The sequence below is a fragment of the Thioalkalivibrio sp. ALMg11 genome, assembly GCF_000377905.1.
GTDB lineage: Bacteria > Pseudomonadota > Gammaproteobacteria > Ectothiorhodospirales > Ectothiorhodospiraceae > Thioalkalivibrio.
In genome coordinates this window covers 35,001-90,235 of record NZ_KB898871.1, presented here as the reverse complement: position 1 = coordinate 90,235, position 55,235 = coordinate 35,001, and the positions used below count along the sequence as shown (strand labels likewise).

Annotated in this window: 56 protein-coding genes and 1 tRNA gene (2 of these 57 cut by a window edge); 38 read left to right on the top strand and 19 right to left on the bottom strand. The window is 67.1% G+C overall.

Translation table 11 applies throughout. The features are described from left to right. On the top strand, nt 1-121 hold the final stretch of the coding sequence (locus D578_RS0100465; RefSeq protein WP_018948054.1) for a 3-deoxy-D-manno-octulosonic acid transferase. It extends 1,148 nt beyond the left edge of the window; the window shows 121 of its 1,269 coding nt (coding positions 1,149-1,269); its start codon lies beyond the left edge, outside the window; the stop codon is at nt 119-121. A gap of 205 nt (nt 122-326) precedes the next feature. Here the strand turns inward: D578_RS0100465 and D578_RS15155 are convergent, their stop codons facing one another. Then, nucleotides 327-929 carry a SprT-like domain-containing protein gene (locus D578_RS15155; protein WP_081617307.1) on the bottom strand — a complete coding sequence of 201 codons (603 nt, stop codon included), beginning with the start codon at nt 927-929 and terminating at the stop codon, nt 327-329. A gap of 35 nt (nt 930-964) precedes the next feature. Here D578_RS15155 and D578_RS0100455 point away from each other — a divergent pair, with 35 nt between their 5' ends. After that, nucleotides 965-1,405, top strand: coding sequence for a hypothetical protein (locus tag D578_RS0100455; protein ID WP_018948052.1), 441 nt, complete (start codon nt 965-967; stop codon nt 1,403-1,405). A 28-nt stretch (nt 1,406-1,433) separates the two neighbouring features. Here the strand turns inward: D578_RS0100455 and rnd are convergent, their stop codons facing one another. The 5 genes from rnd to D578_RS0100430 form a co-directional block, all read right to left on the bottom strand. Beyond that, a complete protein-coding gene (gene rnd, locus D578_RS0100450; protein ID WP_018948051.1) occupies nt 1,434-2,582 on the bottom strand; it encodes a ribonuclease D in 1,149 nt (382 codons plus the stop codon). Next, on the bottom strand, nt 2,575-2,877 hold the full coding sequence (locus D578_RS0100445; RefSeq protein ID WP_018948050.1) for a DUF1244 domain-containing protein: 303 nt from the start codon (nt 2,875-2,877) through the stop codon (nt 2,575-2,577). The genes rnd and D578_RS0100445 overlap by 8 nt, the downstream gene beginning before the upstream one ends. An 81-nt stretch (nt 2,878-2,958) precedes the next feature. Further along, nucleotides 2,959-3,450 (bottom strand): rod shape-determining protein MreD, encoded by a 492-nt coding sequence (gene mreD / locus D578_RS0100440; RefSeq protein WP_018948049.1) that lies wholly within the window; start codon nt 3,448-3,450, stop codon nt 2,959-2,961. Beyond that, a complete protein-coding gene (gene mreC / locus D578_RS0100435) occupies nt 3,447-4,394 on the bottom strand; it encodes a rod shape-determining protein MreC (RefSeq protein WP_018948048.1) in 948 nt (315 codons plus the stop codon). Before mreC ends, mreD begins: the two co-directional genes overlap by 4 nt. Before the next feature lie 111 nt (nt 4,395-4,505). Further along, the gene (locus D578_RS0100430; protein WP_018142132.1) at nt 4,506-5,552 is read right to left on the bottom strand and encodes a rod shape-determining protein; all 1,047 of its coding nucleotides are present in this window, start codon (nt 5,550-5,552) and stop codon (nt 4,506-4,508) included. Between the two features lie 141 nt (nt 5,553-5,693). On the opposite strand from D578_RS0100430, the gene gatC reads away from it, so the two are divergent. From gatC to D578_RS0100405, 5 genes are all read left to right on the top strand, one after another. Further along, entirely contained in the window at nt 5,694-5,981 is a 288-nt protein-coding gene (gene gatC / locus D578_RS0100425; protein WP_018948047.1) for an Asp-tRNA(Asn)/Glu-tRNA(Gln) amidotransferase subunit GatC, read from the top strand. A gap of 61 nt (nt 5,982-6,042) precedes the next feature. After that, nucleotides 6,043-7,497, top strand: coding sequence for an Asp-tRNA(Asn)/Glu-tRNA(Gln) amidotransferase subunit GatA (gene gatA / locus D578_RS0100420; protein ID WP_018948046.1), 1,455 nt, complete (start codon nt 6,043-6,045; stop codon nt 7,495-7,497). A gap of 11 nt (nt 7,498-7,508) precedes the next feature. Next, nucleotides 7,509-8,942, top strand: coding sequence for an Asp-tRNA(Asn)/Glu-tRNA(Gln) amidotransferase subunit GatB (gene gatB, locus D578_RS0100415; RefSeq protein WP_018948045.1), 1,434 nt, complete (start codon nt 7,509-7,511; stop codon nt 8,940-8,942). Between the two features lie 30 nt (nt 8,943-8,972). Continuing rightward, a complete protein-coding gene (hslO, locus tag D578_RS0100410) occupies nt 8,973-9,869 on the top strand; it encodes an Hsp33 family molecular chaperone HslO (protein WP_018948044.1) in 897 nt (298 codons plus the stop codon). A 156-nt stretch (nt 9,870-10,025) separates the two neighbouring features. Then, entirely contained in the window at nt 10,026-10,442 is a 417-nt protein-coding gene (locus tag D578_RS0100405) for a hypothetical protein (RefSeq protein WP_018948043.1), read from the top strand. Between the two features lie 20 nt (nt 10,443-10,462). On the opposite strand, the gene D578_RS0100400 is transcribed toward D578_RS0100405, so the two are convergent. Beyond that, nucleotides 10,463-11,218 (bottom strand): molybdopterin-synthase adenylyltransferase MoeB, encoded by a 756-nt coding sequence (locus D578_RS0100400; protein WP_018948042.1) that lies wholly within the window; start codon nt 11,216-11,218, stop codon nt 10,463-10,465. 169 nt (nt 11,219-11,387) lie between these two features. Here D578_RS0100400 and D578_RS0100395 point away from each other — a divergent pair, with 169 nt between their 5' ends. Then, nucleotides 11,388-11,738 carry a hypothetical protein gene (locus D578_RS0100395; RefSeq protein ID WP_018948041.1) on the top strand — a complete coding sequence of 117 codons (351 nt, stop codon included), beginning with the start codon at nt 11,388-11,390 and terminating at the stop codon, nt 11,736-11,738. Nucleotides 11,739-11,824: 86 nt separating this feature from the next. Here the strand turns inward: D578_RS0100395 and prmC are convergent, their stop codons facing one another. From prmC to hemA, 3 genes are read right to left on the bottom strand one after another with little or no spacing between them, the layout of a single operon-like run. Beyond that, on the bottom strand, nt 11,825-12,679 hold the full coding sequence (gene prmC / locus D578_RS0100390) for a peptide chain release factor N(5)-glutamine methyltransferase (RefSeq protein WP_018948040.1): 855 nt from the start codon (nt 12,677-12,679) through the stop codon (nt 11,825-11,827). Then, complete coding sequence (prfA, locus tag D578_RS0100385; protein ID WP_018948039.1) at nt 12,679-13,764, bottom strand: peptide chain release factor 1; 1,086 nt, start codon at nt 13,762-13,764, stop codon at nt 12,679-12,681. Before prfA ends, prmC begins: the two co-directional genes overlap by 1 nt. Continuing rightward, the gene (hemA, locus tag D578_RS0100380; protein ID WP_018948038.1) at nt 13,761-15,059 is read right to left on the bottom strand and encodes a glutamyl-tRNA reductase; all 1,299 of its coding nucleotides are present in this window, start codon (nt 15,057-15,059) and stop codon (nt 13,761-13,763) included. The genes prfA and hemA overlap by 4 nt, the downstream gene beginning before the upstream one ends. Before the next feature lie 184 nt (nt 15,060-15,243). On the opposite strand from hemA, the gene D578_RS0100375 reads away from it, so the two are divergent. The 9 genes from D578_RS0100375 (at nt 15,244) to grxD (ending at nt 23,104) form a co-directional block, all read left to right on the top strand. Then, nucleotides 15,244-16,989 carry a tetratricopeptide repeat protein gene (locus D578_RS0100375; protein WP_018948037.1) on the top strand — a complete coding sequence of 582 codons (1,746 nt, stop codon included), beginning with the start codon at nt 15,244-15,246 and terminating at the stop codon, nt 16,987-16,989. Continuing rightward, complete coding sequence (gene lolB / locus D578_RS0100370; protein WP_018948036.1) at nt 16,986-17,651, top strand: lipoprotein insertase outer membrane protein LolB; 666 nt, start codon at nt 16,986-16,988, stop codon at nt 17,649-17,651. Before D578_RS0100375 ends, lolB begins: the two co-directional genes overlap by 4 nt. A 26-nt stretch (nt 17,652-17,677) precedes the next feature. Next, the gene (gene ispE, locus D578_RS0100365; protein WP_018948035.1) at nt 17,678-18,532 is read left to right on the top strand and encodes a 4-(cytidine 5'-diphospho)-2-C-methyl-D-erythritol kinase; all 855 of its coding nucleotides are present in this window, start codon (nt 17,678-17,680) and stop codon (nt 18,530-18,532) included. Nucleotides 18,533-18,775: 243 nt separating this feature from the next. After that, nucleotides 18,776-18,850: transfer RNA gene (locus D578_RS0100360), tRNA-Gln, on the top strand. 318 nt (nt 18,851-19,168) lie between these two features. Continuing rightward, nucleotides 19,169-20,107: a ribose-phosphate diphosphokinase gene (locus D578_RS0100355; protein ID WP_196800651.1), complete on the top strand. Its 939-nt coding sequence runs from the start codon at nt 19,169-19,171 to the stop codon at nt 20,105-20,107. Between the two features lie 138 nt (nt 20,108-20,245). Beyond that, on the top strand, nt 20,246-20,947 hold the full coding sequence (locus D578_RS0100350) for a 50S ribosomal protein L25/general stress protein Ctc (RefSeq protein WP_018948033.1): 702 nt from the start codon (nt 20,246-20,248) through the stop codon (nt 20,945-20,947). 24 nt (nt 20,948-20,971) lie between these two features. Beyond that, complete coding sequence (pth, locus tag D578_RS0100345) at nt 20,972-21,601, top strand: aminoacyl-tRNA hydrolase (RefSeq protein ID WP_018948032.1); 630 nt, start codon at nt 20,972-20,974, stop codon at nt 21,599-21,601. Beyond that, on the top strand, nt 21,598-22,692 hold the full coding sequence (gene ychF, locus D578_RS0100340) for a redox-regulated ATPase YchF (protein WP_018948031.1): 1,095 nt from the start codon (nt 21,598-21,600) through the stop codon (nt 22,690-22,692). The genes pth and ychF overlap by 4 nt, the downstream gene beginning before the upstream one ends. An 82-nt stretch (nt 22,693-22,774) precedes the next feature. Then, nucleotides 22,775-23,104: a Grx4 family monothiol glutaredoxin gene (gene grxD / locus D578_RS0100335; protein ID WP_018145267.1), complete on the top strand. Its 330-nt coding sequence runs from the start codon at nt 22,775-22,777 to the stop codon at nt 23,102-23,104. Nucleotides 23,105-23,195: 91 nt separating this feature from the next. On the opposite strand, the gene rnt is transcribed toward grxD, so the two are convergent. Beyond that, the gene (gene rnt, locus D578_RS0100330; RefSeq protein ID WP_018948030.1) at nt 23,196-23,882 is read right to left on the bottom strand and encodes a ribonuclease T; all 687 of its coding nucleotides are present in this window, start codon (nt 23,880-23,882) and stop codon (nt 23,196-23,198) included. Between the two features lie 297 nt (nt 23,883-24,179). Between rnt and aceE the strand changes: the two genes are divergently transcribed. The 13 genes from aceE (at nt 24,180) to D578_RS0100265 (ending at nt 39,911) form a co-directional block, all read left to right on the top strand. Next, nucleotides 24,180-26,843, top strand: a complete 2,664-nt coding sequence (aceE, locus tag D578_RS0100325; RefSeq protein ID WP_018948029.1) for a pyruvate dehydrogenase (acetyl-transferring), homodimeric type — start codon at nt 24,180-24,182, stop codon at nt 26,841-26,843. Next, a complete protein-coding gene (gene aceF / locus D578_RS0100320) occupies nt 26,755-28,215 on the top strand; it encodes a dihydrolipoyllysine-residue acetyltransferase (protein WP_081617305.1) in 1,461 nt (486 codons plus the stop codon). Before aceE ends, aceF begins: the two co-directional genes overlap by 89 nt. 24 nt (nt 28,216-28,239) lie before the next feature. Then, nucleotides 28,240-30,027: a dihydrolipoyl dehydrogenase gene (gene lpdA / locus D578_RS0100315; RefSeq protein WP_018948027.1), complete on the top strand. Its 1,788-nt coding sequence runs from the start codon at nt 28,240-28,242 to the stop codon at nt 30,025-30,027. 6 nt (nt 30,028-30,033) lie between these two features. Then, nucleotides 30,034-31,014, top strand: coding sequence for an OmpA family protein (locus D578_RS0100310; protein ID WP_026289091.1), 981 nt, complete (start codon nt 30,034-30,036; stop codon nt 31,012-31,014). 57 nt (nt 31,015-31,071) lie between these two features. Beyond that, the gene (locus D578_RS0100305) at nt 31,072-32,295 is read left to right on the top strand and encodes an argininosuccinate synthase (protein WP_018948026.1); all 1,224 of its coding nucleotides are present in this window, start codon (nt 31,072-31,074) and stop codon (nt 32,293-32,295) included. An 88-nt stretch (nt 32,296-32,383) separates the two neighbouring features. Continuing rightward, on the top strand, nt 32,384-34,315 hold the full coding sequence (locus D578_RS0100300; protein WP_369772745.1) for a diguanylate cyclase domain-containing protein: 1,932 nt from the start codon (nt 32,384-32,386) through the stop codon (nt 34,313-34,315). Between the two features lie 92 nt (nt 34,316-34,407). Further along, nucleotides 34,408-35,196: a VacJ family lipoprotein gene (locus D578_RS0100295; protein ID WP_042798301.1), complete on the top strand. Its 789-nt coding sequence runs from the start codon at nt 34,408-34,410 to the stop codon at nt 35,194-35,196. Continuing rightward, on the top strand, nt 35,193-35,717 hold the full coding sequence (locus D578_RS0100290) for a hypothetical protein (RefSeq protein WP_018948023.1): 525 nt from the start codon (nt 35,193-35,195) through the stop codon (nt 35,715-35,717). Before D578_RS0100295 ends, D578_RS0100290 begins: the two co-directional genes overlap by 4 nt. After that, nucleotides 35,714-37,111 (top strand): UDP-N-acetylmuramate:L-alanyl-gamma-D-glutamyl-meso-diaminopimelate ligase, encoded by a 1,398-nt coding sequence (gene mpl / locus D578_RS0100285; protein ID WP_026289089.1) that lies wholly within the window; start codon nt 35,714-35,716, stop codon nt 37,109-37,111. The genes D578_RS0100290 and mpl overlap by 4 nt, the downstream gene beginning before the upstream one ends. After that, the gene (locus D578_RS0100280; protein WP_018948021.1) at nt 37,108-37,743 is read left to right on the top strand and encodes a flavin prenyltransferase UbiX; all 636 of its coding nucleotides are present in this window, start codon (nt 37,108-37,110) and stop codon (nt 37,741-37,743) included. Before mpl ends, D578_RS0100280 begins: the two co-directional genes overlap by 4 nt. Next, a complete protein-coding gene (locus tag D578_RS0100275) occupies nt 37,740-38,342 on the top strand; it encodes an LON peptidase substrate-binding domain-containing protein (protein WP_018948020.1) in 603 nt (200 codons plus the stop codon). The genes D578_RS0100280 and D578_RS0100275 overlap by 4 nt, the downstream gene beginning before the upstream one ends. Before the next feature lie 56 nt (nt 38,343-38,398). Then, the gene (trxA, locus tag D578_RS0100270; RefSeq protein ID WP_018169052.1) at nt 38,399-38,785 is read left to right on the top strand and encodes a thioredoxin; all 387 of its coding nucleotides are present in this window, start codon (nt 38,399-38,401) and stop codon (nt 38,783-38,785) included. 184 nt (nt 38,786-38,969) lie between these two features. After that, entirely contained in the window at nt 38,970-39,911 is a 942-nt protein-coding gene (locus tag D578_RS0100265; RefSeq protein ID WP_018948019.1) for an AEC family transporter, read from the top strand. 955 nt (nt 39,912-40,866) lie between these two features. Here D578_RS0100265 and D578_RS0100260 read toward each other — a convergent pair. The 4 genes from D578_RS0100260 to thiD all read right to left on the bottom strand — a co-directional run bounded on the left by D578_RS0100260 (nt 40,867) and on the right by thiD (nt 44,525). Then, nucleotides 40,867-41,685, bottom strand: coding sequence for a sulfite exporter TauE/SafE family protein (locus D578_RS0100260; RefSeq protein ID WP_018948018.1), 819 nt, complete (start codon nt 41,683-41,685; stop codon nt 40,867-40,869). Nucleotides 41,686-41,726: 41 nt separating this feature from the next. Further along, nucleotides 41,727-43,010 carry a glutamate-1-semialdehyde 2,1-aminomutase gene (gene hemL, locus D578_RS0100255; RefSeq protein ID WP_018948017.1) on the bottom strand — a complete coding sequence of 428 codons (1,284 nt, stop codon included), beginning with the start codon at nt 43,008-43,010 and terminating at the stop codon, nt 41,727-41,729. Nucleotides 43,011-43,102: 92 nt separating this feature from the next. Continuing rightward, on the bottom strand, nt 43,103-43,747 hold the full coding sequence (gene thiE / locus D578_RS0100250; RefSeq protein ID WP_018948016.1) for a thiamine phosphate synthase: 645 nt from the start codon (nt 43,745-43,747) through the stop codon (nt 43,103-43,105). After that, complete coding sequence (gene thiD, locus D578_RS0100245; RefSeq protein ID WP_018948015.1) at nt 43,737-44,525, bottom strand: bifunctional hydroxymethylpyrimidine kinase/phosphomethylpyrimidine kinase; 789 nt, start codon at nt 44,523-44,525, stop codon at nt 43,737-43,739. Before thiD ends, thiE begins: the two co-directional genes overlap by 11 nt. A gap of 83 nt (nt 44,526-44,608) precedes the next feature. Here thiD and D578_RS0100240 point away from each other — a divergent pair, with 83 nt between their 5' ends. Continuing rightward, on the top strand, nt 44,609-45,055 hold the full coding sequence (locus tag D578_RS0100240) for a hypothetical protein (protein ID WP_018948014.1): 447 nt from the start codon (nt 44,609-44,611) through the stop codon (nt 45,053-45,055). A gap of 279 nt (nt 45,056-45,334) precedes the next feature. Here the strand turns inward: D578_RS0100240 and D578_RS0100235 are convergent, their stop codons facing one another. Continuing rightward, nucleotides 45,335-46,000, bottom strand: coding sequence for an HAD family phosphatase (locus D578_RS0100235; RefSeq protein WP_018948013.1), 666 nt, complete (start codon nt 45,998-46,000; stop codon nt 45,335-45,337). Nucleotides 46,001-46,164: 164 nt separating this feature from the next. On the opposite strand from D578_RS0100235, the gene D578_RS0100230 reads away from it, so the two are divergent. Then, complete coding sequence (locus D578_RS0100230) at nt 46,165-46,725, top strand: RNA pyrophosphohydrolase (protein WP_018948012.1); 561 nt, start codon at nt 46,165-46,167, stop codon at nt 46,723-46,725. A gap of 20 nt (nt 46,726-46,745) precedes the next feature. Continuing rightward, complete coding sequence (ptsP, locus tag D578_RS0100225) at nt 46,746-49,013, top strand: phosphoenolpyruvate--protein phosphotransferase (RefSeq protein ID WP_018948011.1); 2,268 nt, start codon at nt 46,746-46,748, stop codon at nt 49,011-49,013. 63 nt (nt 49,014-49,076) lie between these two features. On the opposite strand, the gene D578_RS0100220 is transcribed toward ptsP, so the two are convergent. Beyond that, entirely contained in the window at nt 49,077-49,589 is a 513-nt protein-coding gene (locus tag D578_RS0100220; RefSeq protein WP_018948010.1) for a CopD family protein, read from the bottom strand. A gap of 47 nt (nt 49,590-49,636) precedes the next feature. Further along, a complete protein-coding gene (locus D578_RS0100215) occupies nt 49,637-50,152 on the bottom strand; it encodes a peroxiredoxin (RefSeq protein ID WP_018948009.1) in 516 nt (171 codons plus the stop codon). Between the two features lie 96 nt (nt 50,153-50,248). On the opposite strand from D578_RS0100215, the gene argC reads away from it, so the two are divergent. The 4 genes from argC (at nt 50,249) to erpA (ending at nt 52,954) form a co-directional block, all read left to right on the top strand. Next, complete coding sequence (argC, locus tag D578_RS0100210; protein WP_018948008.1) at nt 50,249-51,304, top strand: N-acetyl-gamma-glutamyl-phosphate reductase; 1,056 nt, start codon at nt 50,249-50,251, stop codon at nt 51,302-51,304. Between the two features lie 124 nt (nt 51,305-51,428). Further along, the gene (locus tag D578_RS0100205) at nt 51,429-52,091 is read left to right on the top strand and encodes a DUF6776 family protein (RefSeq protein ID WP_018948007.1); all 663 of its coding nucleotides are present in this window, start codon (nt 51,429-51,431) and stop codon (nt 52,089-52,091) included. After that, complete coding sequence (locus D578_RS0100200) at nt 52,088-52,522, top strand: polymer-forming cytoskeletal protein (RefSeq protein WP_018948006.1); 435 nt, start codon at nt 52,088-52,090, stop codon at nt 52,520-52,522. Before D578_RS0100205 ends, D578_RS0100200 begins: the two co-directional genes overlap by 4 nt. A gap of 57 nt (nt 52,523-52,579) precedes the next feature. Then, complete coding sequence (gene erpA / locus D578_RS0100195) at nt 52,580-52,954, top strand: iron-sulfur cluster insertion protein ErpA (protein WP_018948005.1); 375 nt, start codon at nt 52,580-52,582, stop codon at nt 52,952-52,954. A gap of 90 nt (nt 52,955-53,044) precedes the next feature. Here erpA and D578_RS0100190 read toward each other — a convergent pair whose 3' ends face one another. Beyond that, nucleotides 53,045-54,181, bottom strand: a complete 1,137-nt coding sequence (locus D578_RS0100190; protein WP_018948004.1) for an anhydro-N-acetylmuramic acid kinase — start codon at nt 54,179-54,181, stop codon at nt 53,045-53,047. Nucleotides 54,182-54,322: 141 nt separating this feature from the next. Between D578_RS0100190 and tyrS the strand changes: the two genes are divergently transcribed. Continuing rightward, a protein-coding gene (gene tyrS / locus D578_RS0100185; protein WP_018948003.1) for a tyrosine--tRNA ligase crosses the window boundary here: on the top strand, nt 54,323-55,235 show its 5' portion. Its footprint extends 293 nt past the window's final position; the window shows 913 of its 1,206 coding nt (coding positions 1-913); it begins with the start codon at nt 54,323-54,325; its stop codon lies off the right edge, out of view.

The following is a 55,235-nucleotide window of genomic DNA, read 5'->3' as shown; positions in this document are numbered from 1 at the left end:
GCCGGATGCACGCCGAGCGATGGGGGAGGCGGGCCGTGGGGTGTTGGATTCGGGGCGTGGAGCCGTGGGGGAGGCGGTCAGGGCGATCGAGCACTGTCTGGAACGCGGACGTGCGAATTAATCAGCGTCTCCCTGGCTATTTCGAACAGGGTCGGCTGCGGTGTGGCAGCGCGCATTCTCAATACATTCCCTGTGTGACCGATGCAATGTTTGTCCGGGCTGGTTTGCCGATTGTTCGGGGCGCCGGTTTGCGTGTGTCACTCGATTGCGGAGCATTCACGAGGACGAGGTCGCGAGCAGAATGGATCCGTGCGTAAACCGGCAGACTAATCAGCCGCTCCACCGGTGTTCTTCCCGAGCCTGAGCGTTGCTCCGCACTGCCGGCACTGATAGCGGTAATGCTTGCGTTGAATCAGGTGGTGCCGTCGGGCGCTGAGCAGGTGGTGTCGGCAGTCGCAGGCGTAGTCGTGGGTTTTCATTTTGCGCCCGGGCAGGGGCGTGTCATGTGTGACCCGGGGTTCGCAACCGAACGCCCGCATGCGGGCCTGCCACTCGGGACCGTGGGGGCGCGCGCCGCGCGGTCCGTGATCGCGATACACGAGAGAGTGGGCGACTTCATGTGCCACGGTTGCGGGGAAGTGGGCGTCCCAGTCAAGAACAAAGGCCTGTGGGTTGAAGCGCAGCTGCTCTTGTCCCCCCGTCATTCGCCATTGGCCCGCCGCTCGCCCTTTCAGGTTAAAACACACCTCGGGAATTTCCCCCTTCGATCCCGATTGAATATAAAGTTCGCGGGCCTTTTCGAGAATTCGTTTCTTCTTCTCATCGGATAAGGGCCCCGCGGGATCTTGTAATCCTCCGCGTGAGTTATAATATTGTCCGTCTCGGCAGGTTCCAGACTGAACTTTGGTTTTTTCTGCTGCGGATTTCATCTTTTCAACTCTACTCGAAACACCGGGAGTTCTGTATGAGCATGGATAACAAGAAGGCCTCCGATCTGTCGGCCGAAGAACTGTACGCCCTCGCGCGCCAGCGGGAAAAGGAAGAAGCCGAGGGCAAGGAAGCCGAACGCCGCGAGAAGCGCGAGAAGCTGATGGAAAAGCGCAAGGAGATGGTGGCGCGGCATCGCAAGGAGCTCGGCGAGCTCGAGCGCCAGATCCGTGAACTGGGCGGGCGCGTGGGCCGTACCGCGGTCGGCGGACGTCGCGGGCGCCGGGCCGGTGGCGAGTCCATCAGCCAGAAGCTGTGCGACATCGTCGCCACCCAGCCGGAGATGGGGATCAAGGAGATCAAGGCGCAGGCTGAGAAGGCCGGCCTGGATACCAAGAACATCAGCCAGACCCTGGCCTACCTGAAGCGCCAGGGGCGCCTGACCTCGCCGCGCCGCGGGATCTACAAGGCCGCCTGATCCAGCCGCAGATCCGCCCGGACGACGATCACGGGCGGATCTGCAGCCCTTCCTCCGTACGTGTCAGCTCACCATCGCCCGCAAACCAGCGGGCGATGGTCTTTCCGGCGATCGCATGCCGCCAGCCGCTGCCCAGGCGGCCGCTCGTGCCGTCGCCCTTCAGGAGTTCGATGACATCCTTGCGCTGCGCAATCGCGCCGGCGGTGATCTGGTTGCGTCGCGCGCACTCGCGCAGCAGGGCCATGCCGATGTCCGCGAGGACTTCTTCTGCTTCGGTCAGCTTGGCCTTGTCCGGCAGTTGTGGCCATTCCTCGCGGGGCAGGGCCTGGCCTTCGCGGATCGCCTCGAGCAGCTCTTCCTGACGCGGCGGCTTCATGCCGTCGGGGAAGCCGCGCAGCTGGCGCAGGGCGTCGGCGTCCTCCGGCGTGCGCCGGGCGATGTCGATCAGGATGTCGTCGGCCAGGATCCAGCGGCGCGGGCGGTCGCTATCCTGCGCTGCGCGTTCGCGCCAGGCGGCCACGGCCTTGAGTACGCCGCGTTCGCGCGGCTTGAGTCGCTTGGCCCCGGAGACCCGTTGCCAGGCCGCCTCGGGGTTCGGTTCGTACAGGGCCGGGTTGCTCAGGGCTTCCATCTCCGGGCGCAGCCAGTGCATGCGGTCATGGCTTTCCAGTTCGTGCAGCAGGCGCATGAACACGGTGGCCAGGAAGCGTACGTCATCGGCGGCGTAGAGGATCTGCTCCTTGCTCAGGGGGCGGCGTGCCCAGTCGGTCCGGGTCTGGCTCTTGTCGAGGTCGCGATCGAGGATCGCCTTGACCAGATTGGCGTAGCCGATCTGCTCGCCGTGGCCGAGCATGCTGGCAGCGATCTGGGTGTCGAACACTGGGGCCGGCACGCGCCCGAGTTCGCGATAAAGGACCTCGAGATCCTGTGAGGCCGAGTGGAAGACCTTGGTCACGCCGGCATCGAACAGCAGCGGCTCGAGCAGCTTGATGTCCAGTTGCAGCGGGTCGACGCAGGCGATCTGGTCCAGGGTTGCCAGCTGGATCAGGCACAGGCGCGGGTAGTAGGTCTTCTCGCGCATGAATTCGGTATCCAGCGCGATCCAGTCGGTCCCGGCGATGGTGTCGAGGAAGCCCTGCAGGGCTTCCGGGGTCTCGATCAGGCCGTGATCATGCATGGGAGGATTTCTGGCTCGCCTCGAAGGCCGCCTTCTGCTCCGGCGTGGCCTCCTTCTGGTAGCGCTCCTTCCACTCGCTGTAGGGCATGCCGTAGACGATCTCGCGGGCGCCCTCGTAGTCGACGGATTCGCCGCGTTCTTCGGCGGCGGCCACGTACCACTTGGACAGGCAGTTGCGGCAGAAGCCGGCCAGGTTCATCAGGTCAATGTTCTGCACGTCCTTGCGCTCGTCCAGGTGCTGGAGCAGGCGGCGCAACACGGCGGCTTCGATCTCGGTTTGCTTGTTCGGGTCCATGCAAGGCTCCTTGTTTCGGTTCGGACACAGTATGCGCGACAGCCCCGGTTCGCTTCGACCGGGATGGGTTCGGCGCTTTCCTCAGGTGAGGTGCAGCAGCCAGCGCCGACGCATGTCGCGCAGAAGAGAGAAGATCAGGGGCCAGACCAGGGCGCTGGTGAGGACCGGTGCCCAGTACCAGATGCTGCCCGGCGGAAACCCGGTGATGCCCTGTGGCCACAGCGCCAGTAACTTGAACAGGGCCATCAGGATGGCCACCACCATCATCTGTTGCCAGACCGGATAGACCCGCAGGCGCGGGTGGATCTGCAGCACGATGTAGATGATCACGGCCAGGGCGATGGCGTTCTGTCCCAGCAACTGGCCCTGCAGGGTATCCAGTAGCAGGCCGGCGACGAAGGCGGTCAGGATCCCGATGCGCGACGGGAAGGCCATGGCCCAGTAGATCAGGATCAGCGCCAGCCACTCCGGGCGTGCCGGGCGCAGGATATCCGGGATCGGCACGATGGCGAGGGCCAGGGCAGCCAGCAGGGTCAGCGCCACCGGCCAGGGGATGCCGATGGCGCGGGTCACGGTGTCCCTTCGGCCGGTTCTGATTCCAGCGCGTTCGGAGCTGTCTCCGGGTCGTTGTCCAGCTCGAGCGGGGCGATCGCTGAAACGCCGCCGTCGGTCCACAGCAACAGGACCTCGCGGGAGCGGTCCAGGGCCGCCAGCGGTTCGGCCTCGATGCTCAGGAACGGCTGGCCCTGCGGCCGCTCGACCGAGGTGACCCGGGCCACCGGGTAGTCGGCCGGGAAGCGTCCGCCGAGCCCTGAGGTCAGCAGCAGATCGCCGGGCTCCACATCCTCCTGCAGCGGGACATGGCGCATTTCCAGGCGTTGCGGGTTGCCGGTGCCGACCACCAGACCGCGCAGCCCGGTGCGCGCGCTCAGTACGGGCAGCGCGTGGCTGGGGTCGGAGATCAGCAATGCGATCGAGCTGGTCAGGCGGGTAGACAGAACCTGGCCGATCACGCCGTCGGCATTGATGACCGGCTGGCCGGCATAGACATCGTCATTGCGCCCCTTGTTGAGCACGATCTGCTGGCGAAAGGGGTCGAGATCCACGGCCAGAAGCTTGGCGATCTCGACCCGCTCTTCGGCCTGCTCGGCGGTATTCAGCAGGGCGCGCAGGCGGTCGTTCTCCAGCTGCAGGGCCTCGAAGCGCAGCTGGCGAGCGCGCAGCTCGGCATTCTCGCTGCGCAGGATGCGGTTCTCGGTGATCAGGTCTTCGCGGCTGGTGAACGACTCAAACACCCGGCTGACCGCCCGGACCGGCGCATCCACCGCGACCTGCAGCGGGTAGGTAACGGTGGCCAGGGCGCCGCGGACAAACTGCAGTTCGTTGACGCGGTGATCCAGCGCCATCAGCGCCAGGCCCAGCAGGATCACCGCGAGCAGGCGCAGAGTGGGCGAGACACCCAGTCTGAACAGCGGCTTGCTGATGGCGTGACCTCCGGTTACGGATCGCGTCGACAAGGCAAAGCCGCCCCGGAACCCCCTCCCGTGCGGCTTTGCCGACCTGTTGCGGCCCGGAGTGTAACCCGAACCAGACCCGCGCCGTGGCGACGCGGGCGGGGTGGTCCGGCCTTATTCCATTGCGAGGAAGTCGACCCGTTTCTCGTCCAGCATCTCCAGCACCCGGCCGCCGCCGCGGGCGACGCAGGTCAGCGGGTCGTCGGCGATGACCACCGGGATGCCGGTCTCTTCCATGATCAACCGATCCAGCTGCTGCAGCAGGGCGGAGCCGCCGGTCAGCACAATGCCGCGCTCGGCGACGTCCGCACCGAGTTCCGGCGGGGTCTGCTCCAGGGCGGTGCGCACGGCAGAGACGATGCCGTACAGCGGATCCTGCAGGGCTTCCAGGATCTCGTTCGAGTTCAGGGTGAACGAGCGCGGCACGCCCTCGGCCAGGTTGCGGCCCTTGACCTCGATCTCGAGCAGTTCCTTGCCCGGATAGGCCGAACCGACGGTGTGCTTGATGCGTTCGGCGGTGGCCTCGCCGATCAGTACGCCGTAGTTGCGGCGTACATAGGCCATGATGGCCTCGTCGAAGGTGTCGCCGCCGATGCGCACGGATTCGGAATAGACAATGCCGTTCATCGACAGCACCGCGACTTCGGATGTCCCGCCACCGATGTCCAGCACCATGGAACCGACCGCCTCGTCCAGCGGGATGCCGGCGCCGATGGCTGCGGCCACGGGCTCCTGCAACAGATAGACCTTGCGCGCCCCGGCGCCGAAGGCGGATTCGCGGATCGCGCGGCGTTCCACCTGGGTGGCGCCGCAGGGCACGCAGACCAGCACGCGCGGGCTAGGGCGGAAGATCCGGCGTTCGTGCACCTTCTTGATGAAGTACTGCAGCATTTTCTCGGTGGTGGTGAAGTCGGCGATCACGCCGTCCTTCATCGGGCGCACCGTCACCACGTGCTCCGGCGTGCGGCCGAGCATCTTCTTGGCCTCGATCCCCACCGCCTCGATGGAGCGCGGGCCGCCCGGGCCGCGATCCTGGCGAATGGCGACCACCGAGGGTTCGTTCAGGACGATGCCCTGGCCGCGCATATAGATGAGGGTGTTGGCGGTGCCGAGATCGATGGAGATGTCGTTGGAGAACAACCCCAGAAGGCGTTTGAACATGAAGAAGAAACCTGCTTGAGTGGGCGGGCGGGAAAGCCGTCGACTCTAGCAAGCGCCCGGGGTTTGGGCAACAACGGCTTTGTGGTAAGTTTGCGCTCCGTTTCGCTCAATGAATCCGAACGCTACAGGACCCACCCCGCCATGTCCGTCGATACCTCCGAAGTCCGGCGCATCGCCCATCTCTCCCGTCTGGCCATGAACGATGACCAGGCCCGGGATTTCGCGGGCGGGCTGAGCGACATCTTTGCCTTTGTCGAACAACTGGATGGTGCGCCCATCGAGGGCGTCGAGCCGATGGCCCACCCGCTGGACGCCGAGCAGCGCCTGCGCCCGGATGCGGTGACCGAGCCGGATCGGCGCGAGACCTACCAGGCCATCGCCCCGGCCGTCGAAGGCGGTCTGTACCTGGTCCCGCGCGTTATCGAATGATCCGCCCGTTGCCTTTCTGTTGAACCCGTCACGCTTCTAGCCAGCAAGAGTCCCCGAAACCATGGCCCAGGAAACCCTGTCCGGCTGGGTGCGCAAGCTCCAGGCCCGCGAAATCAGTTCGCGCGAATTGACCCAGCTGTATCTCGACCGGATCGAGCGTCTCGATCCGCAGTTGAACAGCTTCATTACCGTGACCGCCGAGCAGGCGCTGGCCCAGGCCGACGCCGCCGATGCGCGCCTGGCGAAGGGCGAAGCGACCCCGCTGCTGGGTGTGCCGGTCGCGCAGAAGGACATCTTCTGTACCGAGGGTGTGCGCACCTCCTGCGGCTCGCGCATGCTTGATCCGTTCGTCTCGCCCTACAGCGCCACCGTCGTCGAGCGCATGAATGCGGCCGGCGCGGTGATGCTGGGCAAGACCAACATGGACGAGTTCGCGATGGGCTCGTCCAACGAAACCAGTTTCTACGGCCCGGTGCGCAACCCCTGGGACACCGAGCGCGTCCCGGGCGGTTCCTCCGGCGGTTCCGCCGCTGCGGTGGGTGCGCGCCTGGTGCCGGGTGCCACGGGTACCGACACCGGCGGCTCGATCCGCGAGCCCGCCGCGTTCTGCGGCATCACCGGTCTCAAGCCGACCTATGGCCGCGTCTCGCGCTACGGCATGATCGCGTTCGCCTCCAGTCTGGACCAGGGCGGGCCGATGGCCGCCACCGCCGAGGACTGCGGGCGGATGTTGAACGCGATGGCCGGCTTCGACGAGCGCGACTCCACCAGCGTCGAGCGCCCGGAAGAGGACTTCACCGCCGGACTGGAGCAGGACCTGAAGGGCCTGCGCATCGGTCTGCCGACGGAGTTCTTTGGCGAAGCCGGGCTGGATGAGCGGGTGCGCGGCGTGATCGATGCCGCCATCGAGGTGCTCAAGGGTCGCGGCGCCGAGATTCGCGAGGTCAGCCTGCCGAACAGCCATCTGTCGGTGCCGGCCTATTACGTGATCGCGCCAGCGGAGTGCTCCTCCAACCTCGCGCGCTTCGACGGTGTGCGCTATGGCCACCGCTGCGAGAACCCCGAGGACCTGATGGACCTGTACACCCGCTCGCGCGGGGAGGGCTTCGGCGACGAGGTCAAGCGCCGCATCATGGTCGGCACCTACGTATTGTCCGCCGGCTACTACGACGCCTACTACCTGAAGGCACAGAAGGTCCGGCGCATCATCGCCGACGACTTCCGCCGCGCGTTCGACGAGGTTGACCTGGTGTTGGGGCCGACCACGCCGGAGCTGCCGTTCGCGCTCGGTGCCAAGGCCGACCCGGTCAGCATGTACCTGTCGGACACCTACACCATCGCGGCCAATCTGGCCGGTCTGCCGGCGATGTCGCTGCCGGCCGGCGAGATCGACGGCCTGCCGGTCGGCCTGCAGCTGATCGGCAATTACTTCGACGAGGCGCGCCTGCTGGGCGTCGCTCACCAGTATCAGCAAGAGACCGACTGGCACGCCCGCGTGCCGGCGGCCTTCGCCTGAGGGCCCTGAACATGGAATGGGAAACCGTCATCGGGCTGGAGATTCACGCCCAGCTCAATACCGTCTCCAAGATCTTTTCCGGGGCGCCCACCGCCTACGGCGCCGAGCCCAACCGCCAGGCCTGCCCGGTGGATCTGGGCATGCCCGGTGTGCTGCCGGTGCTGAACCAGGGCGCGGTGGAACGGGCCGTGATGCTGGGGCTGGCGATCAATGCCGAGATCACCCCGCGCTCGGTGTTCGCGCGCAAGAACTACTTCTATCCGGACCTCCCCAAGGGCTACCAGATCTCGCAGTTCGAACTGCCGATCGTGGGCCTGGGGCATCTGGATATCGAGCTGGAAGACGGCACCATCAAGCGCGTCGGCGTGACCCGCGCGCATCTCGAAGAGGACGCCGGCAAGAGTCTGCACGAGGGCTTCGAGGCGATGACCGGTATCGACCTCAACCGCGCCGGCACCCCGCTGATCGAGATCGTCTCCGAGCCGGAGCTGCGCTCCGCGAAGGAGGCCGTCGCCTACATGAAGAAGATGCACTCGCTCGTGCGCTATCTGGATATCTGCGACGGCAACATGCAGGAAGGCAGCTTCCGCTGTGATGCCAACGTCTCGATCCGGCCGAAGGGTCAGACCGAATTCGGTACCCGCGCGGAGCTCAAGAACCTGAACTCCTTCCGCTTCGTCGAGCGCGCTATCAACTTCGAGGTCGAGCGTCAGATCGACCTGATCGAGGGCGGCGGTTCGGTGGTGCAGGAGACCCGCCTGTACGACCCGGACCGCGACGAGACGCGCTCCATGCGCAGCAAGGAAGAGGCGAACGACTATCGCTACTTCCCCGATCCGGACCTGCTGCCGCTGGTCGTGGACAGCGCGTTCATCGACGCCGTGCGCGAGAAGCTGCCGGAGCTGCCGGATGCCAAGCGTGAGCGCTTCGCCGAACAGTACGGCCTGTCCGACTATGACGCCGGCGTACTGACCGCCGTGCGCGAGATGGGTGACTTCTACGAGGTCGTGGCCGCCGGCTGCGACGCGCCCAAGCTGGCCGCCAACTGGGTGATGGGCGAGTTCTCCGCCGCGATGAACCGCTCCGAGGTCGAACTGGCGGACGCTCCGGTTAACGCCGAGGGGCTGGCCGGCCTGCTGGCCCGCATTCAGGACGACACCATCTCCGGCAAGATCGCCAAGGAGGTCTTCGAGGCGATGTGGAACGGCGAGGGCGATGCCGATGCCGTGATCGAGGCCAAGGGGCTCAAGCAGATCACCGATACCAGCGCGATCGACACCATCATCGACGATGTGATGGCCAACAACCCGCAGCAGCTCGAACAGTATCGCGGCGGCAAGGACAAGCTGTTCGGCTTCTTTGTCGGTCAGGTCATGAAGGCGACCCAGGGCAAGGCCAACCCGGCCCAGGTCAATGAGCGCCTGAAGGCCAAGCTGGACGGTTGATGCAGCTGAGTATTCCGGAGTCCTGCCACCATGCGTGAGACCGACACCCTCCACCGCTTCATGCTGGAGGAGGCCGGGGTACGCGGCGAGTGGGTGCACCTGGATGCCTCCTGGCAGGCCCTGCTGGAGCTTCACGAGTACCCGCCCGTGGTGCGTGACTTGCTGGGCCAGGCCTATGCGGCGGTTGCCCTGACCGCCGCCACGCTCAAGTTCGACGGCTCGCTGATCCTGCAGATCACCGGCCCCGGCCCGGTGCACATGATCGTCGCCCAGGCCGATGGTCAGGGGCGGCTGCGTGGCCTGGCGCGCTTTCGCGAGACCCCACCGGAGGGCGCGACACTGGCCGAATGCGCCGGCGAGGACGCACGGCTGATGCTGACGCTGGACCCGGGCGACGGCAGCGAGCGCTATCAGGGCGTCGTGGAGCTGGAGGGCGACTCGCTGGCGGAAGCGATGAACGTCTACTTCGAACGCTCGGAACAGCTGCCGACCCGGCTGTGGCTGGCGAGCGGGGCGCAGTCCGCCGCCGGCCTGCTGTTGCAGGCTTTGCCGGCCGAGGGCGGCGATGCGGTGACGCGCGACTCGGAGGAGTGGAACCGAGCGACGATCCTGGCCGAGACCACCACCGCCGACGAGCTACTGAAACTGGACGCTGGCACCCTGCTGGGCCGGCTGTTCGCCGAAGATCGCGTGCGCCTGTTCGACGGCACGCCGGTGACCTTCCACTGCCCCTGCTCGCGCGAGCGCATCGCCGAGACCCTGCGCAGCCTGGGCCGCGACGAGATTCGCAGCATCATCGAGGAACAGGGCTCGGTGGAGGTGACCTGCGAGTTCTGCAATGCCCACTACCACTTCGATCCGGTCGATGCCGAGGCCCTTTGTGCCCCCGAGGCTGCCCAGCCGCCAATCCCGGACACCCGCCAGTAGGCAGGGCTTTCCGGGGTATCCCCGACCCCGAAGCCTTCCCCCGGCCAACCTCGTTAGCCTGTCGTGACCTCCGGCAACTCTGCCGCAGGGACCGTCGCCCCCCGGCCTTGCTATACAAGCAGACTGACCTTGCAGCAGTCTGTAGACGAGGGCGCAATGTATTCCCGGCATACCGAAATCCCGACCCTGGATGTCCGCCCCGGCTGGCTGGTGGAGGCGCGCTATTTCAACCAGGTGCGGCGCGCCCTGGCCCGGCTGGGCCCGGAGATCCGCCTGTCACCGTCGGGGCTCAAGCAACTGGATTTGATCCTCCAGCGTGATGCCTGGATCGTTGTGAACCGGGTCCTGAACGACATGCCGGTGGTCGCCTGGACTGCCTTCCATTCCCGTGGTCGGCGCAGCCTGCATCGCCCGGTGGCCTGCGAGCTGTTGCTGTTCCATGCCATGGCCAGCATGGTGATGAACCGCACGCTGTCTGCGATGGAGGCGGAACTGAGCGCGGCGATTGCCGAGGTGGCCCCGCCGCCATCACCCGGCAAGGTCCTGCCCTTTCATCCGCGCTCCTGCGTCTGATCCGCGCCTATCCGTTCGCTTCAGGCCGGGGCGTGGCGGTGGCTACACGCGGGGCAGGCGGGGTCGCGGCGCAGCCGGATCTCGCGGAACTGCATGGCGAGCCCGTCGAGGATCAACAGCCGGCCGCTCAGGGTCGGCAGACCCATGAGCAGCTTGAGGGCCTCGGTTGCCTGCAGGCTGCCGACCACGCCGGGCAGGCTCGCCAGTACGCCGTTGGCGGCGCAGGTGTCCTCGTCGCCACCCCCTTCGCCGTACAGGCAGTGGTAGCAGGCGGCCCCCGGATCGCGGTAGTCGAAGGTGGTCAGCTGTCCCTCGAAGCGGATGACCGCCCCGGAGACCAGCGGCGCGCCGGCCGCCAGTGCAGCGCGGCTGATGGCCCCGCGGGCGGCGAAGTTGTCCGTGCCGTCCAGCACGACGTCGGCGCTGGCGAACAGCCGGGTCATCGCCGCGTCGTCCAGGCGTTCGGCGCGCGTCTCCACCTGGCAGCCGGGGTTCATCGCCGCCACGCGATCCGCGGCCGAGGCCACCTTGTCGCGGCCGATGTCGGCATCGGTATGCAGGATCTGGCGCTGCAGGTTGGTCACCTCCACGTGATCCGGGTCGACCAGGGTCAGCCGGCCCACCCCGGCGGCGGCCAGATAGGCCGCCACCGGCGAGCCCAGCCCGCCCAGCCCCATGATCACTGCATGCGCCTGCTGCAGGGATTCCTGCCCTTCGATGCCCACGCCGGGGAGCATGATCTGGCGGCTGTAGCGCAGGAGTTGGTCGTCATCCATGGGGCAATCTCCGGGGTAAGGCCGGAATTGTAACCGGCGTCACGCTCGTGGACGGGCTCAGTTAGGAACCATTCAGGAACGCTGCATACGCTTGATCCCGGCAATCTTGCCACAACCCCGGGCCGCCGACGCTTCCTCAGGTTGGCCCGGATGGAAGGAGGGATCCATCATGAAACGACTCGTCATTCTGGCGCCGGCCGCGCTGCTGGCGCTCGCCCTGTCCGCCCCGACGCATGCGGCCCAGCAGGTCTCGGCGGCGGGTGCCTCGACCTTCGATGCGGGTGCCCTGCAGCACGTGCGTCACGGCCATTCGAGGGAGCACAAGAATTACCGTGGCCATCCCGGCGCGCGGGGGCACAAGCAGGCGAAGCGTGCGAAGAGCCGTGGGCGTGGCCATCGCAAGCATTCGCGTAGTCACGAGCATCATCACTATCACTACTACGACAATCGTTCGAGTCGCTACCGCCACCGGTCTTCGCCCAGCGGTTCGGTCAACCTGCACCTGCGTTTGCCGTTCTGACCCGGGAGGGACTGTCACATGTGAGGCCCCGGCCATCTGGCCGGGGCTTTTTTGAGGTTGGGGCATGATCGTCACGTCGACGTCGCTCAGTGTTTCCCCAGGCTGGTCCGTTCGTGGCCGGCGGGGTCCTTCAGGGTGTCAATGTCCCGATAGCCTGCCTGCTGTAGCCGTCGTCGAACGCGCTCGCCCTGATCGAAGCCGTGTTCCAGGAGCAGCCAGCCTCCCGGCTTCAGGCAGGCACGAGCGGTGTCGATCACCCGGTGCAGGTCGGCCAGGCCGTGCTCCTCCGCGGCCAGGGCGGTGCGCGGCTCGAAGCGCAGGTCGCCGCGCGTCAGGTGCGGGTCGCCCGGGTCGATGTAGGGCGGGTTGCAGGTGATGACGTCGAAGTGCGGCTGCGGGGCCAGCGCGTCGAGCCAGTGGCCTTGCCACAGGTGAACCGGGAGCCCCAGCTCGCGCGCATTGGTCTGCGCCTGCTGCAGGGCACCCTCGCTGCGGTCGCTGGCAAAGGCGAGGATGCCCGGGCGTTCGCTCTTCAGCGCCAGGATGATGGTACCGGGGCCGGTGCCCAGGTCGAGCACTCGGGGCTTGTCGGTGTCCAACTCGTCGATCACGGACAGCGCCTGTTCCACCAGCAGCTCGGTCTCCGGCCGCGGGATCAGGCAGGCGGGGGAGACGCCCAGGTCCAGCGTCCAGAAGCTGCGCCGGCCGAGGATATGGGCCATCGGCTCGCCAGCGCAGCGGCGCCGGCATAGCGCGTCCACGCGGGTGGCTTGTGCGGGGGTGGCCGGGTCGGTGCCGTGTGCGATCAGCTGCGCGGTGTCCCGACTGGTAGCGGCGCCCAGCAGCATGCGGGCTTCCAGGCCGGGGTTTTCTATGCCGGCGTCCTGCAGGCGGATGCGCAGGTCCCGCAGCAGGGCATCCAGCGTGGGCGGCGTGTCCATTACGTCTCGGCGAGGGTGGCGAGCTGCTCGGCCTGGTATTCGTGGATTAGCGGGTCGATGACCGGGTCGAGGTCTCCGGCCATGACCTGTTCCAGCTTGTACAGGGTCAGGTTGATGCGGTGGTCGGTCACGCGGCCCTGCGGGAAGTTGTAGGTGCGGATGCGCTCGGAGCGGTCGCCGCTGCCGACCAGGCCCTTGCGCTCGGCGCTCTGCGCGGCGGCCTGGGCCTCGCGCTCGGTCTCGAACATCCGCGCGGCCAGGTAGGTGAGTGCCTTGGCCCGGTTCTTGTGCTGCGAGCGCTCTTCCTGGCACTCGACCACGATGCCGGTAGGCAGGTGGGTCAGGCGCACCGCGGAGTCGGTCTTGTTGATGTGCTGCCCGCCGGCGCCGGAGGCACGGTAGGTGTCCACGCGCAGGTCGGCCGGGTTGATCTCCGGCATCTCGACCTCCTCCAGTTCCGGCAGGATGGCGACCGTTGCGGCGGAGGTGTGGATGCGGCCCTGGGATTCGGTCTCGGGGACGCGCTGCACGCGATGGGCGCCGGATTCGAACTTGAGCCGCGAGTAGGCGCCTTGCCCCGCCAGGCGCGCGATCACCTCGCGGTAGCCGCCGTGCTCGCCCTCGCTGACGTTGAGGATCTCCAGCTTCCAGCGCTGGTTCTCGGCGTAGCGGGTGTACATGCGCAGCAGGTCGCCGGCGAAGATTGCAGCCTCGTCGCCGCCGGTCCCGGCGCGGATCTCCAGGAACACGTTGGCGTTGTCGTGCGGGTCGCTCGGGATCAGGTGGCGGTAGAGTTCTGCCTCCAGCGCCTCGGTCTGTTCGGTCAGGGACTCGATCTCGGCCTCGGCCATGGCGCGCAGGTCGGCGTCGTCGTCCTCGAGCATCGCGCGCGCCTCTTCCAGCGCCGCGTGGTTGTCGTGCCAGGCCTTCCAGGCCTCGGCCACCGGTTCCAGCTGGCTGTATTCCTGTGACAGGCGGCGCAGCTGGTCCGGGTCCTCGGCGGCGTCCGGGGTGGCCATCAGCTGCGCGATCTCGGCGTGGCGTTCGGCCAGGCCCTCGAGTTTGGTGCGGAACGAGGCCTTCACGAGGGGGTGCCGGAGTCGGGATCGTCGCCGGGGTCGTCTTCCGGGGCGGGCAGCTGGAACAGCCGATGGGCGGCCTCCAGCAGGCGGGCGTCGCCCTCGTGGGCCGCGGTGTTCAGGGATTTGCAGGGGAAGTGCATCAGCTTGTTGGTCAGGTTGTGCGCCAGCAGCTGCATCGCTTCCTCGGGCGACTTGCCGGCGCGCAGCATGGCCTCGGCCTTGGCCAGCGCCTCGGCCTTCACGCTGTCGGCACGCTGGCGCAGCTGGCGGATGCTGTCCACCGAGTCGCGGGCACGCAGCCAGCGCATGAATTCGCCGGCACGCTGGGTGATGATTTCCTCAGCCTGTTCGGCAGCGGCCTGGCGCGACGCCATGTTCTCGTCGATGACCTCCTGGAGGTCGTCCACCGTGTAGAGGTAGACGTCCTCGAGATCGCCGACCTCGGGTTCGATGTCGCGTGGCACGGCGATGTCCACCATGAACATCGGCTTGTGCCGACGCTTGCGCAGGGCGCGTTCCACCGCGCCCTTGCCGAGGATCGGTAGCGGCGCGGCGGTGGAGGAGATCACGATGTCGGCATCGGCCATGCGATCCGGGAGCTGGTCGAGGCTGATGGCCTCGGCGTCGAAGCGGCCGGCCACGGCGCGGGCGCGGTCCACCGTGCGGTTGGCGACGATGACGTTGCCGATGCCGCCTCCGGAGAGGTGCTGCAGGGCGAGTTCGATGGTCTCGCCGGCGCCGATCACCAGGGCGGTCAGCGGCTTCAGGTCGCCGAAGATCTGGCGTGCCAGCGACACCGCCGCGAAGGCGACCGAGACCGCGCTCTGGCCGATGGCGGTCTGGGTGCGCACGTCCTTGGCGGTGGCAAAGGCGTGCTGGAACAGGCGTTCCAGCGAGCGCCCGAGCGTACCGGCGTTGTGGGCGTGCTGGTAGGCGGTCTTCATCTGCCCCAGGATCTGCGGTTCGCCGAGGACCATGGAATCCAGCCCGCTGGCTACGCGCAGAGTGTGACGCACGGCCGAGCCATCGTGGTGCAGGTAGAGGTAGGGTTTCAGCTCGTCGCGGTCGATGCCGTGGTAGCCGCCGATCCAGTCGATGACGCGTTGTTCGCTTTGCTGATCGTCCTCGCGGAAGTACACCTCGGTGCGGTTGCAGGTGGACAGGATCGCGGTTTCCGGCAACAGCACGCCGGAGCGCAGCGAGTGTAGGGCCTCGCCGAGCTCGTGCTCGTTGACGGAGAGCCGTTCGCGAATGGCGACCGGAGCCGTCTTGTGATTGATCCCGAGAGTGAACAGCATGCTGGCGCGTATTGTGCCGGAAAACGCGGGCGCGTGGCCGAATTTCCCGATAGTGTACTGTGCTGTACGGTTAGCAGGAGGGGCGCGCGCCGGCCGGGTGCATCCGTATACCCGCTCGTGTGGCACCCGAATTGTGGCACCAGAGCTGTGGAACCCTGGGGGCCGCTGCCCCGTCCCATCCGATATGGCCGCAATGATTCCGATTGGACACAACATGATTCGAAGCCTGCTCGCGCTCACCGCCGTGTTCTCCCTGGCGGGGTGCGCGCATACCCAGCTGGACGCCTCCGAATCGCCGGAGTCGGATCGCCCCGAGGTGCTGCCCTTGATGCAGACCCAGGATCCGGAGGCTGTGCTGATGTTCAGCGTCCTGGCCGCCGAGATCGCGGTGCGCTCCGGCGAGCATGCCGAGGCGGCGCGCTATTACGGGGCCGCGGCGTTGCTGAGCGACGATCCGGTCATTGCCGAGCGTGCCACCCGGATCGCCTTGTTCGCGCGCGAACCGGGACACGCACAGCGTTCGGCCGACCGCTGGCTGCGCCTGGCCCCCGAGAGCACTGATGCCAGCCAGGTCTCGACGGTCCTGCGGATCAACGCCGGCGATGCCGAGCAGGCGGCCGAACAGCTGGATTCGCTGATGAATCGCGTCGTGGTGCAGGGCGGCGATCCCTACGCGACCCTGGGTGGTGTGATTGGTCAGGCTCAGGATCAGCAGGCGGCTCTGGAGACCATGCACCTGCTGGCCGAGCGCCGCCGCGACGACGTGGGTGTGCATCGCGTGCAGGCCGAGGCCGCGCTGCGCTTTGGCGAGCCGGGCGAGGAGGTGCTTGCGGTGACCGAGCGGGCCGCCGAACGCTTCCCGGAATCGGTCCAGCTGCGTTTGCTGCATGCACGGGCCCAGAGCGATGCCGGGCATGACGATGCGGCGATCGAGACCCTGCGCGCGACCGTGGAGGCCCACCCGGACAACCGCGAGGCCCGTCTGGGATACGCGCAGGTCCTGACCGAAATGGAGGATGACGTCTTCGCCCGCGAGGAGATGGACCGCCTGGTGGAGATGGCGCCGGAGGATACCCAGCTCCTGCTGGCACTGGCGTTGATGAACCTGGAGGCGGAGCAGTTGGGCCCTGCGCGGGATTACCTCGAACGCCTGGATGCCCTGGGTGAGCGCGAGAACGACGTTGCGTACTACCTGGGGCGCCTGCACGAGATGGCCGACGAGCCGGAGGCCGCCCTGGGTGCCTACGCTCGCGTGGAGGCCGGCGACCATGCCGAGGATGCCCGTCTGCGCAGCGCGCGCCTGACGCTCAGACGCGACGGGGCCGAGGCCGCTCGCGATCTTTTTGACCCCATGCAGCAGGGCGTGGACGACGATCTGGCCCGACGCGCCTATCTGGCCGAGGCGAACGCCCTGCGCGAGCAGGGCGAGCATGCCGAGGCCCGCAGCCGGTTGAACCGCGGCCTGGTGCAGTTTCCCGGCAATACACAGTTGTTGTACCTGCGCGGGTTGGTCCACGAGCGCGAGGACAATATCGCGGCGGCCGAGGCCGATTTCCGCACGATCCTCGAGTCCGACCCGGAGAACGTCGCGGCGCTGAATGCGCTCGGGTATACCCTGGCGGATCGCACCGAGCGCTATGACGAGGCCTACGAATTGATTTTGCGCGCCTACGAGCAGGCGCCGGATGACGCCGCGATCATCGACAGCTATGGCTGGGTCCTGTATCGCCTGGGCCGGCTGGAGGAGGCCGAGACTCAGCTGCGGCGGGCCTACGCGCTGGCGGACGACGGCGAGATCGCCAGTAATCTGGCGGTGGTGTTGTGGGAGCGCGGCGAGCGCGAAGAAGCCCGGGAGGTCCTCGAGGCCGCGCTGCAACGCGAGCCCGAGCATGAGCGCCTGCAGCGTGTGCGCAACGATCTGATCGAATGAACCGGCAGGGGATGACGCGACAACCACGACGGATCCGGGGCGCCGGGTGGCTGGCCGGGCTGGTGGGTGGCTGGGGGCTGTTGCTCGCGGGCTGTGCTGCCCCTTTGCCCGAGGCGGACACCTCGCCGGCGGCCGAGGCGGCCTTCGAGGAGCGCACCGAGCAGCTGGCGGCGCTGGACAGCTGGCGGCTGGTGGCGCGTCTGGGGCTGGCCTCCGGGGAGGAATACTGGTCGGCCCAGCTCAACTGGCGCGTGCAGGAAGGCCAGCATGTGCTGGACCTGTCCGGCCCGATGGGGCGCGGCGGCGGGCGTCTGACGCTCTCCGATAACGGGCGCGCGCTGCTGGTCACACGGTCCGGCGAGCGCTTCCAGGCGCAGGACCCGGATACCCTGGTGGCCCGGGTGCTGGGCGAATCCATCCCCGTCAGCGGCATGATCTACTGGGTGCGCGGCCTGTTGCACCCCGAGGCCTCCTATCAGCTGGATATCGACGCAGACGGGCGGCCGCTGGAGATCCTGCAGTCCGGCTGGACCATCGAATACACCGAGTTCGAGAAGGTCGATGGTGTCCCCATGCCGGTCGCCATGGTGCTTGAGCGCGACGAGGTCGAGCTGCGCGCGCGCATCGGTCGTTGGCAGCTAGGGCCGGACGAGACGTGGTGAGTGCGGCGACGGGCGGGGGGTTCGGGATGCCCTTTCCGGCCCCGGCCAAGATCAATCGTTTCCTGCACATCACCGGCCGCCGGGCGGATGGCTATCACGAGCTGCAGACGGTGTTCCAGTTCCTCGGGCTGGCTGACAGCCTGCGCTTCGATCCCTTGCCCGAGGGGCGCTTCGAGATGGCCGGCGAGGCCATCGACGGGGTCGATAACCTCTGCCTGCGGACGGCCCGGCGCCTGGCCGAGGTGGCGGACAAGCCCTTTGGCGTGCGCATCCACCTCGACAAGCGCATTCCGGTGGGGGGCGGCCTGGGTGGCGGCAGTTCCGATGCCGCCACCACGCTGGTGGCCCTGAATTACCTGTTTGATCTGGGCTGCCCGGTTGAGCGGCTGGCGGCGATCGGGCTGGAGCTGGGGGCTGATGTGCCGGTGTTCGTCGCCGGACATGCCGCCTGGGCCGAGGGGGTGGGTGAGCGGCTTGCGCCCGTGGCCCCGGATACCGGCTGGATTCTGCTGATTGATCCCGGCGTTTCGGTCGCCACCGGGGCCATGTTCGGGTGTGCGGAATTGACACGCGACTGCGCCACCGAGACAATTTCGTCCGCGATCGACGCCGAGCGGTTTGTGAACGTGTTCGAACCGGTCGTTCGGGCGCGCTATCCGGAGGTCGATCACGCGCTGGCCTGGCTGGCTGATCAAAGCCCCCGGGCGCATCTGAGCGGTAGCGGCGGCTGCGTGTTCGGGATGTTTCCCGATGAGGGGGCGGCCCGGGCAGCTCAGTCCGCGCAGCCCGCCCCGTGGAAAAGCTGGGTGACGACGTTGCAGAACACGTCGCCCTTGCAGGCCTGGTTGCCGGCGTGTGACGGCAGCACCGAAAAAGAATAAGTCCAGAGTTATTGGGCCGTAGCCAAGCGGTAAGGCAGCGGGTTTTGATTCCGCTAAGCGCCAGGTTCGACGTGAGCGGCGCAGCCGCGACCGACCGTCGCCGAAGGTGACGGCCCCGAAGTTGATGAACGGTGGGGTGGCGCGCAGCGCCATCATCCTGCCGGCCCGGATCGGCATTGCCGATCCGCGGGGTGAGCCGGGCACGACGCCGGCCAGGCAGTACAATAGAGTTCAGGGAGATATTGGGCCGTAGCCAAGCGGTAAGGCAGCGGGTTTTGATCCCGCCATGCGCAGGTTCGAATCCTGCCGGCCCAGCCATACAATCGCCCCGCGCCGCCGGCGCGGGGCACTGAGTGAACTGCCGGGACGGCAGGATGAGAACCGGGTTCGACTCGAGCGGCGTAGCCGCGAGAGAACGCCGCCGCAGGCGGCGGCCCGGTTTCCATGAGATGGGGGCGGCGCGCAGCGCCGTAATCCTGCCGGCCCAGCCAACAACCGCTTCGCGCCAGAAGGGCGCGAAGCAAAACCATCAAGACCCCGGTCCCGATCCGGGGTCTATAATTTGGAGTTCGGGCGTTCTAGAGCGCCCGCTCCACTCCATCCAGACCGGGACGAACCGTGGTCGACAAGAATCGCATGATGATCTTCGCGGGCAATGCCAACCCGCGTCTCGCCCAGGCCGTTGCAGAGCACCTGGGGCTGCCGATGGGCAAGGCCATCGTGGGGCGTTTCAGCGATGGCGAGGTGCAGGTCGAGTTGCTGGAGAATGTGCGCGGCCGCGACGTCTTCCTGATCCAGCCGACCGGGCAGCCGACCAACGAAAACATCATGGAACTGGTGATCATGGTGGATGCGTTGCGCCGGGCCTCGGCCGGACGCATCACCACGGTGATCCCGTATTTCGGCTACGCGCGTCAGGATCGCCGGGTGCGCTCGGCGCGGGTGCCGATCTCGGCCAAGGTGGTCGCCAACATGATCGAGGCGGTGGGCGCGGATCGTGTGCTGACCATCGATGTGCACGCCGACCAGGTCCAGGGTTTCTTTAATGTCCCGGTGGACAATATCTATGCCTCGCCGGTGCTGCTGGGCGACGTCTGGCGGCATGTCTCGGGCGACCTGACCGTGGTGTCGCCGGATGTCGGTGGGGTGGTGCGGGCCCGCGCCATCGCCAAGCGACTGGACGACGCCGATCTGGCGATCATTGACAAGCGCCGGCCGCGCGCCAACGAGTCCGAGGTGATGCACATCATCGGTGATGTGCGCGGCAAGTCCTGCATCATCATCGACGACCTGGTGGATACCGCCGGGACGCTGTGTCAGGCGGCGAAGGCCCTGAAGGCACACGGGGCGGAATCGGTGATGGCCTATGCCACGCACCCCGTGCTTTCCGGCGCGGCAATTGATAATATAAACGGTTCGGCGCTTGACGAGCTGGTGGTGACCGACACCCTGGCCCTGCAGCCCAATGCGCAGGCGTGCGAAAAGATTCGCCAGTTGTCGGTCGCGGAGATGCTTGCGGAGACCATCCGTCGCATTAATCTCGAAGAGTCCGTCAGCTCGCTGTTCATGGACTAGACCCGCGTGGACTAGATCCGTGGACGGGCGATAACCGATTTCGGGAGGCTTGCCTCCCTTCAGCGCCCCGCCTGGTCGCGGGCGGGGTGTGTTCAAGGCGCTTCGGGTGAAGCGCCTTTCATTTTGGAGACCGTAGCAATGAGCATGAGCTTTACCATTGAAGCCGAGAAGCGTGACGAACAGGGTTCGAGTGCGAGCCGCCGCCTGCGTCGTGCCGGCAAGCTGCCCGCCATCCTGTACGGGGCGGACAAGGACGCCGTGTCAATAACCCTGGATCACAACGCGATGGTCCACAACCTCAAGGAAGATGCGTTCTATTCGCACATCCTGAGCGTGAAGCTGGGCGGCAAGACCGAGAAGGCGATCCTGCGTGATGTACAGCGCCATCCGTTCAAGCCGACCATCTACCACGTCGACCTGATGCGCGTGAGCGCCAATCAGCCGATCCGCGTCAGCGTGCCGCTGCACTTCCACAACGAGGAAGAGTGCAAGGGTGTGAAGCTGGGCGGCGGCATGGTTAGCCGCATGATCAACGAGCTCGAGGTCGAGTGTCTGCCGGGCGATCTGCCTGAGTCCATCGATCTCGACGTGATCGAGCTGGATGTCGGTGACACCGTGCACATTTCCGAGCTGAAGCTGCCGGAAGGCGTGCAGAGCGTGGCCCTGATGCACGGCGAGGAATACGACTACGCCGTGGTCAGCGTGCTGCTGCCGCGTTCCGCCAAGGCGGAAGAGGAAGAGCTCGAAGGCGAAGCCGCGGAAGCCGAAGGTGGCGAAGAAGCCGAGGGTGGCGACGAGGCCGCTTCCGGCGACGAGTCGGAGTCCGGGGACAAGGAGTAAGCCTTGCGGCTTGCCGCCTGACTGATGGCGATCCAACCCGAACCGATCCGTCTAGTGGTCGGGCTGGGCAACCCGGGCCCGCGTTATGCCGAAACCCGGCATAACGCGGGTTTCTGGTTTGTGGACACCCTGGCCCGCCGCCATGGCGCGGAGTTCCGCCCCGAGAGTCGCTTCGATGGTGAAGCGGCACGTCTGGCCCTGCCGGACGGCGACTGCTGGCTGCTCAAGCCCATGAGCTTCATGAACAAGAGTGGCCTGCCGGTACGCAAGTGCGCGGATTTCTACCGTATCCCGCCCGCGGCCATCCTGGTCGTGCATGACGAGCTGGATCTCGATCCCGGCGTGGTGCGGCTGAAGCTGGGCGGCGGCCATGGCGGACACAACGGGCTGCGCGATCTGCATCGCCACATGGGCGGACCGGACTACGCCCGGCTGCGGGTTGGCATTGGGCACCCGGGGCATCGCGACGACGTGGTGCCGTTCGTGCTCGATCGCCCCGGGCGGGATGATGCCCGGGCCATCGAGGAGGCCATCGATACGGCCCAGGACCAGATCCCGGCCCTGGTGGCCGGGCGCTGGGACGAGGCCGTGCGCAATCTGCATGGGAGCGGGTCGAAGCCGGCCGGCCCCAAGAACTCCGAGGAAGCCCCATGAGTCTGAAATGCGGGATCGTGGGCCTGCCGAATGTCGGCAAGTCCACCCTGTTCAATGCCCTCACGCGCGCGGACATCGCGGCGGAGAACTATCCCTTCTGCACCATCGACCCGAACGTGGGCGTGGTGGAGGTCCCGGACCCGCGGCTGACGCGGCTCGCCGAGATCGTGAAGCCCCAGCGCACGCTGCCGACCACGGTCGAGTTTGTGGATATCGCCGGTCTGGTCGCCGGCGCCGCCCAGGGCGAGGGGCTGGGCAACCAGTTCCTGGCGCATATCCGCGAGACGGATGCGATCGCCCAGGTGGTGCGCTGTTTCGAGGATGACGACATCGTGCATGTCGCCGGAAAGGTGGATCCGCTGGCGGATATCGAGACCATCAGCACCGAGCTGATGCTGGCGGACCTCGAGACGGTGAACAAGGCGCTGTCCCGGCTGGCACGTGCGGCCAAGTCGCAGGACAAGACCGCCATCGCCCAGTTGCAGGCGGCCGAGAAGGTGTCGGCGGGCCTTGATCAGGGCATTCCGGCACGGGCGCAGGGTCTGGACGAGGACGAGCGGCGAGCCCTCTACGACCTGCACCTGTTGACCCTCAAGCCGGCGATGTACATTGCCAATGTGGACGAGGCCTCGCTGGTCGGCGGCAATGCCATGGTCGAGGCCGTGCAGGCGAAGGCGGCCGAGGAGGGCGCCGAAGTGGTCAGCGTCTGCGCGGCCATCGAGGCCGAGATCGCAGTGCTGGATCCCGAGGAACGCACCGAGTTCCTGGCTGATCTGGGCCTCGAGGAGCCGGGGCTGGACCGGGTGATCCGGACGGCCTACCGCCTGCTGAACCTGCAGACCTTCTTTACTGCGGGCGAGAAAGAGGTGCGTGCCTGGACCGTTCGCCAGGGCTCCACCGCGCCGCAGGGGGCGGGGGCGATCCACACCGATTTCGAGCGCGGTTTCATTCGTGCCGAGGTGGTGGGGTACGACGATTTCGTTGGATACAACGGCGAGCAGGGCGCGAAGGACGCGGGCAAATGGCGCCTCGAAGGCAAGGAATACATGCTGAGAGAAGGCGACGTGGTACATTTCCGCTTCAATGTCTGAGCGTTATACTAGGTATTAAGTCCGGGGTGTGTTGCAGTGCCGGCCGCGCCCCGTTTTGGCACCAAATTTCGGGAGTACAGTAATGGACGTAATGGATCGCATCCGCCAGCAGGTGGAAGACAATCCGGTGGTGATCTTCATGAAGGGCACCCCGCAGTTCCCCATGTGCGGGTTCTCCAGCCGTGCGGTGGAGGCGCTCAAGCGCTGCGACCAGGAATTCGGCTACGTGAACGTGATCGCGGATCAGGAAGTCATGCAGAACCTGCCGCGCTTCGCCGACTGGCCGACCTTCCCGCAGGTCTATATTGACGGCGAGCTGGTCGGGGGCTGCGACATCACCCTCGAGATGTTCGAGAGCGGCGAGCTGAAGAAGATGGTCGACGAGGCCCACGCCAAGCGCGCGGCCAGCTAGGCAGAACTGGCCCGGCGGCCATGCGGCCGTCCGTCATATGACCCGTCACCCGGGCGCCCTTGTGGCGGCTCGGGCGGCGGGTTTTTTACGTTCAACTCCCGGGCGGGAGTTCTTCCGGGTCGGGCAGGCGCAGGGCGTTTTGCGGCACCCCGATCCCGTCCTGCCAGCGGTTGGTGATCTGGCAGAAGATGTCCGCCGTCTTTTCCGCATCGAAGGCCGCGCTGTGCGCCGACTCGGCGTCCCAGCCCAGTCCCGCGGCGTCCGCCGCGCGCGCCAGCACCGTCTGCCCGAAGGCCAGCGCCGCGAGGGATACCGTATCCAGGCTGCTAAACGGGTGGAACGGGTTGCGTTTGATGCCGCAGCGTTCGGCCGTGGCGTGGACGAAGCCCAGATCGAAGTGGGCGTTGTGCCCCACCAGCACCGCGCGCTTGCAGTGGTTGACCTTCACCTCCCGGCGCACCTCGCTGAACACCTTGCCCATCGCCTGATCCTCGGGGTAGGCCGCGCGCAGCGGGTGGTAGGGGTCGATGCCGTTGACCTCCAGCGACTTCGGGTCCATTTCCGAACCCTCGAACGGCCGCACATGCACGCTGACCGTGCGGTCGCGCACCAGGTGGTCGTTCGCGTCGCGGCGCAGAAATACCGCAGCGATCTGCAGCAGGGCATGCCGGCGGCAGTCGAAGCCGCCGGTCTCCACGTCGACGACCACCGGCAGGAAGCCGCGGAAGCGGTTCGCCATCGGGCGGTGATTGGGGTCCAGCTGCAGGGTTTCGGGCATTGGGGTACTCGGTTTCGGGTGGGGCGGTGGTTCGGGATGTCGGCGGCGCCGGGCGGGGGATTGGCCCGCGTTCCGGCTGGTCAGGCGGGTTGCGCGCGGTTTGCGCACGTTCCCGCAGATTTCCCCGACGATCGGCGCCATAGCGGGCTTTGGCTTGACCTGTTGGCGGGACAGTCGGGATACTTGCGCCTTTTATGCCCGCCCAACACCGGCGCATGGTAGCAAATGCCCGCCTGCCCGGTGGCCCGGCCCCGTAGTGGCAACCCGATTCCCAACCCGTTTTCAGGGGTAGAGCGCATGGACCCGAACGCGACCGAACACGATATCGACCCGCAGGAGACCCAGGAGTGGATCGACGCCCTGGCCTCCGTGCTGGAGACGGATGGCCCGGAGCGGGCCCATGCCCTCCTCGAGCGAATGGTCGACAAGGCGCGCCGCAGCGGGGCCTATCTCCCGTACTCCGCCAACACCGCCTACGTGAACACCATCCCCACGCACCTCGAGCCGGAATACCCGGGCGATGGCGCGGTGGAGCATCGCATCCGTTCCTATATCCGCTGGAACGCAATGGCGATGGTGGTGAAGGCCAACCGGGTCTCTGCCGAGCTGGGCGGGCATATCGCCACCTTCGCCTCCGCCGCGACGCTGTACGACGTCGGCTTCAACCACTTCTGGCACGCCCCTGCGCACGACCACGGCGGTGACTTGCTGTTTGCCCAGGGGCATTCCTCGCCGGGCATCTACGCCCGCGCGTTCATGGAAGGACGCCTGAGCGAGGAGCAGCTGGACCACTTCCGCCGCGAGGTGGATGGCAAGGGCCTGTCGTCGTATCCCCACCCGTGGCTGATGCCGGACTTCTGGCAGTTCCCGACGGTGTCCATGGGCCTGGGCCCGATCATGAGCATCTACCAGGCGCGCTTCATGCGTTACCTGCAGGATCGCGGCCTGGCGGAGACCAAGAACCGCCGCGTGTGGAGCTTCGTCGGCGACGGCGAAGTGGACGAGCCGGAGACCCTGGGGGCGATCACCCTCGCCTCGCGCGAGAAGCTGGACAACCTGACCTGGGTGGTGAACTGCAACCTGCAGCGCCTGGACGGCCCGGTGCGCGGCAACGGCAAGATCATCCAGGAGCTGGAGGCGATCTTCCGCGGCGCCGGCTGGAACGTGGTCAAGGTCCTGTGGGGCCGCTACTGGGATCCGTTGTTGGCCAAGGACACCGACGGCCTTCTGCAAAAACGCATGATGGAGGCGGTCGACGGTGACTATCAGAACTACAAGTCGCGTGATGGCGCCTACGTGCGCGAGCACTTCTTTGGCAAGTACCCCGAGCTCCAGCGCATGGTGGCCAACATGTCCGACGAGGACATCTGGCGCCTGAATCGCGGCGGCCACGACCCGGTCAAGGTCTATGCGGCCTACAAGGCGGCGGCCGAGCACAAGGGCCAGCCGACGGTGATCCTTGCGCACACCGTGAAGGGTTATGGCATGGGGGCGGCGGGCGAGGCCCAGAACCGCACCCACAGCCAGAAGAAGATGGATTCGGACGACATGAAGCAGTTTCGCGACCGCTTCAATATCCCGCTGTCCGACGAGCAGGTGGAGAAGGCCGAATACATCAAGCCGGACCCCGACTCCGAAGAGATGAAGTACATGAACGCGCGGCGCAACGACCTGGGCGGTCATCTGCCCGTGCGCCGGCCGTTGGCCACGCCGCTCGAGGTGCCTGGTCTGGATGCCTTCAACGGCCTGCTGGAGGCCTCCGGCGAGCGCGAGATGTCCACCACCATGGCCTTCGTGCGCATGCTGACCCTGCTGGCCCGCGACAAGAAGATCGGCAAGAACGTGGTCCCGATCGTGCCCGACGAGGCGCGGACCTTCGGCATGGAAGGACTGTTCCGCCAGCTGGGGATCTACTCCTCGGTCGGTCAGCTCTACGAGCCGCAGGACAAGGACCAGGTGATGTACTACAAGGAGGACAAGAAGGGCCAGATCCTGGAAGAAGGGATCAACGAGGCCGGTTCCATGTCCTCCTGGATCGCGGCGGCGACCTCCTACTCCACGCATGGCGTGGCGATGGTGCCGTTCTACATCTTCTACTCGATGTTCGGCTTCCAGCGCATCGGCGACCTGATCTGGGCCGCCGGTGACATGCGCGCGCGCGGCTTCCTGATGGGCGCGACCGCTGGGCGCACCACGCTGGCCGGCGAGGGCCTGCAGCACGACGACGGCCACAGCCAGATGATGGCGGCCAACGTCCCCAACTGCATCGCCTACGACCCGACCTTCGCCTACGAGCTGGCGGTGATCGTGCAGGACGGCATGCGCCGCATGTACGCGGAGCAGCAAAGCGTCTTCTACTACATCACCGTGATGAACGAGAACTACCCGCAGCCGGCCATGCCGAAGGGTGCCGAGGACGGCATTCGCCGCGGGCTGTATCGCTTCCAGGCGGGTGGTCGCAAGAAAAAGAAGGTGCGCCTGCTGGGCTCCGGCACCATCCTGCGCGAGGCCATCGCCGCTGCGGAACTGCTGGACCAGGACTTCGGCGTGGCCGCCGAGGTATGGAGCGCGACCAGCTTCAACGAACTGGCCCGCGATGGCCGCGATGCCGACCGCCATGCGCGCCTGAACCCGGAGGCCAAGCCGCGCAAATCGTGGGTCGAGGAATGCCTGGGCGGTTCGGACGACCCGGTCATCGCCGCCACCGACTACGTCCAGGCCTATCCCGACCAGATCCGTGCCTTCGTGCCGGCCGACTACCGCGTGCTGGGCACTGACGGCTTCGGCCGCTCGGATACCCGCGCTGCGCTGCGCCGCCACTTCGAGGTGGATCGCTACCACATCGCGGTCACGGCCCTGAAGGCCCTGGCCGATGCCGGGACCGTCGAGGCCCAGACCGTCAGTGAGGCGATCAAGAAGTACCAGATCGACGTCGAACGGCCCAACCCCTTGCAGGCCTGAGGCCGCCGGTACCGAGGCAGGAGCAGACATGAGTAACACGACTACCGTGCACGTACCGGACATCGGTGATTTCAAGGATGTCGAGATCATCGAGGTGATCGTCAGCCCGGGGGATACCGTGTCTCCCGAGGATCCGCTGATCACGCTGGAATCGGACAAGGCCTCCATCGAGATCCCGGCCCCGCAGGGCGGCACTGTGAAGGCCCTGAAGGTGAAGGCCGGCGACCGCGTCAACAAGGGCGACCCGATCCTGGAGCTGGAGCTGTCCGACGAGGGCGGGGCCGAAGACGCATCCGCGAAGGACGACTCTGCGCAAGACCAGCCGCCGAAGCAGGAGGCCTCGTCTTCTGCGGATGCCAAGGCCGAGACGGCCCCCGCGGCCGAGGAGCCGAAGAAGCCCGAGGCGTCGAAGCCCGCCGAGCGGGCCGATGGGCCGCGCCCGTCCCCCACCGAGCACATCCGCGACGAATCGGCCTTCCGCAAGGCCCACGCCTCGCCGGTGGTGCGCAAGTTCGCGCGCGAGCTCGGCGTGGACCTGAGCAAGGTCGACGGCTCCGGGCGCAAGGGCCGCATCCTGCGCGAGGACGTGCAGGGCTTCGTCAAGCGTGCCCTGAGCCAGGGTGCCGGGGGCGGTCTGGGTGTGGAGCCGATGCCGGAGATCGACTTCTCCGAGTTCGGCCCGACCGAGACCCAACCGCTGTCGAAGATCAACAAGCTCACCGGCAAGAACCTGCACCGTAACTGGGTCACTGTCCCGCACGTGACCCAGTTCGACGAGGCGGACATCACCGAGCTCGAGGACTTCCGCAAGTCGCTGAAGGCCGAGTACGAGAAGAAGGGCGTGAAGGTCACCTTCCTGCCGTTCCTGATGAAGGCCGTGGTCTCCGCGCTGAAGCAGTACCCGCGCTTCAACGCCTCGCTGGATGCGACCGGCGAGAACCTGATCATCAAGCAGTACTACAACCTCGGCATCGCGGTGGATACTCCGGATGGCCTGGTCGTCCCGGTGGTGCGTGATGTGGACCGCAAGAGCCTGGGGGACATCGCCGCCGAGCTGATGGAGCTGTCCCAGCGCGCCCGCGACAAGAAGCTCAAGCCCGCGGACATGCAGGGCGGCTGCCTGACCATCTCCAGCCTTGGCGGGATTGGCGGCACCCAGTTCACGCCGATCGTGAATGCCCCCGAGGTTGCGATCCTGGGCGTGTCGCGCTCCAGCATGAAGCCGGTCTGGAATGGCAAGGACTTCGAGCCGCGCCTGATCCTGCCGCTCGCGCTGTCGTACGATCACCGGGTGATCGACGGCGCCCTGGGCGCGCGCTTCGCCACCACGCTGAGCGCGCTGTTGTCCGACATGCGCCGCATGCTGTTGTAATCGAATGCCAACCGGAGTGACTGGATGAGCCAGACCAAGACCATCGAGGTCCCGGACATCGGGGATTTCAAGGACGTCGAGATTATCGAGGTCCTGGTGCAGCCGGGCAGCGAGATCGCCCCGGAAGATCCGCTGATCACCCTGGAGTCGGACAAGGCGACCATCGACGTGCCCGCCCCCGAGGCCGGCACGGTGAAGAAGCTGCATGTGAAGGTCGGGGACAAGGTGTCCAAGGGGAGCAAGCTCCTGGACCTCGAGGCCAGTGGCGACGCCGCGGGCACCGAGGATCAGGGCGCTGTCGGCAATGACGCCAAGGGCGAATCCGCGAAGGCGGAATCCGGCGCCGCCAGTGAGCCGAAGAAGGCGGCGGCCCCCAAGGCGGCCGCCGACCCGAACACCGACAGCCAGTGCCAGGTGCTGGTGCTGGGTTCCGGCCCCGGTGGCTACACCGCCGCCTTCCGCGCCGCGGATCTGGGCCTGGACGTGGTGATGATCGAGCGCTACCCGGAGATCGGCGGGGTCTGCCTGAATGTCGGCTGCATCCCGTCCAAGGCGCTGCTGCATGCCGGTGAGGTGCTGCACGAGGCCGAGCGCTTTGCCGCGCTGGGCATCAAGTTCGGCGAACCGGAGATCGATCTGGAGGGCCTGCGCGGCTACAAGGGCGGCACGGTCAAGAAACTGACCAGCGGGCTCAAGCAGCTGTGCAAGCAGCGCAAGGTGCGCGTGGTGCAGGGCGTGGGCGAGTTCGCCGGCGCCAACAGTATCGCGGTGGACGGTGACAAGGGCCGCGAGGTGATCGGCTTCGAGCACGCGATCATCGCAGTCGGCTCGCAGGCGATCAAGCTGCCCGGGTTCCCGTGGGACGACGAGCGGGTGATGGATTCCACCGACGCCCTGGACCTGGCCGAGATCCCGGAGCGAATGCTGGTGGTCGGCGGCGGCATCATCGGTCTGGAGATGGCCTGCGTGTACGAGTCTCTGGGCTCCAAGGTCACGGTGGTGGAGCTTTCCGACACCCTGATGCCGGGCGCGGATCGCGACATCGTGCGCCCGTTCGAGAAGCGCGCGAAGAAGCGCTTCGAGAATATCTTCCTCAAGAGCAAGGTATCCGGGGCCAAGGCCACCAAGGCCGGGATCGTCTGCCAGTTCGAGGGCGAGGCCAAGGGCCTGCCGGAAGAGGATACCTTCGATCGCGTGCTGGTCGCCGTGGGCCGCGGCCCGAACGGAGCGAAGATCAAGGCCGAGGCGGCCGGTGTGCAGGTGAGCGAGCGCGGCTTCATTGAGGTCGACAGCCAGCAGCGCACCAACGTCGAGCACATCTTCGCCATCGGCGACGTGGTCGGCCAGCCGATGCTGGCGCACAAGGCCACCCACGAGGGCAAGGTCGCCGCCGAGGTGATCGCCGGGCACAAGGTGCACTTCGATGCCCGCGCGATCCCGTCGGTTGCCTACACCCATCCCGAGGTCGCCTGGATGGGCGTGACCGAGGAGCAGGCCAAGGCCGACGGCATCGAATACACCAAGGGCGTGTTCCCCTGGGCCGCCTCCGGCCGCGCCATCGCGCTGGGTGCCGAGGATGGCCTGACCAAGCTGCTGTTCGATGCCGATGGGCGCGTGATCGGGGCCGGCATCGTTGGACCGTCCGCCGGCGACCTGATCGGCGAGGCGATGCTGGCGCTGGAGATGGGCGCCGAGATGGAAGACATCGGCCTGACCGTGCACCCGCACCCGACGCTCAGCGAGACGGTGGCCTTCGCCGCCGAGGTCGCGCACGGTTCGATTACCGACATCCTGCCGCCGAAAAAGCGCTAGCGGGTCATGGCCCGCTTGCGCCAGTGGCTGCGTTGCGCACTCCCGGGGCTGGTGCTGCTGAGGGTGGGCATTGCCACGGCGAGTGCCGCGCCCTACAGCGAGCCGCTGGAACGCAGTGACTGGCAGCTGACTGAGGATGATGCCACCTGTCGCATGGAACAGACCGTGCGTCACGGCGGCACGTTGCGCTTCGAGGCCCGGCCGGGCCTGTTGACCGCCGTCTTCTGGCAGGCCCCCTACGCGATACCGGCGGGTGCCGCGCCGCGATTGCGCACCGGCGCGCCGGAATGGCTGCGCCCGGCGACCCAGCCGCCGCTGGATCTGCGGCTGCAGGCCCGTGACGATCGCTTGTTCCGGGTCCCCCAAGCGCTGGCTCAGCCCCTTAAGGCCCGCCTGCTGGCCGGCCATGACGTGCGTATCGCCATTCCCGACGGCGACGACTCGGTGCACTTCCGGGGCATCCGCTTTGCCCTCCGTGCACGCGATTTTCGCGCCTGTTATGGGGGGCGGGACGCGCCCGCCGCGACCCCGGACGCGGGTGCCCTGGATCGCTGGAGCGTCTATTTCGAAACGGGCAGCCATCGTCTGGATGCCGGGGCGCGCGAGGTTCTGCAACGTGCGGCCCGTATCCTCTTGGCTTCGGACGACCCTCGCATTCGGGTGGTCGGCTGGACGGATGCTGCAGGCCCGCTGGAGATCAACCGCCCCCTCAGCCGCCATCGTGCCGAGGTGGTGCGTGGCGTCCTGGTGGAGGCCGGTGTCCCGGCCAAGGGCATCGAGATTGAGGCCCCCGGTGTGGACCCGGCCGCCGATGGCGCGCGTCAGGCCTCGCGGCGAAGCGATATCTGGTGGCTGGATAGCGGGGAATCCCGGCCGGGCGAAGCCCCGGTCGCGCCGCTGCCGCCCGCCGACACGGAAGAGTCCGAGGTCCGCGAGCCGCGCCCCGGAGCGGGCCCGGCCGCACCCTCGGAGACACCGGCGTGGTAGTGACGCCGGTCACGAAAACGACTATATCTTTACCTTAGGAAAAGGATAGAAATTCTTATGAGCTCCTCGATCAATCGCGTCGTCCTCGCATACTCCGGCGGGCTGGATACCTCGGTCATTCTCAAGTGGCTGGAGGATCAGTACGGCTGCGAGGTCATCACCTTCACCGCCGATCTGGGTCAGGGCGAGGAGGTCGAGCCGGCCCGCGCCAAGGCCGAGGCCCTGGGCGTAAAACAGATCTACATCGAGGACCTGCGCGAGACCTTCGTGCGCGATTATGTCTTCCCGATGTTCCGCGCCAACACCATCTACGAGGGCGAGTACCTGCTGGGCACCTCCATTGCGCGCCCCCTGATCGCGCGCCGTCTGGTCGAGATCGCCGAGGAGACCGGGGCCGACGCGATCGCCCACGGTGCCACCGGCAAGGGCAACGACCAGGTGCGTTTCGAACTGGGCGCCTACGCGCTGAAGCCGGGCATCAAGGTGATCGCCCCCTGGCGCGAGTGGGACCTGAACTCGCGTGAACGGCTGATGGCCTATGCCGAGCAGCACAACATCCCGGTGGACTACAAGAAGCAGGGCACCAAGTCGCCGTATTCGATGGACGCCAACCTGCTGCACATCTCCTACGAGGGCGGCCCGCTGGAGGACCCGTGGACCGAGGCCGAGGAAGACATGTGGCGCTGGTCGGTCGCCCCCGAGGCGGCCCCCGACGAATCCGAGACCCTGACCATCGGCTTCGAGAAGGGTGACCCGGTCTCGATCAACGGCGAGCGCCTGAGCGCGGCCGAGCTGCTCGCGAAGCTCAACGAGCGCGGCGGGGCCCACGGTGTCGGCCGGCTGGATATCGTCGAGAACCGTTACGTCGGCATGAAGTCGCGCGGCTGCTACGAGACCCCGGGCGGCACGATCCTTCTGCGTGCCCGTCGGGCGCTGGAGTCCATCACCCTGGACCGCGAGGCGGCCCATCTGAAGGACGAGCTGATGCCGCGCTATGCCAGCATCATCTACAACGGCTACTGGTGGAGCCCGGAGCGGCGCATGTTGCAGGCCGCGATCGACGACACTCAGGGCGTGGTCAACGGCGAGGTGCGCCTGCGTCTGTACAAGGGCAATGTGATTGTGGCCGGTCGTCGCTCCGAGGACACCCTGTTCGACGATGCCATCGCCACTTTCGAGGATGACGCCGGCGCCTACGACCAGAAGGACGCCGAGGGCTTCATCCGCCTGAACGCGCTGCGCCTGCGCATCGCCGCGAGCCGCAACCGCAAGCCGACATGACGTGAGAGGGGCTTGTCGTCAGGGTTCACCGCGCAGTGCGGCCCCGCTCCGGCGCCGGGGAGCCGCGTGGGTCTTCGGTGGCCTGGTCGTGCTGGTTGCCAGTCTTTGGTGGTCTCCTGCAACGTCATTGCTGGCGCAGGAATCGGCGGCGGGCGAGCAGCGCCTGGTCCTCGGGGTGCTCGCCCACCGCGGCGACGATGTGGCACGCCAACGCTGGACGCCATTCGTCGAATACCTGTCGGAGCAGATCGACGGGGCCCGTTTCGTGCTCGAGCCGGTGGACAACGACGGGTTGCAGGCGGCCGTGGCAGACAAGCGCTTCGACCTGATCCTGACCAACAGCGGCTCCTACGTGATGTTGGAGCAGCAGCACGGGATATCGCGCATCGCGACCATGCAGCCGCGTCAGGTGGGCCGTGACGAGGACCGTTTCGGGGCCGTCGTGATCGCCCGCGCCGATCGTGATGACCTGGTGGAGCTGGGCGATCTGCGCGGTCAGCGCTTGTCCGTGGTGCACCCCGATGCCTTTGGCGGCTGGTGGATGACCTGGCGCGAGTTGCAGGCGGCCGGTCTGGACGTCGGGAGTGATCTGGCGGCGCTGGTATTTACCGGCTTCCCGGTCGGCCGCGGCCTCGACTGGGTGCTGCAGGGGGAGGTCGATGCGGCGACCTTCCGGACCGGCATCCTGGAGGACCTGGAGGCCCGCGGTGACCCGCGGGTGGATCAGATTCGGGTGGTCGGCGAGCGCGCCTTCCCGTCCTTCAGCTACCGCGCCAGTACCCGCCTGTACCCCGAGTGGCCGCTGGCGATGCGCGGTGACCTGGACGCCGGGCTGGCGCATGCGATCCTGCTGGCGACGCTGTCGCTGGACGCGGAACACCCGGCGAGTCAGGCGGCCGGCATCGGGGGCTGGGCGGCACCCCGATCCTACGAGGACGTGCACGGCCTGATGTACGAGCTGGGGGTCGGCCTGTACGCGCCGCAGCCCTTCGACATCCTGGTCTGGCTGCGCGGCAACCTCCTGTGGCTGGTCTCGGCGCTGGCGGTGGTCGCGCTTCTGGCGCTGCTGTACGTCTCCCGGGTCCACGCCCGGATGCGCCGCTCCGGGCGCAACCTCGAGCGCAGCATGGACGCGATCCCGGATGCGGTGATCACCCTGGATGCACGTGGCGGGATCTCCTATGTGAACCCCGCGGCCCGCGAGCTGGCGGGGCTGACCCGAGACCAGGTCCTGGGGTGTTCCCTGGACCAGCTCCTCGAGCTGCGCGAGCTGGGTACCGGACGCCCCCTGCTGCCTGCGAATGCCCGGGGCGAAACGCTGGATCAGGCTCTGGGCGAGCGCCTGGATGCCCGCCTGGTCCGGCGTGACGGTCACGAGCTGATCGTGCGTATCGCCCGTACCGCGCTTGACCCGGTAGCCGGCAGTTCCGTGCGTACCCTGCTGGTGCTGACGGATGTCTCCGAGGAGCGCAAGCTGGTGGACCGGCTGGTGCACGAGGCCAGCCACGACGGCCTCACCGGCCTGCTGAACCGCCGCGCCTTCGAGCGCGAGCTGGAGATCGCCATGCATGCCGCCCGCGACAACCGTGCGGTGGCGAGCCTGCTGCTGGTGGATCTGGACTACTTCAAGGACGTCAACGACTGCCACGGTCACCGGGTCGGCGACGAACTGCTGCGCCAGGTGGCCCATGTGCTGCACCAGTTGACCCGTCGCCACGATGCCGTGGCCCGCATTGGGGGCGACGAGTTCGCCGTGATTGCGCGCGATACGAATGCCGAGTATGGGCGTATCCTTGGCCAGCGGATCTGCTCGGCCCTTGCCGACCGGCCGTTGCAGGTGGAGGCGCGGGACGTCACCATTGGCGCCTCGGTGGGCGTGGTCGAGCTGGGGCCGGACGTGCCGGGGGTGGAAGAGGCCTTTGTCGCCGCGGACCGCGCCTGCTATCAAGCCAAGGATCAGGGCCGTGGCCAGGTCGGGGTTGCCCGCAAGGCGGACATCTACCCGATCACCGGGGCCTGAGCGTAACCGGCTCCGGGGCGCGCGGAACGGCTTTCTGTCCGCGTGGTCCATGCGAAACCAACCCGGCGCCGGATCGAAAATTAAGGAATCACATGTCTGTTGTCTCCTGTTTGCGCCCGGGCCTGCTGGCCCTGCTGTTCCTTGGCCTGACCGGTTGCGCGACGGTGCCCAGCGAGGACCGCCACCCGGACGACCCCTGGGAGGCCTATAACCGGGCGGTGTTCGAGATCAATCAGGACTTCGACCAGTCGCTGCTGCGCCCGGCCGCGGTGCAGTACCAGCGACTTCCGCAACCGGTACAGACCGGGGTGGGCAACTTCTTTTCCAACCTCAACGACTTCACAGTCCTGTTCAACAACCTGTTGCAGGGCAACCTGGAGAATGCCGCCTCGGATACCGGGCGCATCATGTTCAATTCGACCTTCGGGCTGTTCGGGCTAATCGACGTGGCCTCGCCCATGGGACTGGACAAGAACAACGAGGACTTTGGCCAGACCCTGGGGGCCTGGGGTGTGCCGCGTGGTCCTTATTTCCAGATCCCCTTGCTTGGCCCCAGCACCGCGCGGGATGCCCCGGCGCGCCTGGTGGACGGCTACATGAACCCGCTATACCACACCAATCTGCGCGACGATCACACCGGCTGGTGGGTGGGCCTGATCGCACTGGATGTGGTCGACATGCGTGCGGGTCTGATCCCCACCGAGCGCATGCTGGCGCAGCTGTCCGACGACCCCTATATCGCGATGCGCCAGGGCCATCTGCAGCGCCGGGACTTCCTGGTGCGCGGTGGCATGCCGGATGACGAGGCCGATGCCATGCTGGACGAGCTGGATGAACTCGAGGCGCTGGAGGCCATGGAGGCCGAGGAGGGCGACCGTTGAACGGCCTCACCGCGATGCTGAACATCCTGCGCCTGCACGCCGGGCCGCAGGACCTGCCGGCGGACAACGGCACGCTGGTCTTCTGGGTCGGGATCGCCCTGATCGCCGGGATGGTGATCGGGATCCCGCTGTACGGCTTCGGCCAGGCGCTGGCGCTGAACGTGATGGACCTGGTGGTCCTGTATGCCTTTGTCGTCATCGTGCTGAGCATGCAAGGCGTCTCGGATCGCTGGCGCCAGACCTTCACTGCGATGGCGGGTACCGGCGCGGTCCTGGGTCTGTTGATGGCGTTACTGATGGTGCTGGCGGGCGGGCCTGATCCGGCGCGCGAGCCGGAGGAGGTCGCCACTGGGGTCGTGTTCGGGATGCTGGTGCTCCTGGCCTGGTTGCTGCTCGTCTTTGGTCACATCCTGCAGCAGGCGTTAGGGCTTGGTTCGCGTCTGGTGGGAATGCTGATCGCGCTTGGCTATATCGTGGTCTCCAGCGTGGTCACCCAGACCGCGATCGGGCTGTTCCAGTGACTGGCGGGCCGCTCCACGTCCTCGGGATTGGCGGGACCTTCATGGGCGGGCTGGCCCAGTTGGCGCGCGCGCAGGGGTATGTGGTCACAGGTTCCGACCAGAAGCTGTACCCGCCCATGAGCGACCAGCTGGACCAGGCCGGGATTGCCTACCACGAGGGCCACGACCCGGAGACGCTGCCCGACGCAGGGCCGGTCGTCGTCGGTAACGTGATGCGCCGCGGCATGCCGATCATCGAGGCGTTGCTGGATCGCCGGCTGGACTACACCTCGGGCCCGCAGTGGCTGGCCGAGCACATCCTCCGCGATCGCTGGGTGCTGGCAGTGGCCGGCACCCATGGCAAGACCACGACCGCCAGCATGCTCGCCTGGATGCTCGAATACGCGGGGATGAATCCCGGGTTCCTGATCGGCGGGGTGCCCGGCAATTTCGGGGTCAGCGCGCGCCTGGGGGATGCCCCGTTCTTCGTGATCGAGGCCGACGAATACGACAGCGCGTTCTTCGACAAGCGCGCCAAGTTCGTCCATTACCGCCCGCGCACCCTGGTGCTGAACAACCTCGAATTCGACCACGCGGATATTTACCCCGACCTGGCCGCGATTGAGCGCCAGTTCCATCACCTGGTGCGTACGGTGCCGGGGCAGGGGCGCATCCTGATGCCGGCCGGTGATGCCGCGCTGGAGCGGGTGCTGGACATGGGCTGCTGGACCCCGGTGGAGCGCCTCGCGACCGACCTGGAAGGCGACACTGGGAACGCGACCCCCGCGCTGGCGGCGCGCGCCCTGAACCCCGAGGCCTCGGTCTTCGAGGTGCTGGCCGATGGCGTGGTACAGGGGCGGGTGGAGTGGTCGCTGACCGGGCGTCACAACCTGGCGAATGCCCTGGCTGCCCTGGCCGCCGCTCGCCATGCCGGCGTTCCGCTGGCTACGGGCCTGGCCGCGTTGCCGGCGTTTCGCGGCGTTCGTCGGCGCCAGGAGCTGCGCGCGGAAATCGACGGCATTCGGGTGATCGACGACTTCGCCCACCATCCCACCGCGATCCGCCTGACCCTCGAAGGGCTGCGCGGACAGGTGGCGCCGGGCGGGCGCCTGGTGGCCATCCTCGAGCCGCGTTCCAACACCATGCGCATGGGGGTGCACGCCGAGGCCCTGGGTGCGGCGCTTGCACAGGCCGACGCAGTGCATCTGTACCATGCCCCGGAGATCGACTGGTCCACCGAGGGCCTGCAACAGCAACTTGGCGAGCACCTGTCCGTGGCGCGCGATATCGAATCCCTGCTGCAGGGGATTCTTGCCACCGTGCGATCCGGCGATACGCTGGTGATCATGAGCAACGGGGGCTTCGACGGGTTGCACCTGCGCCTGATCGACGCCCTGCAGGGAGCGCCCGCATGACCGAACGCCCGCGCAGCATCTCCCTGGCCCTGACCGGCGCCTCCGGTGCCCCGTATGGCCTGCGCCTGTTGCAGTGCCTGGTCGAGTCCGGGGTACAGGTGCACCTGATGCTGTCGAAACCGGCCCAGGTCGTCCTCGGGCTGGAGACGGACCTGAATTTGCCTAGCCGCCCGGTGGAGATTGCGCGCTACTTCACCGAGCGCTATCGGGCGGCCCCCGATCAGATCCATTGTTACGGGGCGGAGCAGTGGACGGCCCCGGTGGCCAGTGGCTCGGCCGTGCCGGAGGCCATGGTGGTCTGCCCCTGCACCACCGCCACCGTGTCGGCGATCGCGACCGGTGCCTCGCGCGGGCTGATCGAGCGCGCCGCCGACGTGGTACTCAAGGAGCGGCGCAAGCTCCTGCTGGTGGTGCGCGAGACGCCGTTTTCCGAGATTCATCTGGAGAACATGCTGCGCCTGGCGCGCATGGGCGCGGTGGTGATGCCGGCCAATCCGGCCTTCTATCACCGGCCGCAGTCCATCGATGACCTGATCGACTTCATGGTGGCGCGGGTGCTGGATCACCTCGACGTCGAGCATGCCCTGGTGCCGCGCTGGGGCGCGGCCCCGGAGCTGGGAGAGGATGCATGACCACGCTGCCGCTGTTTCCGCTGAATACGGTGCTGTTCCCCGAGGGGTTGCTGCCGCTGCGGATCTTCGAGACCCGTTATCTGGATATGGTGCGGCGCTGCCTGCGCGGTGATGGTCGCTTTGTCATCGTTGCGACCGAACCGGAACGCGAATCCGGGGAGCTCCCGTCCGAGACGGATCCCTCCGCGGGCTTCTGCAGTGTCGGCACCGAGGCGGTCATCGTGGACTGGGACCAGCGCCCCGACGGGCTGCTGGGGATCCTGGTCAAGGGCGAGGGCCGGCGGGTCATCTACAATGCCCGGCGCGCCGATGACGGCCTGTGGCTGGGCGATGTGGAGCCCCTGCCGGAGTATCCGGAGGTGAGCCTGCCGGTCGACTATGCCTCACTGGCGGATCTGCTGGAGCGCTTGCTGGACCAACTGGGTACGCCCTGGTCGCACCTGGAACGGCGCTTCGACGACTCGACCTGGGTTGCCGCGCGGCTGACCGAACTGCTGCCCATTGACCTCGAAATCAAGCAGCAGCTGCTGGAGACGGACGACCCGATCGAGCGTCTGGAACGCCTGCGAGCGGCCATGCTCGCAGCATCGAAATCCTGAAAGCCGGCGCCGAGGCTGGTAAGGTTCCGGTACATTTTTAACCGGAGCCCGCCATCATGGCCGTTCAGGAACTCACGCAGGACACCTTCGAATCCACCATCACCGGGAATGACATCGTCATCATGGACTTCTGGGCCCCCTGGTGCGGCCCGTGCCAGCAGTTTGCCCCGACCTTCGAAGAGGCCTCCGGCAAGCACCCCGACGTGGTCTTCGCCAAGGTGAATACCGACGAGGAGCAGGCCATCGCCGGCGCCTTCCAGATCCGTTCCATCCCGACCCTGATGATCTTCCGCGAGCAGATCATCGTGTTCTCCCAGCCGGGCGTGCTGTCCGCCGGTCAGCTGGACGAGGTGCTGGGCAAGGTGCGCGAGCTGGACATGGAGCAGGTGCGCGCCGACGTCGAGCGCCAGCAGCAGGAACAGGAGCAGGCCGGGGGCGCGTAAGCCGCCTCTGACGACTGCCTTCCGCGGGCCAAACTCGCGAGATCCAACCCGGCCGGGCGCGTTGCCCCGCCGGGTTTTTTTGTGTGGGGCGCGTGCCAGGATCGTAGAATGACCGCAAACCCCTGCGCCATACGCGAAAGGATGCCGCCACCATGTCCCAGCTTCCCGAGGCCGCACGCCGGCCATGTTGAGCGTGATGACCCAGATGGGGGCGCTGATCGTCGCGGGCGTGGTCTGGCGCGCCCTGCAGCCCGGTGGCCTGGATGCGGACACCACCCGCCGGGTCCTTACGACCCTGGTCTACTACCTGTTGCTTCCGGCGCTGGTCCTGCAGGTGCTGTGGGTGGCCCCGCTGGGCCTCGACTCCCTGCGTATCGCCCTGGTGGCGGGTCTCACGGTTCTGGCGATGGTCGGGGTCACGTTGCTGGCCTGTCGCGTCTGCATGGCGGAGCGTGCGGCGATCGGCGCGATGTTGCTGGCGGCTGCCTGGCCCAACGCCACCTACCTCGGCCTCCCGGTGCTCGACAGCCTGTTCGGCGAAGCCGGCCGTGCGGTGGCGATCCAGTACGACCTGTTTGCCTGCCTCCCGCTGGTCCTGACGCTCGGTGTGCTGCTGGCGCGGCGCTACGGCGATCCCGAGGCGGTACGTCTCTACGGGGGCGGGAGTCCCCTGCGCGGGCTGGCGGCGGTGCCGTCGATCTGGGCGGCGGTGGTTGGCGTGGCCCTGAATCTCGCCGGGGTCCCGCTGATCGACTGGCTGGACGTCTTTCTCGGTTTTCTGGCGGACAGCGTGGCCCCCTTGATGTTGTTCTCGCTGGGCCTGGCGCTGGTATTCAATCGCTTTCGCGGGCGCGATGCCCGGCCGCTGGTAGTAGTGGCCGTGGTCCAGCTGATCCTGGCCCCGGTCTTTGCGCTGGGGCTGGTGCTGTGGACCGGCCTTGAAGGTGTGCCCGGTGTCGGGTCGGTGCTGGAGGCGGCCATGCCGGCGATGGTTCTGGGGCTGGTGTTCTGCGACCGCTTCCGCCTGGATACCGGCCTCTACGCGGCCGCGGTCACGCTGACCACGGCGCTGTCGCTGATCACCCTGCCGCTGTGGTTCGCACTCGCCACCCGACTCATCGCCTGACGTTCGGGGCCTCGCGCCGTTGGTTTTCGCAAGCCGGGTGCATGGAGCGCCGGTTTTGTTGCTCATGCCGGTTAGGCTGGTCCCGGTTCGACATCCGGTGTATACGTGCCTTCGGTCCGCTGCCTGCCAGGCGCTGTCTCGCCAGCGCGCCGCGAGGTACTTCTTTGCTCGTGCAAAGAAGTACCCAAGAAACACGCCCGACTGCCACGACCCCGGCCCGCTGCGCGGTCCGGGGTTTCCCTCGCTCCGAGGCTTTTCGCGGGCGGCACTGAACTCGTTGCGCCTGCGGCTCCGCTCAGACATCCAGCGCCCCGTGTCCATTTAGAATCGTCCCGCGAAAATCCTCTCCACTCGGCGCGACGACAACGGGAGAAGGTCTAAACAATGGCCGTCCCGACCATATTGTTCATGGATGAAGGCTAGGTCTTCCGGCATCTCAGGCACGCTCGGCCTTCGGCCCTGGCGTGCCGCGCCCGCGTAGCGGGCGCCGGGGGGCGTAGGATGTGATGAGCGAAGCGAATCGCATCAGGGTTTCGCGCGGTGTGGGGGATGGTGCGTTTCGCTATGCTCAACCGCACCCTACGGGATCCCGTCTGTTTTGACCTTCCCCTCCCGTATGGAGCCCCTCGCGGAGGGCGTGATGGGCCGGCTAGTCAAAAATAGACGCGGGGCGCTGGATGTCTGAGCGAAGCCGCAGCGAGTTCAGCGCCGCCGGCCCAGCGCGTCCGGAGCGAGGTTCCCGGGCGAAATCCGGGTGCCCTTCTTTGGGTACTTTCTTGGGCAAGCAAGAAAGTACCTCGCGGTGCGCTCGCGAGAGAGCGCGTGGCAGGCGGCCCGACGAAGGCACGTAAACACCGGATGATGAACCGGGGCCAGCCCAACCTGGAAGGCGGTCGGCCGAAGGCACCGCAAACACCGGATGACGAATGAGGATCCGTCTGGCGTTGGCAATGCGCTAGCGGATGAGCATGAGGATGCCGGCGAGGATGAGGACGCCGGCGAAGGCGCGGCGGAGGAGGGCGACCGGCAGGTGATGGGCCAGCCAGACGCCACCGCGTACGCTCATGGATGTGCCGATGACGACGCCAAGGATGGCGGGCAGGTAGAGGTAGCCGACGGCCCACTCCGGTGCCTGATAAGCCGGGTCGGTCCATTGCGGCAGGGCGAACACCAGGCTGGCGCCGATGGAGATCGGCACGCCGAGGGCGGCCGCCGAGCCGATCGCACGACGCAGCTCCAGCCCCTGGCTGACCAGGAACGGCGTGGTCAGCGTGCCCCCGCCGATGCCGATCAGCGAGGAGACCGCACCGATCAGTGCGCCGCCGCCCAGCCACACGCTGCGGCGGGGGACGGGTGCCTGCGGCGGCCGGATGTTCAGCAGCATCCAGATGCCGATCGCGACCTCGAAGGCGCCGAAGATGCGCCCCAGGTGGTCGCTGTCGATACGCGTGGCCAGCCAGGCCCCGATCAGTGCGCCGACGATGATGCCCGGCAGCAGCCGGCGCACCGCGGTGCCGTCCACGCCGCCGCGGTGGTGGTGGGCGCGCGCCGACAGGATCGCGGTGGGGATGATCGCGCCCAGCGAGGAGCCGACCGCCAGTTGCACCAGGCTGGCCGAGTCGAAGGCGAGCAGGCTGAACACGGCCACGAACACCGGCACCAGGATCAGACCGCCGCCGATGCCGAACATCCCGGCCGGGATGCCCGCCACCAGGCCCAATGCGACGAAGAGCAGACCCAGTGCCAGCGGCGACTGGGTTAGCGTCTCGGTCATGCCTGTGGCCGCACCCGTTGCCGGATGTCACGGCCGGGCATTCAGGCGCCCAGAGCCTTGAAGGACTTGCGGGCGGCCTCGATGGTCGCGTCGATGTCGGCGTCCGAATGGGCATTGGACATGAAGCCGGCCTCGAATGCGCTGGGGGCCAGGTAGACGCCCTCGTCCAGCATCGCGTGGAAGAAGCGGCCGAAGGCGGCAGTATCGCAGGCGGTGGCGCCGGCGAAATCGGTGACCTTCTGATCACTGAAGAACAGGCCGAACATGCCCGGCACCTGGTTGGTGGTCACGGCCACACCGGCTTCGCGCGCGGCATCCTCGAAGCCCGCCACGACCTTCTTGGTGCGTGTCTCCAACTCGTCGTGGAAACCCGGGCGGCTGAGGATCTCCAGCGTCTTCAGTCCGGCGGTCATCGCGATCGGGTTTCCGGACAGAGTGCCGGCCTGGTAGACCGGGCCCAGCGGGGAGAGGTGTTCCATGATCGCGCGCCTGCCGCCGAAGGCCCCTACCGGCATGCCGCCGCCGATGATCTTGCCCAGCGTGGTCAGGTCCGGCGTCACGCCCAGATAGCCCTGGGCGCAGTTTGCGGAGACGCGGAAGCCGGTCATTACCTCGTCGAAGATCAGCACCGCGCCGTGTTGATCGCAGACCTCGCGCAGGGTCTCCAGGAACCCGGGCTCGGGCGGGATGCAGTTCATGTTGCCGGCGATCGGCTCGACGATGATGCAGGCCACCTCGTCGCCCTTCTCGGCAAAGAAGGCGCGTACGCCGTCCGGGTCGTTGTAGGTCAGGGTGCTGGTCAGCGCGGCCAGCTCCTTGGGCACGCCCGGGGAGCTCGGCTGGCCGAGAGTCAGGGCGCCGGAGCCGGCCTTCACCAGTAGCGAGTCACCGTGGCCGTGGTAGTTGCCCTCGAACTTCACGATGCGGTCGCGTCCGGTATAGCCGCGCGCCAGGCGGATCGCGCTCATGGTCGCCTCGGAGCCCGAGTTGGTCATGCGCACCATGTCCATCGAGGGCACCAGCTCGCAGACCTTGTCGGCCATGTCATTTTCCAGCCGCGTGGGGCAGCCGAAGGACAGACCGTTGTTGCAGGCCTCGCGCACTGCCTCGATCACCTCGGGGTGGGCGTGCCCGGCCACCATCGGGCCCCAGGAACCGATGTAGTCGATATAGCGCTGGCCGTCGGCGTCCCACATGTAGGCGCCGTTGGCGCGGTCCATGAAGATCGGGGTCCCGCCGACGCCCTTGAAGGCGCGCACGGGGGAATTCACGCCGCCGGGGATGTGCTGCTTGGCGGCCTCGAACAGACGCTCGGTTTCCTGCATGACGGTGTCCTGTGTTGGGTTCGATTCGGGTCGTTGATTCGGAAGCCTGGCAACCATAGCCGTGGCCGTGGCCGGGTGCAAAGGGCGCCCGGTCAATCGAACAGTACGCTTATACGGCGCGCGGCGGCTTCGGGATCGGGCGCGGCGCTGACGCCCTGGATTACGGCGAGCAGGTCCGCGCCGGTCGCGACGACTTCGGGGGCGTTCGCTGGCGTAATCCCGCCGATCGCACAGATCGGCAGATCCAGTGTGGCGCGTGCCTCGCGTAGCAGCTCGAGATCCGCGCGTGCCGCGTCGGGCTTGGTCGGGGAGGGGAACACGGAGCCGAAGGCCACGTAGCTGGCGCCGGCGGTCTGGGCAGCGCGTGCCTGATCTAGCTCGTTGTAGCAGGAGATGCCAATCACCGCATGCGGTCCGAGCCGGCGGCGCGCGTCGGCCGGGTCCGGATCGTCGCGGCCCAGGTGCACGCCATCGGCATCGACGCGCGCGGCCAGGTCGGTGTCGTCGTTGATGATGCACAGTGCAGCGTGCGCATGGGCAAGGGCGACCAGTTCGCGGGCGATCGCCTCGCGTGCGTCGCCCGCCAGGGTCTTGTCGCGGAACTGGACCAGGCGGGCACCGCCGCGCAGCGCGGCCTCGGCATTGGCGAGGTGGGTGGCGCGTGGGTCCGCGCCCTCCGGTACCGCGGGGGTGATGAAGTAGAGCCCGCGCAGGCGGGGGGCGTGTTCAGTCGTCATGCGGACACAGCCGGTTGGGGACGTGCTGGCCGTGCCCGGGGGCGTAACCCCGGGCGACGGCGTCGTTCATGAAGGCCTGCGCCTCGATCACCGCCGGCTCCAGGTCGCGGCCGCGCGCCAGGAAGGCGGCGATTGCCGCCGCCAGGGTGCAGCCGGACCCGTGGTAGCCCGCTGGCTGGCGCGGCAGCTCGAAGGCGCGCACGTGCCCGTCTTCGCGGTACAGGCGGTTGATGATCGGGTCCTGGGCGCCGCCCTCGTGGCCGCCGGTGATCAGGACGTTGCGCGCGCCCAGCTGGCGCAGCTGGTGGCCCCATTGTGCGGCGTCCTCGCTGCGGGCCAGGCGGGCGGCCTCCGGCCCGTTCGGGGTGATCAGGGTCGCGCGCGGCAGCAGGGCCTCGCGGGTGGCGTCGACCACCGCTGCCGTGGCGAGTGCGCCGCCACCGCCGGCGACCATCACCGGGTCCAGCACGACCGGGATATGCGGGTGTGTGGCCAGCAGCGCGGCGACCGAGGTGACGTTGTCGACCGATCCCAGCATGCCGATCTTGATCGCGGCGACGGCGAGATCGGCCAGGGTGACCTCGATCTGGGCGCGCAGCTGTTCCGCGGGTAGCACGCTGAAGTCCACCACGTTGCGGGTGTCCTGCACGGTGATCGCGGTCACGGCCGTGGCGCCGTGTACGCCGAGGCGGGTAAAGGTGGTCAGGTCGGCCTGCAGGCCGGCGCCGCCGCCGGGGTCTGAGCCGGCGATGGTCAGCGCGATCGGGGGATGATTCATGAGTGGGGGCTCCCGTGCTAAGGTTGCGCGCGCCCCGGCACCCCCGGGGCGTTCTTGTTCCGCATCCCGGGAGTGTACGCAGCATGAGCAGCGAGTTCGAAGTCGAGTCCCTCCGTCCCCTGGTCGCCGCCGCCGAGGCAGGTGGCACGCTGAACGCGGAGGTCGACCAGGCCCTGGCCGCGCTGGAGCAAGAGCTGAACCGGCTCGCTGGCGAGTTGCAGGTGGAACACGTGGGCCCCGCCGTGGGCATGGCGGACATGCAGGCCGAGCATGTCTATCGGCTGGTGATCCGTCAGCACGAGATTGACGTGACCCGCCACGAGTGGAGCCTGTGGGTTTGCGATGCGCTGGACAACTGCGACTTCCGCGCGACCTGGCCGGTGACCGGTGCCGCGCGCCTGCGTCGCAAGCAGGTGGTGGCCGTGGTGCCGGAATTGGTTATTGGCTATCGCGATGCGGTCGCGGCGGCCGGCAAGGCGGATACCCCTGCCGGGCAGCGCCTCGCGCAGATCGCCAGCGTCTTCAGCTGACGCCGTCTCCCAGGGAGACGCGGATCCATTCGCACGCCCGCGCTCGAGTCGATTTTGCTCGCTGGCAAGGCGCGGTGAGCGAGGTGTAGCCGAGCTACATAAGCGAGCCGCAACGCAGTCAGCGAACAAAATCGGCCGAGCCCCTTCGGGGGTGGCGCCCCATTTTCCCCGATCCTGCGTTGCGCCGCTTGACCGTAGAATGACTACGGCACTGCGCACCGCGCCTTGTCTCGGAAAAATGGGGCGTCAACGCGGACGTGCGAATGGATCTGCGTCTCCCTAGCGCAACGAGATGACCGGCCAGCCCTGGTTGCGGGCGTGATCCGCGAGGGTCGGGTCCGGGTCTACTGCGACGGGGCGTCCCACACATTCCAGTAGCGGGATGTCGTTGCGCGAGTCGCTGTAGAAACTGGCCTGCGCGATGCTGTCCTCGGGATCCGGATGATCCGCAAGGTACTGGCGCAGGCGTTCGATCTTGCCTTCCTGGAAGCAGGGCACGCCGGTTAGTTCGCCGGTGAATTCCCCGTCCTTCCCTTCTTCCGCCAGCGTTGCGATCAGGTGGTCTACGCCGAGCAGGCCGGCAATCGGCTGGGTCACGAACTGGTTGGTTGCGGTGATGATGACCAGCTCGTCACCGGCCTCGCGGTGTTCGGCCAGCAGGCGCGGGGCGCCAGGGGCGATCATTGGCCGGATCAGGCGGTCGATGAAGTCTTCCCGCCAGGCCTCCAGTTGCGGGCGCGGGTGTTCGGCCAACGGGCTGAACGCGAAGCGGCAGAATTCGTGGATGTCGAGGGTGCCCGCCACATACTCCTGGTAGAAGCGGTCATTGGTCTCGGCGTGACAGGTCGGGTGGACGGCGCCCACCTCTGCCAGGAACTCGTTCCAGGCGTGATCGCTGTCGCCGGCGAGCAGGGTGTTGTCGAGGTCGAACAGGGCCAGGGCCATGAGGGTGCTCTCGGGTTGGCTTGGATCGGACGCGAGTGTACCGGCGGGCGTCGTCGGCTGCAGCCACAGGCCCCTTTTCGGGTCGGCACCGGAGGCGCGGTAGGGGCTTTGCCGCTGGGGCACCGGCTGTGGAACAATGCCAGTAATAGAGAAGCGTCTGGCTGATGCAAGTGATTGATTGTGACGGGTATCGCGCAAACGTAGGCATCATCCTGTGCAACGCGGAACAGCAGCTGTTCTGGGGGAAGCGGGTCGGGCAGGCCGCCTGGCAGTTCCCCCAGGGGGGCGTGCATGCGGAAGAAACGCCGGAAGAGGCGATGTTTCGCGAGCTGCACGAGGAGACGGGCCTGTTCCCCCGACACGTCGAGGTGCTGGGGAGTACCCGCCATTGGCTGCGCTACCGCCTGCCGGAGCGCATGGTCCGGCGCCACCAGCGCCCAATCTGCATCGGCCAGAAGCAGCGCTGGTTCCTGCTGCGCATGGTCGGAGACGAGAACGACGTGGTGCTGGATGCGATGGAAACCCCGGAGTTTGATGACTGGCGCTGGATCGACTACTGGCGTCCGGCACGCGAGGTCGTGCACTTCAAGCGTCAGGTCTATCGCCGTGCGCTGTGCGAGCTGGTGCCGCTGATGTTCCCTGAGCTTGAGCAGGGGCGCGCGCGGCGTTCCGGCAGTCGTGGTCCGGCCCAGTCCTTGGCCCGTTCGCCGGTGTCCTCGCGTTGACGGTCCCAAAGCAGCCCTCGATGCTCGAGGTCCTGCGCCGCGTGGTGCAGGAGGTAAACGGTGCTGCCGATTTCTTCGAAGCGCTGCACATCATCGTTACGCGGGTGAGGGCAGCGCTGGAGATCGATGTCTGTTCGATCTATTTGAAGTCGCCGCAGTCCGGGCGTCTGGTGCTAATGGCCTCGGAGGGTCTGCGCGAGGAGTCCATCGGGCAGGTCGAGATGGATCCGTCGGAGGGTCTGGTCGGTCTGGTCGCCTCGCGGGCCGAGCCGGTCAACCTCGACAGCGCCCAGGACCACCCGCGCTTTCGCTATTTCCCGGAGACCGGCGAGGAGCACTTCCTCGCGTTTCTGGGGGTCCCGATCATCCACCAGCGCAGCTTGCTGGGCGTGCTGGTCGTGCAGCAGCACCAGGCGCGCAAGTTCGATGACGAGCATGTCTCCTTTCTGATTACCCTGGCGGCGCAGCTGGCCGGGGCGATCGCCTATGCCGAATTCAACGACGAGATCTCCTCCGAGACCCCGCTGATCGGGCATGTGAACGTCGAGGCCACCGGCATTGCCGGTTCACCGGGCGTGGCCATCGGCCGGGCAGTGGTGGCCTACCGCCTGGCGGACATGGACTCCATCCCGGATCGCGAAGGCGCCGGGGTGGATCACGAGCTGGAGCATTTCGGCCAGGCGGTGGCGGAGACCCGCACCGAGATCGAGGACCTGAAGCAGCGCATGGGCGAGGCCCTGGGTCCGGACGAGCAGGTTCTGTTCGATGCCTACCTGATGCTGCTGGGTTCCGACTCTCTGGTGCACAAGACCCAGACGCGCATCCGGAACGGGCAGTGGGCCCCGGCGGCACTGCGCGACACGGTGCGCGAGAGCGTGCGGGTGTTCGAGGACATGGAGGACCCGTACCTGCGCGAGCGGGCGGCGGATGTGCGCGATCTGGGTCGCCGTGTGCTGTCGCACCTGCTGCCGGCCGATCGCAGCCAGGACGAATTTCCCGATGGCGGCATCCTGGTCGGGGACGACCTGACCGCCTCGCATCTGGCCGAGGTGCCGATCGAGCGGCTGGGGGCGATGGTCTCGGCCAAGGGGACCGGTTCCTCGCACATTGCGATCCTGGCGCGGGCGCTGAATATCCCGGCGGTGATGGGCGTGTCCGAGCTCCCGGTGGGGCGCCTGGAAGGGCGCGAGATCCTGGTCGATGGTTATCGCGGGCGGCTGTTCGTGAACCCCAACGCCGAGTTGCGCGTGGAGTTCGAGCGCCTGGTGCGCGAGGAGCGCGAGCTGGCGGAGGACTTGCGCGCACTGGCCAAGGACCCGGCCGAGACCCGCGATGGCGTCGCCGTGCCGGTGCTCGCGAACTCCGGGCTGCTGGCGGATATCAAGCCGTCGCTGGCGTCCGGGGCCGAGGGGGTCGGGCTGTACCGCACCGAAGTGCCGTTCATGATCCGCGACCGCTTCCCCGGCGAGGAGGAGCAGGTCCAGCTCTACGAACAGGTACTGGCGTCTTTCGATCCGATGCCGGTGACCCTGCGCACCCTGGATATCGGCGGCGACAAGGCCCTGCCGTATTTCCCGGTGAAGGAGGACAACCCGTTCCTCGGCTGGCGCGGTATCCGTATCTCGCTGGATCACCCGGAGATCTTCCTGACCCAGTTGCGGGCGATGCTCAAGGCGAGCCGCTCCCACGACAACCTGCAGATCCTGTTCCCGATGATCTCGGCGCTGGACGAGCTGAAGGGGGCGATGACCCTGCTCAACCGGGCGCGCGAGGAGTTGCTGGACGAGGGCTTCCGCATCCCGATGCCGCGCATCGGGGTGATGGTCGAGGTGCCGGCGGCGGTGTACATGTCGGAGATGCTTGCCCGGCGGGTGGATTTCCTGTCCGTGGGGACCAACGATCTGGTGCAGTACCTGCTGGCGGTGGACCGCAACAACGCCCGCGTGGCGCACCTCTACGACACCCTGCACCCGGCCTGCATCCACGCGCTGGAGACGATCACAGACGGCTCGCACCGCGCGGGCAAGCCGGTCAGCGTCTGCGGCGAGATGGCGGCCGACCCGGCCGCGGTGATCCTGCTGCTGGGGATGGGGATCGACAGCCTGAGTGTCAGCGTGTCCTCGATCCCGCGGGTGAAGTGGGTGATCCGTAGTTTCTCCACCGACCGCGCCGAGGCCCTGCTGGCGCAGTGCCGGCTGCTGGAGAACGCCGATCAGATCCGCTCGCTGCTGAACAATGCGCTGGTCCAGGCCGGACTGGGCGGGCTGGTGCGCGCCGGCAAGACCTGACCGCGGCGGTCCGATCGAGACGACCGCCGCCCGCGGTCAGTTGCGGCAGCCGGGTCGTGTGGTTCAGGAGCGGCGCGCCCGCCACTGCGCGATCAGCGCACTCAGCAGGAAGATCCCCAGTACGACGCCGATGGCGATAAGCGCATCCACGATGGAGCGGTTGACCACCAGCACGACCACGCCCACCAGGATCGGGACCGGGATCTCGTTGAACCAGCGATACCAGGTGTGATCGCGTCGATTCAGGTCGTCGCGGAAGTCGTGCACGATCTTGCCGCACCAGACGTGATAGGCGATCAGGATCGCGATCAGGGTCAGCTTGAAGTGCATCCACGGCTCGGCCAGGTAGAACGAGCGATCCACCAGCATGATCACGCCAAAAAGGATGGTGATCAGCGCGCCGGGGGTCATGATCCCGTAGAACAGCTTGCGTTCCATGACCTTGAAGCGCTCGTGGCCCAGGGCGTCCTCGGTCATTGCGTGGTAGACAAACAGGCGCGGAAGATAGAACAGCCCGGCGAACCAGGTGACCATGAAGATCACGTGCAGGCTGAGGAACCAGTTATAGGCTTGCATGGAGGTCCTTCTCGGAAGCGGGTGCGGTTGTTCCTGCGCGGGGCGGCTCAGGAGAGCCAGCGTTCCAGGTGGCGTTCGATCTGTTCAAAGTCCGGGTCGCCCAGTTTCTGGTAGACGATGCGGCCGTTTGGCGAGATCAGGAAGGTAGTGGGCGTCAGGCGTACCCCGCCATAGGCCTGGGAGAAGGCATCGTCGCTGTCGTGGATGATCTTGTAGGGCATCTCGCGATCCTCGCGCATGGCCTCCACGCGGTTGATCGGGTCGTAGGACAGGGCGACCGCCAGCAACTCGAAGCCCTTGCCCGAGTAGGTCTCGTGGAGGTGAGCCAGTTTCGGGATCTCGCGGACGCACTCCGGGCAGCTGGTGGCCCAGAAGGAGATCATTACCGGGCGGCCTTCGTAGTCCTCCAGCGCCACCTGCTCGCCATCCAGGGTGGTGGCCGCGAAGGCGGGTGCCGGGCGCATGCCGTCGTCGGTCAACCAGATGGCCGCGGCGACGGCGACCAGCGCGATGATGAAGATGCCTCCGAAGATGGCCTTGCGGTCGATCCTGACTTTGCTCATAGGGGTGTGATCCGTTGATCGAATAGCCTGCATTTGTGGACTGGCCGAAACCGCGTGCGTTCCGTGGTTCCGGCCAAGGCGGTATCATGCCGCAGCATGACGAATGCAACCAACAGCAAACCTATCCGCATCGGGGTTGTCGGGGCCACCGGCTACACCGGCGTGGAACTCCTGCGCCTGCTGGCGCGGCATCCCGCGGCCGATCTTCAGGTGGTGACCTCGCGCGGCGAGGCGGGCACGCCGGTGGCCGATCTGTTCCCCAGCCTGCGCGGCGCGGTGGATGCGGTGTTCCAGGCCCCGGACGAGAATACCCTGGGGCAGTGCGATGTGGTCTTCTTTGCGACCCCGCATGGAGTAGCGCACGGATTGGCCGCGCCCCTGCTGGAGCGGGGGGTGCGGATTATCGACCTGTCGGCGGATTTCCGTATCCGTGATCCCGAGCTCTGGGCGCAGTGGTACGGACAGGCGCATGGTGCGCCGCAGTATCTGGACGAGGCCGTGTACGGCCTGCCCGAACTGAACCGGGTGCAGATCCGTGATGCGCGACTGATCGCGGTGCCGGGTTGCTATCCCACGGCGGTGTCGCTGGCGGTGCTGCCTCTTCTGGAGGCCGGTCTGATCGATCCCTCGGACGTGATCGCGGATGCCAAGAGCGGCGTCAGCGGGGCCGGACGCAAGGCGCAGATCGGCGGGCTTTTCGCCGAGGTGCAGGAGGACTTTCGCGCTTATGCCAGTGGCGGACATCGGCATTGGCCGGAGATCCACCAGACCCTGAGCGGCGTGGCCGGGCAGTCGGTAGGACTGATCTTCCAGCCGCATCTGGTGCCGATGACGCGCGGGATTCACGCGACGCTCTATCTGCGCCCGCAGGTGGCGGACGCGGACTGGCAGGCCTGTTTCGAGCAGCGCTATCGCGACGAGCCGTTCGTGGATGTGATGCCGCCGGGGGCCCATCCGCAGACGGTCAGTGTGCGCGGCACCAATCTCTGCCGGGTGGCGCTGGCGAAACCGCCGCATTCCGGGCGGCTGATGGTGCTGTCGGTGATCGACAATCTGGTGAAGGGCGCGGCCGGGCAGGCCGTGCAGAACATGAACTTGATGTTCGGCCAGGCCGAGACGGCCGGTCTGGACGGCCTGCCGGTTTTCCCCTGATGTCCGGGCCTGCCACATGACTACGGGTGTCCCGCGCCCCCGTCTGCCCCGGACGCCGCGCATTCCCGCGCGGCGGCGCAGCGGGGCGGGGCGCCGCCGCGGGTGGTGGCGCGCAGGGCTGCTGATGCTGATCCTGTTGTTAGTGGCGGGCGGAGCCTGGCTGGCGGAGAACTGGCGCGAGGACATACGGGACACGGTCGATGCGCAACGCGGCATGGAGGGCCTGCGGGATGACCTGGAGCAGGCGCTCGCCGCGCGCCAGGCCGCCGAGGAGGCTCGCCACCACGCCGAGCAGCAGCTGGAAATGAAGACCGCCGAGCTCGCGGCCTTCTCCGGCGACATCGAGCGCCAGGAGGCCGAGTTGCTGGAGTTGCGCGACGACCTGGCGTTTTATCGGCGGCTTGCGGAAGGCGCGGGCGAAGATGCCCTGGGCATTCGGTCGCTGCAGTTGCAGCGCACGGGGCAGTCGGGCGTGTTTGATGTCGTGTTCCAGCTCTACCGCCCGGGGTTGAGTCGTTCGGTGGATTTGCGCTGGGCGCTGGAGGTCGAAGGCTATGCCAACGGGGAGGAGGTGCTGTCCACCCTGGAGACCGATGCGCTGGGGCTGGAGAGCGATCGCCTGGTCGAGGGGTTTCGGTTGTTGCGCAATCAGCGCGCCCGGATCCATCTTCCGGAGGGCTTTGAGCCGGTACGGCTGACGTTGAGGGCGAGCGCCGCGAACGATGAGGATCTGGAACCGGTTTCGGAATGGGCCGACTGGGGTCGCCTGCTGGAGAGTACGCAATGATGGGACGCAAACGAGGCCGCCGCGCGCGGAAAGTGGATACGCTGGTGGGGTGCCATACGGTGATCCACGGTGATATCGAGTTTGGTGGCGGGCTGCATATTGAAGGCCGCGTAATCGGGGATATCCGGGCCGCGACCGATTCGTCGGCCGTTCTGGTGATCGCGGACGGGGGCATGGTCGAGGGCCATGTCGCGGTTCCGCACCTGCTGATGAACGGCGAGGTGCATGGCGATGTCCACGTGGGAGAGCACGTGGAGCTTGGCGAGACGGCCCGTCTGGCCGGTAATCTTTACTACACCGTGCTGCAGATGGCAGAGGGTGCGCAGATCGATGGCTTGCTCAAGCGGGTGGAGCATCCCCTCGAGAATGAGCTGGAGGGGACGGGCGAGACCCAGGCCCTGACCAATCCCACGGAAGATGAGCATTCTTGACTCCGGGGCTCAGTCTTCCGTAGCGTGAATGAAAATGATTATTACAGGAGGCCCCGAATGTCCGAGCCCATGACGTCCGAAGCGGAACTGGACATCGAAATGCCCAGCCCGTTGATCTTTACCGATGCCGCGGCCACCAAAGTGAAGGGGCTGATCGAGGAAGAGAACAACGAAAACCTCAAGCTGCGCGTGTTCGTCAGCGGGGGCGGTTGTTCCGGCTTCCAGTACGGCTTCACCTTCGACGAGACCGTCGGCGATGGCGACACCCTGGTGGAGAACGGCGGGGTGACCCTGCTGATCGACCCGATGAGCTTCCAGTATCTGGCGGGTGCCGAGATCGACTACACCGAAGGTCTTGAGGGCGCGCAGTTCGTGATCCGTAATCCGAATGCCACCACGACCTGCGGCTGCGGTTCCAGCTTCTCGGTCTAGAGAGAAGCTGACAATCGGTTAAGAAAGGGCCCGATCCGGGGATTCCGGATCGGGCCCTTTTTTGTTCAGGGTCGGGGTTAACGGCCCGCGTTAATGGCCCCCGGGTGTCCGGGGACCGCCGGGGATGATGCAGCCGAGTACGCGAGGGCCGCGCGCGCCGGTCACTTCCGGCAGGTTGCCGGGCTCGCCGGCCAGGGTTCGCGCGGCCAGCCAGGCAAAGGCGGCACCCTCCACCTGCTGCGGGGGAACCCCGTGGCGTTCGGTGGTCTCCACGCGGGTCGCGGGCAGGGCCTTGGCGAGGCGCTTCATCAGGTGGCGGTTGTGCGCGCCGCCGCCGCACACCAGCAAGCGGCCGGGCGGCTGCATGTGAAGGTGCTCCAGCGCGCGCCGCACGCCCTCCACGGTCAGTTCCGCCAGGGTCGCCTGAATGTCCTCGGGCCGGGCTCGGTCCAGGCGGTCGCCAGCCCCGGCGCGGAGCCAGGCCGGCGAAAAGTATTCGGGCCCGGTGCTCTTTGGCGGTGGGCGCTGGAAGAACGGGTCCTGGAGCAGCCGGGTCAGCAGTTCGGGGTCGGGCATACCGCTGCGGGCCCATGCGCCGTCATGATCGAACGGCGTCGGATGGTGGCGCCGATTCCAGTCATCCATCAGCGTATTCGCCGGGCCGCAGTCGAAGCCGATCACGGGCTGACCCGGTTGCAGCCAGGTGATGTTGGCGATGCCACCTAGATTGAGGACCGCGCGGGTCTCGTCCGTGGATCCGAACTGCGTCGCGTGAAAGCCGCAGGCCAGCGGTGCCCCCTCGCCGCCGGCTGCAATGTCGCGCGGGCGGAACTGCGCCACGGTGTCGATGCCGGTGGCCTCTGCGATGCGGAATGGATCGCCGATCTGCCAGGTGAAGGGCGGATCGGCGTCCGGGGCGTGGTGCACGGTCTGGCCGTGACTGCCGATCGCACGGATCGCGGTCGGCGCCAGGCCGGTCTGGTCCAGCAGGGCTTGCACGGTACGGGCGAACAGCATGCCGAGCCGCGCATCCAGCGCGCCCAGGTGCCGGTAGCGCAGGGTTTCGGTGGTGGCCGCCGTGGCCAGCTCCTGGGCGAGGTCGTCGGGATACCCCAGCTGGCAGTGATCCACCACGCGTACCGGCCCGGTCTCGCGGATCTCTGTCAGCACGGCGTCCACGCCGTCCCGGCTGGTGCCGGACATCAGCCCGATAAAGCGTTCCGTCATAGTGGTGATCCTCGCGCGCGCATTACATGGGTCGGCGTCCATTCTGGACCACCGCGGCATTTCGCGTCCGTTCGGGGGTCGCGGTATCCTTGCGCGCGACCGGCCAGCCCGGCCGGTCTCTGATCTCGACCAAGGGGCGTCATGGAACTCGAAGACCAGCTGGCCGTTATTCGTCGCGGCACCGATGAAATCCTGCTCGAGGACGATCTTGTCGAGCGCCTCAAGAGTGGCCGCCCCCTCCGGGTTAAGGCGGGATTCGATCCCACCGCCCCGGATCTGCATCTGGGGCACACGGTGCTGATCAACAAGCTGCGCCAGCTCCAGGACCTGGGACACCACATCCTGTTCCTGATTGGCGATTTCACTGGCCGTATCGGAGATCCCTCGGGCAAGAACGCCACGCGTCCGCCGCTGTCCGCCGAGGATATCGAGCGCAACGCCGCAACCTACCGCGAGCAGGTGTTCCGCATTCTTGACCCTGAGCGGACCGAGGTGGTCTTCAATTCCACCTGGATGGAGCCGCTGGGGGCCGCAGGAATGGTCCAGCTCGCCTCGCGCCAGACGGTGGCGCGCATGCTCGAGCGCGACGACTTTCACAAGCGTTACACCCAGCATCAGCCGATCGCGATCCACGAATTCCTCTATCCACTCATCCAGGGCTACGACTCGGTGGCGCTGAAGGCCGATATCGAACTGGGCGGCACCGACCAGAAGTTCAACCTCCTGGTGGGTCGCGAGCTGCAGAAGCAGGAGGGTCAACCGCCTCAGGTCATCCTGACCATGCCGATCCTCGAAGGGCTCGACGGCGTCCAGAAGATGAGCAAGTCGCTGAACAACTACATTGGCGTCCAGGATTCCCCCGACGATATGTTCGGCAAACTCATGTCCATCTCCGATGATCTGATGTGGCGGTACTTCGAACTCCTTAGCTTGCGTCCCATGCAGGATGTTCGCGCGTCGCAGCGGGCAGCGGAGGCCGGCGAACGCAACCCGCGCGATATCAAGTTCGAGCTGGGTCGCGAGTTGGTCGATCGTTTCCACGGGCCGGGACGCG

Bases quoted from the DNA above. Each gene is read 5' to 3' on its own strand.
- D578_RS15155 (WP_081617307.1), bottom strand. From the start codon at position 929: ATGAAATCCGCAGCAGAAAAAACCAAAGTTCAGTCTGGAACCTGCCGA.
- D578_RS0100455 (WP_018948052.1), top strand. From the start codon at position 965: ATGAGCATGGATAACAAGAAGGCCTCCGATCTGTCGGCCGAAGAACTG.
- rnd (WP_018948051.1), bottom strand. From the start codon at position 2,582: ATGCATGATCACGGCCTGATCGAGACCCCGGAAGCCCTGCAGGGCTTC.
- D578_RS0100445 (WP_018948050.1), bottom strand. From the start codon at position 2,877: ATGGACCCGAACAAGCAAACCGAGATCGAAGCCGCCGTGTTGCGCCGC.
- D578_RS0100430 (WP_018142132.1), bottom strand. From the start codon at position 5,552: ATGTTCAAACGCCTTCTGGGGTTGTTCTCCAACGACATCTCCATCGAT.
- gatC (WP_018948047.1), top strand. From the start codon at position 5,694: ATGTCCGTCGATACCTCCGAAGTCCGGCGCATCGCCCATCTCTCCCGT.
- gatA (WP_018948046.1), top strand. From the start codon at position 6,043: ATGGCCCAGGAAACCCTGTCCGGCTGGGTGCGCAAGCTCCAGGCCCGC.
- gatB (WP_018948045.1), top strand. From the start codon at position 7,509: ATGGAATGGGAAACCGTCATCGGGCTGGAGATTCACGCCCAGCTCAAT.
- hslO (WP_018948044.1), top strand. From the start codon at position 8,973: ATGCGTGAGACCGACACCCTCCACCGCTTCATGCTGGAGGAGGCCGGG.
- D578_RS0100405 (WP_018948043.1), top strand. From the start codon at position 10,026: ATGTATTCCCGGCATACCGAAATCCCGACCCTGGATGTCCGCCCCGGC.
- D578_RS0100400 (WP_018948042.1), bottom strand. From the start codon at position 11,218: ATGGATGACGACCAACTCCTGCGCTACAGCCGCCAGATCATGCTCCCC.
- D578_RS0100395 (WP_018948041.1), top strand. From the start codon at position 11,388: ATGAAACGACTCGTCATTCTGGCGCCGGCCGCGCTGCTGGCGCTCGCC.
- prmC (WP_018948040.1), bottom strand. From the start codon at position 12,679: ATGGACACGCCGCCCACGCTGGATGCCCTGCTGCGGGACCTGCGCATC.
- hemA (WP_018948038.1), bottom strand. From the start codon at position 15,059: ATGCTGTTCACTCTCGGGATCAATCACAAGACGGCTCCGGTCGCCATT.
- D578_RS0100375 (WP_018948037.1), top strand. From the start codon at position 15,244: ATGGCCGCAATGATTCCGATTGGACACAACATGATTCGAAGCCTGCTC.
- lolB (WP_018948036.1), top strand. From the start codon at position 16,986: ATGAACCGGCAGGGGATGACGCGACAACCACGACGGATCCGGGGCGCC.
- ispE (WP_018948035.1), top strand. From the start codon at position 17,678: ATGCCCTTTCCGGCCCCGGCCAAGATCAATCGTTTCCTGCACATCACC.
- D578_RS0100355 (WP_196800651.1), top strand. From the start codon at position 19,169: ATGATGATCTTCGCGGGCAATGCCAACCCGCGTCTCGCCCAGGCCGTT.
- D578_RS0100350 (WP_018948033.1), top strand. From the start codon at position 20,246: ATGAGCATGAGCTTTACCATTGAAGCCGAGAAGCGTGACGAACAGGGT.
- pth (WP_018948032.1), top strand. From the start codon at position 20,972: ATGGCGATCCAACCCGAACCGATCCGTCTAGTGGTCGGGCTGGGCAAC.
- ychF (WP_018948031.1), top strand. From the start codon at position 21,598: ATGAGTCTGAAATGCGGGATCGTGGGCCTGCCGAATGTCGGCAAGTCC.
- grxD (WP_018145267.1), top strand. From the start codon at position 22,775: ATGGACGTAATGGATCGCATCCGCCAGCAGGTGGAAGACAATCCGGTG.
- rnt (WP_018948030.1), bottom strand. From the start codon at position 23,882: ATGCCCGAAACCCTGCAGCTGGACCCCAATCACCGCCCGATGGCGAAC.
- aceE (WP_018948029.1), top strand. From the start codon at position 24,180: ATGGACCCGAACGCGACCGAACACGATATCGACCCGCAGGAGACCCAG.
- aceF (WP_081617305.1), top strand. From the start codon at position 26,755: ATGCCGGGACCGTCGAGGCCCAGACCGTCAGTGAGGCGATCAAGAAGT.
- lpdA (WP_018948027.1), top strand. From the start codon at position 28,240: ATGAGCCAGACCAAGACCATCGAGGTCCCGGACATCGGGGATTTCAAG.
- D578_RS0100310 (WP_026289091.1), top strand. From the start codon at position 30,034: ATGGCCCGCTTGCGCCAGTGGCTGCGTTGCGCACTCCCGGGGCTGGTG.
- D578_RS0100305 (WP_018948026.1), top strand. From the start codon at position 31,072: ATGAGCTCCTCGATCAATCGCGTCGTCCTCGCATACTCCGGCGGGCTG.
- D578_RS0100295 (WP_042798301.1), top strand. From the start codon at position 34,408: ATGTCTGTTGTCTCCTGTTTGCGCCCGGGCCTGCTGGCCCTGCTGTTC.
- D578_RS0100280 (WP_018948021.1), top strand. From the start codon at position 37,108: ATGACCGAACGCCCGCGCAGCATCTCCCTGGCCCTGACCGGCGCCTCC.
- D578_RS0100275 (WP_018948020.1), top strand. From the start codon at position 37,740: ATGACCACGCTGCCGCTGTTTCCGCTGAATACGGTGCTGTTCCCCGAG.
- trxA (WP_018169052.1), top strand. From the start codon at position 38,399: ATGGCCGTTCAGGAACTCACGCAGGACACCTTCGAATCCACCATCACC.
- D578_RS0100265 (WP_018948019.1), top strand. From the start codon at position 38,970: ATGTTGAGCGTGATGACCCAGATGGGGGCGCTGATCGTCGCGGGCGTG.
- D578_RS0100260 (WP_018948018.1), bottom strand. From the start codon at position 41,685: ATGACCGAGACGCTAACCCAGTCGCCGCTGGCACTGGGTCTGCTCTTC.
- hemL (WP_018948017.1), bottom strand. From the start codon at position 43,010: ATGCAGGAAACCGAGCGTCTGTTCGAGGCCGCCAAGCAGCACATCCCC.
- thiE (WP_018948016.1), bottom strand. From the start codon at position 43,747: ATGACGACTGAACACGCCCCCCGCCTGCGCGGGCTCTACTTCATCACC.
- thiD (WP_018948015.1), bottom strand. From the start codon at position 44,525: ATGAATCATCCCCCGATCGCGCTGACCATCGCCGGCTCAGACCCCGGC.
- D578_RS0100240 (WP_018948014.1), top strand. From the start codon at position 44,609: ATGAGCAGCGAGTTCGAAGTCGAGTCCCTCCGTCCCCTGGTCGCCGCC.
- D578_RS0100235 (WP_018948013.1), bottom strand. From the start codon at position 46,000: ATGGCCCTGGCCCTGTTCGACCTCGACAACACCCTGCTCGCCGGCGAC.
- D578_RS0100230 (WP_018948012.1), top strand. From the start codon at position 46,165: ATGCAAGTGATTGATTGTGACGGGTATCGCGCAAACGTAGGCATCATC.
- ptsP (WP_018948011.1), top strand. From the start codon at position 46,746: ATGCTCGAGGTCCTGCGCCGCGTGGTGCAGGAGGTAAACGGTGCTGCC.
- D578_RS0100220 (WP_018948010.1), bottom strand. From the start codon at position 49,589: ATGCAAGCCTATAACTGGTTCCTCAGCCTGCACGTGATCTTCATGGTC.
- D578_RS0100215 (WP_018948009.1), bottom strand. From the start codon at position 50,152: ATGAGCAAAGTCAGGATCGACCGCAAGGCCATCTTCGGAGGCATCTTC.
- argC (WP_018948008.1), top strand. From the start codon at position 50,249: ATGACGAATGCAACCAACAGCAAACCTATCCGCATCGGGGTTGTCGGG.
- D578_RS0100205 (WP_018948007.1), top strand. From the start codon at position 51,429: ATGCTGATCCTGTTGTTAGTGGCGGGCGGAGCCTGGCTGGCGGAGAAC.
- D578_RS0100200 (WP_018948006.1), top strand. From the start codon at position 52,088: ATGATGGGACGCAAACGAGGCCGCCGCGCGCGGAAAGTGGATACGCTG.
- erpA (WP_018948005.1), top strand. From the start codon at position 52,580: ATGTCCGAGCCCATGACGTCCGAAGCGGAACTGGACATCGAAATGCCC.
- D578_RS0100190 (WP_018948004.1), bottom strand. From the start codon at position 54,181: ATGACGGAACGCTTTATCGGGCTGATGTCCGGCACCAGCCGGGACGGC.